This window comes from Alteromonas sp. ABH2_165, assembly GCF_056159945.1.
In genome coordinates, this window is the sequence record NZ_JBSWWF010000012.1 from 1 (window position 1) to 57,671 (window position 57,671).

Sequence of the window (57,671 nt, forward strand, 5' to 3'; positions counted from 1 at the left end):
CAAATACGAAGAAGCCCGCTCATCTGAGCGGGCTTTTTTGATAAACATCGGCACTGTAACGGCAGGCGGTGAATGAAAAATTTTAAAGGATGATGAGCAATCTCAGTAGGTCGTTTTCCTCCTTTCTAAGAACCGAGAAATCATTCGGTTTTTATATAAAAAAGTTTTATGCCTGACGGCAATAGCGACGTGGTCCCACCTGATCCCATTCCGAACTCAGAAGTGAAACGCGTTAGCGGCGATGGTAGTGTGGGGTTTCCCCATGTGAGAGTAGCACACCGTCAGGCTCCCATTTCGAAAAAAGCCCGCTCATTTGAGCGGGCTTTTTGCGTTTATAACCTGACCCTTAATAGACATTTCCCAACACTTCATTTCTAATGATTATGCTCGCGTGTTCAATCTTTCATTCTGGTGAAATTTTGCACTAATTTAGAGCGGATTTTTTTGCCCAATAAAAAATACAAAAAAGGTACTACTGATCCAGAAGAGAAACTCAAAAGTGCTGTTTATATTTTTTACACTTTATAGTTCGTTAAGTTAAATATTTATTTATTTTCAGATGTTTAGATTTTCTTCGAGAGTCACCAGACCGGCATAATCCATAAAAAATTTCTAATACATTTGCCTCATATTGCTCAGTAATCATCTGGTTCGCAAATAGCCCGGTTAGAAAAGAATCGATTTGGTGCACGAAAAGTTTTATAAATGTACTGTAGCCATAGCAAATCAAGTTTTCACTTTTATTATTGGTCATTGAATATTTTGATTAACTCAATGATTTTTATGATCTATATCCGAGATCTCATTTTCGGAATATCTGAGTGGTACTAATATTGCTCTACATTTACACAATATAACTATTATTAAGCATTCCGATTCTACAATCGAAGAGTGCTGAAAAGTCGCAAAGGGTCACCTATAGGAAGTATTTGATGATGCGACGCGCTGGTATTGCTATTACCCCGGTTATGCCAGCATTCATTCAAGGATGTAAATATGGAAATTTATCGTTCTCGAGCTCCGTTACGTATATCGTTCGCTGGCGGTGGTACAGATGTAAACCCTTATGCTTCTCGCTATGGTGGACTTGTTTTAAATGCCACTATAAATAAATTCGCTTACACCAGTTTAGTCCGTAGTGAGCAATCTGATATCTCTGTCACTTCATACGATTTTGACAAGACGACCCATTTCTGCAGCTCAACGCTTGAATCACCCTTTTCCGATGCCTGTTTTGTGCGTTCAGTTTACAAACACCTCATGGGCCAGGCATGCGGCTTGAAGGTTATTACACACAATGACGCTCCTCCTGGCTCCGGGCTGGGTTCATCATCAGCAATGATGGTCTCAATTATTGGTGCTTTCAATGAGATGGAAAGCCTCTCTATGAACGCTTATGAAATTGGCCGTCTTGCTCACGATATTGAACGACTTGAACTTAAACAGCTGGGAGGAATGCAAGATCAGTATGCAGCAGCTTTTGGTGGCTTCAATTTTATGGAGTTTGACGGCGATAGCGTACTGGTAAATCGTCTTAAGATTGATCCTTGGGTGGTTCGCGAACTCGAGTACAACATGATTTTGGTTTATACCCAAAAGTCTCGCTTGTCCTCCACCATCATCGAAGATCAGATTAAGAACGTTAAGGATAAAAAGGCTTCGAATATCGACGCTATGCATCAGATCAAGCAGCACGCCTTAGATATGAAGCGAGTTTTACTACGAGGTAAGACAAACGAGTTTGGCGAATTATTACATGAAGCCTGGCAGCAGAAAAAGCAGATGGCGAATTCCATTACCAATCCAGAACTCGATGAGATGTACGAAGCCGCAAGAAAAGCAGGTGCTATTGGCGGCAAGGTAAGTGGTGCCGGTGGTGGTGGTTTCATGATGTTTTACTGTGAACATAATAAGAAACGGGAAGTGGTTTCCGTGTTGGAGAAGTTGGGGGCGCGCGTTGAGAGCTTTAAATTTGAGCTTGATGGAGTTGAATCGTGGCGTAATCAGCGTGTTGAGCAGCATCTCAGACACCGTCTGATGATAGCGTAGATGAAGGGGTAAGGGACTAAAAGATGAACAGTGGAAGTGCCACAGCGACAGTTGACTTTATAGACACGCATGAAGCGCCGAAGAAGCGTATTGCAGTGTTGGAATCACCGGAGAAGCTTTCTAGCGTATCGATTATTTTTCCGGCGTATAACGAACAAGAAAATATTACTCGCTCAATTCAAAATGCAATAAAGGCGTTCTCGAAGTATTTTCATACCGTTACCATCATTCCTGTTAACGATGGTGGAGAAGACAGTACGGGCGAAATCATAGATACACTTGCAGCATTTGATGAGCGAATCAAACCGATTCATCATCAATATAATCAGGGATATGGCGCAGCTTTACGTAGTGGTTTCGCTGCTGCAAAGAATGACTATGTTTTCTTTTCTGATTCAGACGGTCAGTTTGATTTAGAAGAAATTACCCGTCTGCTCACTTATGTAGATAGCTATGACCTGATTCTTGGATACAGAGAGAATCGTGCCGATCCCTTTCATCGACGTGTTAATGGTTGGGCATGGTCAAGCCTGGTTAGATTTTTATTCAAGATAAAAGTCAAAGATATCGACTGTGCTTTTAAATTGTTCCGTCGCGATATTTTCGATGTGATCAAACTAGAAGCTGGCGGGGCCATGGTTAACACCGAGCTTTTGGCATTAGCTAAGAAGCGAGGTTTCAGCATGATTAATGTGGCGGTTAGTCATTACCCAAGAGAAGCCGGCGAGCAAACGGGCGCTAATCCTTTCGTTATCCTGAAAGCATTCTACGAGCTGTTTAAACTTCACGCGAAGATTTCCTGAGGTAAGTGTTCATGTTGTACAAACATTTTTATACACAGGTCCAGGAGCATCCTCATAAAGTTGCTCTTGTATGTGGGAATCAGGACCTGACCTTTTCTGAATTAAATGGCCTGGTAAACAGTATCGCTTTGCGCCTTGGTGAAGAAGGGTTGGGTAAAGGTAAGGTCATTGCAACATCACTTCCAGCTGGTATAGAGCTTATAGCGACCATGCTAGCTTCTTTCAAAATTGGCGCTTGTCTTTTACCGCTGAATTCAAAGTTCACTGACACCGAAATCACGGACTATTTGTCACGTTCTGAGGCATCCCTCGTTGTAGCACTTGCCGAAGAAATCACCCGTATCGCCAGCTTGTCCGTTGAGCTTTCTACATTAGCATTTGAATCAATAGAGTCTGCAGATGGAAATAGTTTAATTGAAGATGATGACGCTCACGCGCCGGGTCTCGTCTTGTTCTCATCTGGCTCTACAGGTAAGGCTAAACAAGTTGTACGAACATATCGGCAACTCATTGCTGAATATGAAGCATTCACGCAAACGGCATTGGTCGATGCCACCGATGTATTCCTGTGTTCGGTTCCTTTGCATCATGCCCACGGTTTTTCAAATGCGTTTATGGCTTCGCTACTCAATGGTGCCAAGCTGGTCATCACGCCAGGTGAATTTAATCCTCGAAGCGTGATTCGAGCGCTTGAAAAACATGCTGTCACGGTTTACCCCTCCGCAACATTCATGCTTAAGATGCTAGCTTCGACACGGTTAAAGCAGCAACCAGACTTATCACAACTTCGTTTGGTCTTTACTGCCGGTGCTCCCTTGGCTGATGAGATTCGTGAGGCCCTACAACAAACTTTGACTGTTACCGCCTGTCAGCTTTATGGGTCTACGGAAGCCGGCGCCATTGCACTTAATATTGGCGATGCACCCGCAAACTCGGTAGGGCGCCCTCTAGAGGGATATGTCGTTTCAATAATAAATGATGATGGTATGGAATGTCCGCCAGGAGTGGAAGGTGACATAGTGGTGCAGAGTCCCTCAGCTGCGACTGAATACAAAAATAATCCAGACGCGTCTGCTGAGACATTTATCGAAGGCAACTATGTCACAGGGGATATCGGGTTTAAGAACGTTCATGGCGACCTCTTTATCACGGGGCGTAAAAAGCTACTAATCAATGTTGCTGGGTTAAAGGTTGACCCGATTGAGGTTGAAAAGGTACTCATGGCCCTCGAACCGGTTCGCGAGGTGGTGGTACTTGGGAAACCAGACAACGACTACGGAGAAGTGGTAAAGGCGGTAGTCGTTGCTGATGATCTTACTGAAGGTGATGTTGTGGCGCACTGTAAGGCGAATCTCGCTGAGTATAAATGGCCTAAGATGATCGAGTTCAGAAGTGAGATACCCCGAAGTCCATTGGGAAAAATACTAAGAAAATACCTGTAACACGAGCAATGGACGCGACAGAAAGGAAGTCATTATGTTGAAAGAACATTTCAGAAGCAGAGGATTCATTGAGGGTGGCATTGTTCACAATATCAATGACGACGCAATGGATATGGAAGCGTTGCCCCCGTTCCTGCGAACGCTACTGGTGACGGATGGAACGGTTACCAAAAGCCTGGAGGCGTTTTTCTGGGAGAAAATTCGCGTTGAAAAACAGTGGCAAGAGCCGGTTTGGCTAACGCAGGCTCTACCACTGATCAACGCAAATGTGGGCGACCACGCACTTAAGCGCGATGTTATTTTAAAAGGCGAAACCACGTCGGATATCTATGCTTTCGCCACCTCTTATTTGCGCATGGATTTACTAGATGATGACGTCCGTAAACAAATGCTGGACGGCAAAATCGGTATCGGTGAATTGCTCCGGGAAATAGGCCTGGAGACCTATCGTGAGATCGTCGACTTTGGCCGCGAAGTGTTCCTGGCCAATGAATATACCTCTGGCGCACCGGAATACGTCGAAGCGATATATCGCACTTATATTATAAATATCAGCGGCAAACCGGCGATGCAGATCACCGAAAGATTCCCAATCCGCTTGTTCCAAAAGAAAGCTAAGTAATCAGGAAGCATACTATGAGCAGTCAACAAGAAATCATCACGTCTTTACGAGCAACACTGACAAAAGTGTGCAAAAAGGACTTCAGCACTATAGAAACAGATGCTCCGCTGAATCTGGATTCGATAAATCGTATCTCACTAATTGTGGAGCTTGAGTGGGTACACGATATTGAAATTGAATCTGATGAACTGGACCCAGAAGTATTCGAGACGCTCAACGCCTTATCAGCTTATGTTGAAGGTCAGGTAGAAGCGCGTGTTTGAGTTAATCAAAGGCGATCTTAAATTCAAGCAGGACTGGTTTTTGAGCCAGAAGAGCTGGTTTGTGAAGAACGTCAGAATTTTCCTCGACCCGGGTACCGTCGCCAGTACCGTTTATCGCTATGGTAGTTGGACCCGCACCATTAAAGTCAGCTTCATTCGCGTGCTATTTCGCATTCCCTATTTTTTTCTAAAAGCCATCGTGGTAACCGGGTTTGGTATCTATATACCATCAAAAGCAAAAATTGGAAAAGGCTTCACCATTCACAACTTTAGCGGCATTTTTATCAGCGAAGGTGAGATGGGGGAAAACGTGATTGTGTTTCAGGGCGTCACTATTGGTCACCTACGCGGCCAGCCCGAGCCGCCTAAAATTGGTAACAACGTGCTAATTGCGGCCGGAGCGAAAGTGCTCGGTAGTGTCACCATTGGCAATAACGTGGTGATCGGCGCCAATTCGGTGGTGATTAATGACGTACCGGATAACTGCACGGTGATGGGAAATCCGGCGCGTATCATTTCCAGAGAAACCAACTGGATGAGCGAAAAGCTGGCAGGCAACGACAACAATTATTAACGAGATTACAGATGTTTGAAAATCTTAAAGCCGATGCCCGTCAACGCTTAATCACTACTGACCAGAACGACGAGGGTATCAGCCGGCTATTGAGCTTCTTTAGCAGAACCTGGCTGGCCACCTGTGTTTATCGCTTTGGCAGGTTTGCTGGTGATGCGAGAGCAAAACCATTGAAGCTAGCACTAAAGGTGCTCTATTACCCGGTGTTTTTCATCACTCAGGGGCTCACTGGGATCAGCATTCAGGCACATTGTCGCATTGGCAAAGGCTTTGCCGTTAATGGCACTGGCGGCGTTTTTATTCTGGCTGAAACCATCGGCGAGAATTTTACTGTGGGTTCCGGGGTGACGGTAGGCAATGTGCGGGGAAGTAAAACCCTGCCGGTGATTGGCGACAACGTATACATAGAGCCTGGAGCAAAAATCCTGGGCAGTGTGACCATTGGCAACAACGTGATTATCCGCGGAAACAGCCTGGTACTTACCGACATTCCAGATGACACCATGGCGGTAGGCAATCCGGCGAGAATAAAAAAGAATGCGCAGGCAGTGGAGAGCTAAATGTCACAGCAAGATTTTAAAATGGATTTTATTGGCATTGGTTCGGGCAAGTGTGGCTCGACCTGGTTGTTCGAAAATCTTGTACAACATCCCGAAATATTTGATGGGAATCCGAAGGAAATTCACTACTTCGGTGACCTGTATGAACAACAAACATTTGACTGGTACAAAGGGCTATTCAATGGCGCAGGGGATAAACGTAAAGGTGAATTTTCTATTAGTTACATGTACCACCCTGACGCCGCGGAACGCATCTACCAACATTTTCCCGATGTGAAAATTATCGCTATGGTGCGCGATCCGGTTGCTCGCACTTATTCAGACTTTCAGCATTTCATTCGTAAGGGCGATCTGCCACCTGACTATCCGTTTTCTCAATATATCCAAGACGAAGGAAAGCTTCGCTTTGGGTACTACACCGATTATCTGGTGCCGTTTTTTGAACGTTTTCCGAAAGAAAATATTCTGGTTCTGGTGCTTGAGGAAATGCAGCACGATCTCGCCGAATGCTACCGCAGAATATTCGAGTTCATTGGCGTAGAGGATATCAGCTTTCTGCCCGAAGGCGTGGAGGAAAAGCGTAATCAGGCAGTGAACTATCGCTTTCTTAAACTCGAAAATATTCTGGTGCGATGCTATCGCTTTATGGCGAGAAGAGGCATGACTGGTTTTGCAGAACAACTAAAACGTTCCGGCGTGGCACAAATGGTGCGTCGCTTTAATGCGAAATCAGAACCCATACCGGATATGGACGCAGCTTCAAAAGAAGAACTAAAAGCAATATTTGAGGACGAGCAGCTTCGCTTAGCCAACTTACTTGGCAGGGAGGGGCAGATATGGACACGATAAAGCTCGACGGTCTGGTATCTCTCATCAACAAAGCGCCAGCATTACGTCGAATTATTTTTCCCGGACCTTCAGTAGCACTTTGCTCTATGGGCGGCGTGGGCTCTACGGCGCTGGCCCGACATATCGGTTCTATTGCAGACAAAACGCCCCGCGAACATGCCTACTCTCCAGAGGTGTATAACGACGAGAAGCAAGTGAAACTCGGGTACGTATTCGGTAATCCTTACAACAGCGTGCTGTCGGTATTCCGCCGTGGTTATCAGGGCATGCATGCGAATGCCATGAACGCTAATAGTCCGACTACAGCGCCTGCATTAAAAGGCGTTTCGTTGGAACAATATCTGGCAGGGGGCGAGGATGCCTTTCATCTCGACCGGCAACTGAGCAACTGGGCCGACCCGGCTAAAACCCGGCATCCGGTAATGCTGATCAAATATGAGGCGCTGGCGGAAAATATCGATGAGGTACTGGCCTTTTTCGACTGCAATAAACCCTTTACGGTGAAGCAGCGCAAATCGGCCTGGCAGTCACAGCCGCAACCAATCATTGATGGCCTCGAAGCCATGTATGGCAGCTTTGCAAAAAAAGTAGAAAGCATGCCGGATATCTTAATTATCAATCCATCGAGGATCAGAGAAACAGAAGCAGAAGTACAGCATGGATGAGTCAGTAAAACACAAAGTCGTCATGGTGGCAGCCTGTCCGTTTCCGGCGAATCACGGTTCTCCGGCATCCATTCGCGAGATGTCAGAAGCGTTGGTCGAGCAGGGGCATGAGGTGCATATTCTTACCTATCCCATTAAAGAGGATATTCCGGTAACTGGCCCGAAAATTCACCGAGTGTCATTTCCGTTTTTGAATAAAAAGCGGGTAAAAGTCGGCCCGGCATTAGAAAAGTTTGTCTACGACCCGCTGATGGTTTTCCGGCTTATCTGGTTAATCTGGAAGTATAAAATTGATGTGATTCATGCGCACAACTATGAAGGCGCGTTAATTGGCTGGTTGGCCAAATTGGTTACCCGCAAGCCCATGCTTTATAACGCCGTTAACAATATGGTCGATGAGCTTGTGACCTATGATTTTATCTGGTCTAAAGGTTTTGCGATGAAACTGGCCAATCTGCTGGACAAAACTATCCCGTTTACCGGCGATTACGTTACCGCAGTGTCTGATTCGCTGAAAGACTATCTGGTTAAACTCGGTGTGAAAAAAGAAAAGATTCAGGTGCTCCCGGCGGGCGTGAATCCGGGGATGTTTGAAACCAATGATAAGTCGACGCTGAGACAAAAATACGGCTATGGTGATGACGATAACATTGTAATTTACACCGGTAGTCTGGATGCCTTTCAGCGCATTGATTACCTGCTGGAAGCGACAGCAGTGATCAAGCCGAAGTTTGATAATCTCAGACTGATCCTGGCGGCCAATATCGTCAATCCGAAAGATCTGGAAACGATTAAAACGAAGATTGCCGAATTAGATATTGGTGACATCACGGATATCGTAGAAGGTCTGAAGCTGGAAAAACTACCTGATTATCTGGCGTTGGCGGATGTGGCCACGCTGCCCCGCACTGACTGCCCGGGTCACCCGGTAAAAATTCTGAACTACATGTGCGGCAATATTCCCATTGCCGGTTTCACCGGTGCAGCAAAAGGGCTGCATCATATGAAAAATGCGGTGCTGGCTGAAGATCATAACATTGAGCAGTTTGCTGAAAGCATTGAATGGTTACTGAATCGCCCTGCGATGGCCGAAAAAATTGCTACCGAAGCACGTAGAACTTTAGGTAGTCTGTACGAATGGGATGTATTGGCGCGGGGCATTGCCGTGATTTATCAGATGTTGCGGAGCGGTGATTATGAATCCCTGCAGCCGGAGTTGAAGCGCTATATCCGGCAGAGCTATCAGCCAAGGTTCTGGGAAAACCGGCAGATGGATGCGGATGCACTGCCTGCAGATATCCGAGAGCAGCGCAAAGGCGAACGTAGACAAAATGTTGTGCGCATTGACTTTATCGAACGCCGGAGAGTAGTCGATGCCGAATAGTGTTTCTGACAACGCGGTTGTCGATAACGGTTTTGCAGCGCTGCGTGTCGATCTCAGGCGCAAGCGTCGTCACTATACCCGTATAGATAACCTTGTGAACAAGTACATCAAAATGACGTTGCAGTGGGGCTCGCTGGCAGTGATGGCGTTTCGTCTGCGCCAGCAATGCCATGCCGTGAAACCGGATATTCTCGCGGTGCTGTTATCATTTTTTGCCTGGCTCATCGAAGGTGTGCTGCGATTATTCACTGACTGCCGTATTTCACCTACGGCGCAAATAGGTCGCGGACTGGTTCTGCATAATTTCGCAGGAATTGAAATCGATCCTGCATTGGCTGGCAACAATCTTACGGTGAATCAGAACGTGTGCATTGGTCGTGATCACACCGGAGAAGGCAAGCCTACATTAGGTGACAACGTGTTTGTCGGCGCGGGTGCGAAAATTCTGGGCGCGGTAAGTATTGGGAATAATGTGGTGATTGCAGCCAATGCGCTGGTCATTTCATCCATTCCCGATAATTGCTCTGTAGTAGGAAATCCTGCGAAGATAGTCTCGCGGGGGGTAACTAGTGATTACCTCAGTTTCGATACTGAGTAACGGAGAACCAGTATGAGCTCAAAAGCCATTATTCTGGCCGGTGGATTAGGCACCCGGCTGCGTGAAGTGTTGAGTGACGTGCCCAAGCCTCTGGCACCGGTAAATGGCATTCCCTATCTTGCTTACATGGTGAACATGTTGTATCGCAAGGGTATTCACGACATTGTGATTGCAGCAGGCTATAAAGCTGAACAGTTCGATACTTTTATCGCAGATCAGCAGGACGCGCTACCAGGCCTCAAGCTTGCCTTAGTCGTTGAACCTGAGCCACTGGGAACAGGGGGCGCGGTGCGCTACTGCTACGAGCAACACCCTGCAAAGCACTATTTTATTTTCAACGGCGACAGCTATTGCGACTTCCGTTTTTCCAAACTGCGAGATACCGCTTTTGAGCGAGGCGCTGCCATGGTGGTCGCGCAGGTGAATGATATCAGTCGTTACGGCGAAGTGGGGGTTACCGCCAGCGGCCGTATAACGTCGTTCCACGAAAAGCAGCCAGAGCAACGAAGTGGCTGGATAAACGCTGGGATTTACAGTATTCCTGCGAGTGTGATTGCTGCGATGCCGGCAAACCAGTTCTTTTCGTTGGAACAAGAAGTGCTGCCGTTATTGGTGAAATCGGGTTTGTACGCGGTGAAAGCCATTGGTCCTTTTATCGACATCGGTATTCCTGAAGACTACCGGCAATTTACGGTAAATCCGTCGCACTATTTTCCGGTGTTGCCGCAGTGGTGCGGCATTAAAGCTGCAGGATAAAGACAACATGCACGGACGCGAAACTTCATTTTCTTTCTGGATTATTCTAACGCTGATATTACTTGTCGGAGCAGGTGCGCTGGTGCCTGCTAGTGCAGAAAGTGAAACGTCAACAACCGCTCCGCCCAACGGTATTTTCGTTAGTTCCGGCCCTCGCATCAGTGATAAAGTGTTATCTGCACCTTTTGTGCACGGCAACCTTATCCGTGTTGGCTGGGATGATATTGAACCTGCAATCGGGCACTATGATTTTAGCGCCATAGATGCACTGATCAATCAGGCAAATAGGCACAATAAAAAGGTATCGCTCAGCGTGCTTAATGGCCCCAGAGCACCTGCCTGGCTTTATGACGCTGGTGCGAAGCCTTTTTCTTATGAATTTAAAACCCGTTACTCTGAAAGGGGGAACCGGCAGGAACGAATTCCGTTACCCTGGGATACTATTTACCTAAAGCATTGGCGTGCCCTCATCGCCGCATTAGGCGAGCGCTATCAAGACGAAAGCGCAATTGCTTTGGTGCACATCACGCATTCTTCTAAAAACGGCTTCGAGATGCAGTTGCCCGAGCAGCGGGTCAATGGCCGCAGAGAAAATGTATCTAGCGGTCCGTGGCATGAGGCGGGCTATACCGTCGAGAAGCATATCAACGCATTGCAATCTATTATCGATGCGTATGTAAGCGCATTTCCCGTCACGCCGCTGGATATTGAAATTCATCCAGTGCTCGATTCTTACGAACCGGCAGACGCCGTTCTTGAATATGGTTTGCAACAAGCAGGCAAGCGATTCGGTCTGTTCTCGGCATGGTGGAGCGGGAAGTCGCAGCGCTGGAATGCGCCCCTTTATCCGTTTCTTGAAAAGGCATGCGAAACATCATTCTGCACGCTGCAACTCATTGGTAACCAAACCCGACAGCCGGAACGACTGCTAAAAGGCAGTGTGAATGCAAGCATAGAAGCAGGAATGGCGTTGGGGGCGAAGTATTTTGAAGTATGGGATGTGGATGTGCGCAATCGGGAATTGGAAGCATCGCTGGCGGCCATTGCCGAACAACTCGTTAAGCCGTAAGAAGTAAGCAGGGAAAATAATGGCAAGCACACTGGGCCACGCATTATGTGGCATTGATTGTCTGATGGTTGGCAGAATCATAGCACCACACTATGTGACGCGCTTTTCTGTACCACTGGTATTTGCCGCCGTTTTTCTGGCTAATGCGCCTGATCTGGACTTACTGGTGGGGCCACTGATTGGTGAGCATCATCATTATTTCCATGGGCAAGCAACCCACTCCATCGTGTTTGCACTGCTAGCAGGTGCGATATTCTGGCTGATTGGCCGGGTATTCGGTGTTGATGAAAAGAAAAATCGATTTTTTGCGTTGTTGGTAGGCTTCGGCCTCATGAGTCATGTTGCTGTGGACTGGTTTACCGGTCCGAACCCGGGCTGGCATCCAAGCTTTGGTACTGTAGTGTTGTGGCCATTTGCGGATGCCCGTATTCATTCACCGCTGACCTTGTTTCTCGGGCCGCATCACGGCTCCATGGAAGAATTTTTATCTCTGCATAATCTCTGGGTCATGATTCGGGAAGTGATTATTTTTGGTGGCTTTGGACTTATTGTCTGGCTGATGTCAAAGGACATTCGGGAACAAACTAAGCAGCTGGTAGTAAATGTGTTCAGTGGTAATTTCAGGTAGTAAAAGTGGCTGTTATGGAAGAGACAAGTAATAAAACAAAATCGGAAAAAGTCATTTCCGTCGCTTTGTTATTGGTGCTACTCATTGCATTGGTTGGCATGGGGGCATGGGCGATGAAAATCGTATCTTCGCACCTTAAGGCCACCAGTCCATCCTTTGCCCGAGATAAAAATGCGCCAATACCGGTCAAAATTGTGCGCGCAGAATCAGCGCCGGTGTCCTCAAGCCTGGTTACTCAGGCAGTGTTAGTGGAGAATCAGAGTCTGCCTGTTTACCCGGGGTTTCAGGCTATGGTTGAAACCGTACATGTGGAAACCGGTGAATTGGTGAAGCAAGGTCAGCCGCTGGTGTCTTTCTATCCGGATCTGATTAAAGCCAAGCTCGAACTGGCTGAGTCTATGGTGGAGATTGCCGAAGAAGAAAATAGTGCTGCCCAGGATAACTTTGAAAAAGTACAGGCATTGTTTCGTAAGAAGCTGGTGGGGCAAGACGAACTGTCCAAAGCGGCACTTGCCGCGAAACAGGCCAAATCCTCGCTGCTGACCAGCCAGTACGAACTGCAAACTGCAAAATCTGATTACTCGCAGATAACCATAAATGCACCGGTTGGCGGCGTTGTTACCTCCGTTAGCGCATTTGCCAATACCACGGCAAGAACTTCCTCGCCGCTGGTCACCCTGAGCGTTACCAATCCTATTTATGTTGAAGCGAAAGTCGCGCAACGGTTTTATGCCGAGTTGGCGCTAGGTCAGGCGGTGGATGTCAGTCTTGATGCGTTTCCGGAGCAGACCTTTTCGGCCAGCATACTTAGAATTGGCAGCGAGGTAGACGAGCAGTCTGACGCACTTTCCGTGTTTGCTCGTCTGGACAATCCGGATCTGATATTGCGTCCGGGCATGGGCGGGGTCGCCTCGATAAAATTACTTGAGCAGGGTCAAGACGCTGTTCGTATTCCCGCTATCGCATTGCTTGGTAGCGACGGACGTAATGCATTTGTGTTCGCCGTGGATGAGAGTAAAACCGCAAGACTCAATGAAGTAACACTTACTGGCTATGAGCAGGGCTATGTAGGTATTCGTAGTGGCCTCAAAGCTGGACAGGACGTGGTTGTTGTTGGACAACAGGCATTAAAAGATGGAGATAAAGTGGAGGTTGGCGATGCGCTTTAATGGTTTGGTTGGATTAGTCGGGCTGACGGCGTTTTCAGTATCAGCAGACGTAGTGATCCCATCGTTTGAGCGGGTTTCTGTATTGGTTTGTGAAGGAAGTGACGTTACTGCAGCTGCGAAAGCGCAGCTCGATGTGGCGCAGGAGCGGGTAGCAACTGGAGAGGTAGCCAAATGGATGCCTGATCTCACGGTTGGCGTAGATGTTTACGCAGCCCGGGGGGAGCCCACCAGCTTCTTCGCCATCGAAAACGGACCAGTGCAGGATCCCGCCATCCCCAATGTGTATGAAAAAGGTCAGGCGTGGCTGGGCAAAGTCGATATGAAGTGGGGACTTTACCGTGATGGTCGCTGGTTGGGCGAAGATGGTTTGGCAGAATACCAGAACCAGTCTGGCTACGATGTTGCCATGGCGCAGTTATCGTCTGCCCAGCAGGATGCTTATAAGCTGGTAAGTCAGTATTACTTCAACGCTCTAACCTACAGTGCCCAGATTGATTTGCTTGAGCCTGTCACTAATCAACGCCACAAACAGTTAGATAACATGAACGCCACGCTGGAAGCGGGGGTGACGACCGCCGATGATCTGGTTGCTGCTCGTGCGGGTTACTACAACTTAAAACAAAAGCTGACCGATGCCTACCGTCAGCGAGAAATGAGTATTCGTTATCTGTCTCTGCTAACAGGCCAAGATGTCACCTTAACGGCATTTGAAGACGGTAAAGCCAATAAGGAACTTCGCAGCGTCATCGAAAAAGAAGTTGAAATCGGTGATATCAATACGCTCATTGGTGCCCAACCAGATATCAGCATGCTGCGTGCCCAGCTCGAACTCGAACATCAAAAGCTGGCCACCCAGCGCGGTAAGCTAAAGCCATCGATGAATCTATATTTAAAACTGCGAAGCGGGGATAACTTCGAGTCTGCTGTAAGAAAGGACTACGGAGAAGTGGGGTTATCATTTGAATATCCGTTGGGTGCCATACCTGCCAATTATGGTGAATCCCGTAGTCTACAAAAATCCATCACAGCGGTGAGCACTGAACTTAAATATCTTGAAAAGGTGAAGGCACTGCAAGCCGAGGCTATAAAAAATGGTATCGACAGTGCCCGTAGCAAGATAGAAGTCGCTGAAATGGAGTTGGCCAGGCGCGAGCAGGTTTGGCAGAGCGAGAAGGAAAGGGTAGGAAGTGGTTTGAATAGTCTGGAAGCACTTATTCAGGCGGAAGATGACCGTATCAATGCTTATTTGAATCTTCTGGGCGCCTTTAATGCCGCATGGATGAACTATGTGGATGCTGTGCTATTTACTAATACCGCCTGTGGTAGCCAAGGCTAAATGAGCGGTAACGGAAACGTCGCTAAAAATCTGCTTTACGTTTTCGCCAGTGAAGGCGTGGGCGGCGTACTCAGTTTTCTGATCCTACTGCTGTGCGCCAGTTTACTGGGTGTTGAAGCGTTTGGTGTGTTTTCCTTTATTCTGGCCATTACCAGTGTCTGTCAGCTGGTGGCTGATTTCGGTCTTACAAATTTAATCGTCCGCGAGGTCGCCAAAGATAAAAGCAAAACTGCTTATATTATGGGGAATGTGCTTACGCTGGCGTGGTGTCTGTCGGCAATCATGTTTGTAATCATAACTCTTGTTGGCTGGGGGCTACTCGATTCAACAACCTCGTGGTATGCCTGCATCATCATGGCGGCAGCAGTACTTGCTACTTACCATTCCGTCGTTTATTCGTCGGTATGCCGGGCGTTCGAAGAAATGGGCTACAACGCGTTTTGCTTTGTCGCGCATAAAATCATTTTGCTGGCCCTGGCATGGTGGTGGGGCGGCCCGTCATCGCCATTTAATTCCCCCTTACTGGGTATTTGCTTCGCCTATTTGGTCGCCAATTTGTTGCAGTACCTGTTCTTCTTTACGGTGGTTTCGTTACGTTTCGTAACGATCCGCTTTGGTCGCGACGGGCACTATGCGCTGTCACTGTTTCGTGCTGCCGTGCCGGTGGGTGCATCCATGGTCGTTCGTCGCCTGACGCTGCAAGTGGATGTGCTGATCCTGTCGGTGATGCTCGGCGCTACCGCCATCGGCGTGTTCAGCGCAGCCTACAAAGTAGTGCAGATGATCGACATGATTCCCTTCGCTTTATGTTTGCCATTGTTCCCGGCCTTTTCCCGGCTTGCCGCGGGCGACGCAGAGCAATTGAATGCATTTTTTCTTTTGTGCCTTAAAGGGTTTGTTCTGCTGGCGCTGCCACTAACCGGGTACCTTTTCATTTCAGCGGATAGCCTGGTTAACCTGTTCTATGCGGATGAATTCGCAGAGGCCGGTGGATTACTTCGCGTTCTGGCGTTCACCGTATTTGGCCTGTTTATTAATATGCTGTTGAGCTACTTGTTTGTGGCTCTTAATCATCAGCGCTTTTACTTACTTGCGGCACTGGGGTGTTTAGCCGTGAATGCGCTTGCTGACGTTGTCCTTATTCCGCTGGTGGGTGTGCAGGGAGCAGCATGGGGAACGCTGTGCGGGGAGCTTTGCTATTTTATACTGGCTCTGAAATTCCTGAAGTGCTGTGAGATTACCGTTAATTGGTTCTCACTTTGTTGGCGTCCGGCATTCATTTCTATTTTATGTTGTTTACCTGCTTTGTTGTGGTTACCTCAAACGTTCTGGGACCAGATAATTTTCACCGTCGTATTTTTCTTTTTGTATTTAGTAGGGCTGTTTGCATTCAGAGTTTTCAGTGTTCAGGACGTCTCAGCGCTGGTAGCCCGTTTTACCAACCGGCAGTCGTCAACGCCGTCGGCGAGTGAAGGCAGCGCGTGATGAAAGCTGTAGCGACGTTGTCATTTCGTTCTCTCATTCATCGGGCCCTACCGCCGTTACGATTTGCTGAGAATTATCCGGCACTACTGCTTGCAGGTGCCTTGCTGATGTTGGGGATGTCTGGCGTGTGGGTGAATATGCCACTTTCCGGTAGTAGTCGTTTAGCTGCGCTGACCCCCGCAACCCGAGATATCCTATTGCTTTCAGCAGGTTTGATGGGGCTGTTTCTTTTGGCCACAGCGATGAAAAGGCCATTGGTACGCCTTGTCATTGCGCTAAGCCTTTTTGGGTTTGTTTTCACCCTTGCCCAGCAAGTTAGCTTTTTCGACGGCGCTCATTTACTGCAATATATCACCGAAAGTACGCAGTTCCGGGAAATGCAGCATGTACTAGCGCTGCACGATGTACCAAACGCCGGGCGGTCAGTGGAAACGCCGCTGGTATTCGACGCTTACGCATTTTCCGACCGCCTCGCTGCCACAACAGGCATACTGGGTTGGGGACCAAAACTTGCCTTGTTAATGACGGTTCTGCTTACCGTATATGCCTGGGCCAAAGTCCATCGCTGGTTGCATAGTTCTTTAATTGTGGTTGTGTTTATTGCTGCGCTTGTACTATTAAATGGCACCGGTTCAGTACTGCTGGCTTACCTGAAACTCAATCAGGGTATTCGGGACTTAAATGACAATAAAGTGGAAAATGCCATCGTGCAGCTGGCAGAGATCACAGAGCTAGACCCGGTTATAGCATTCTCTACAGGCTTTCCTCTACTGAAATCTTACGTGGCGTATCAGGTAGAAGGGCCTGAATCTCCCTTGGCAAGTGCTTATGTGATGAGCCAGCGCCTGGCGGCCAATGATTTCAACGGCGTGCTTGCGCTTCACGATGTATTGCTGAGAACGAAGAATCACGCCGTATTGCGTGATAATGCAATGGACCGCGTGGAAGTTGCAATGACTCAGACAGCGCTGAATCGAATGGCATTGCTGGCATTGTGGGACAACGATTGGTATCGCGCGGAAGATTACTATCAACAGGGGCTGCAAATAGGGCGTAATGCTGCTTCTGAACTTGCGCTGCTGTATATCTACAAGGAGACCCGTCAATATGAAGCCTGTAACCTGTTAGCGGATAACCTGATCCCTGCGATCAGCAACCGCTCCGTTGAAGCCGATATCTGGACCACAAAGGGGGATTGCCTGGGGGCCAGCGGACGCATTCTTGAAGCCCGTGACGCTTATGAACATTCCATTCAGTTAGACAGCGATAAAAACTACCGGGCGGTTAAAGGCCTGAGTGGCTCCTGAGGCAGTATGATGAACCGAGGAGCATTAAAGCTGGCCCCTGCATTTTTATTCATCTGTCTCGTACTGCTCTTTGGCTATCTTAAATCTGTGGATGAGGCGAATACGCGGTATCCGGTGCAGTGGAACGGTTCACAGTGGTTGAGTACCAACGATCCTACTGCAAATGGTTATTTTCGCGCAGCGGTAGATCTTGCTGATGTGCCCGAACGGGCGGTACTCACCGTGTCTGGCTCCGACAATATCGTGGTGTATGTGAATGGCCGTAAAGTACAGGAACAACGTGCACGGTCCATGTTGCCTACCGCGGTTATTGATGTATCACCGTGGCTGAAAAGTGGGCGAAACCTGCTTGCTTTTGAAGTAAACAAAGCGACGTTTCCGAAGGGCGTTCAGCTAAGGTACGAGCTGGCAACGATAAACCATGCAGGATTACTACAGTATTTTTATTCAGGGCAACACGTGAAAGTGGCGAGTCGGTTGCCTCCTGTACAAAGTCAGCTTACCTGGTCAGATAGCAGCTATGATGATGTTCGTTGGAAAAACGCGACTATTGAGTCGTACCGGCAACCCCCCGCGCAACTCAATGTGTCTAACGATTTATTTCTTACACTGCCTCGTCCTGACATGCTGACAGTGTTTGGTGAGAACTTTTGGACAGTCAGTGTGTCTGGAAACCTGCAGGTATCTGATGCCACTCGTCAAGCCTGGTTTGCCATCGCCAGTTCCGTGCCTTTCGAGGTGGTGGTGAATGGAGTCAGCGCTGGCATGTATTCCGCCAGCGATAATTTGCTTGAATTAACCAGCTTTCGTTCCCGGTTGCACGCGGGTGACAACACCATCCAGTTTTTGTTTTTTACCGGCGGAATGCCACCTCAAATAGCAGGGGGGCTCATTATTGAAGAAAGTGGTGTTGTTAGCACCCGCTATATTGAACCGCAATGGTTAATAGAACGCGATGCTGCCTCTACCTATATCAATCCAGATATCACCGCTGCAAAAAAAGCCTTGCCACCTTTGTCGCTGGCGCTGTCGTCAGAGCAACCGATATTTCAGATGGCTGTCAATGAGGCATTTTTCGCACCGCCTCTTGCGCAGATCATGCCCTGGCTACCGGTACTGGCCATACTGCTTTTTACATTAGGAGCCGTGGCCGGTGGCCGCCTTGCTGGACTGAACGGTTCACAAATTATCGATAGCTTCTTTCTACCGGGGCTCATCGGCACATTGTCGCTGGTTGTTGCCTGGCTGGTGGCACAAGACGTACGTTTTTCAGCCAGAGAGATATTTGCGTGGTCGAATCTACTACTTCTCATGCTGATCTGGGCCATGCTTACTTTGGCCTCGATGATTCAAACCTGGCTTCATCGACCCGCCGTAGCCACAGTTCCAATTGATCGTCAGCAAGAGCCAAGCCTTGGGCTTATCAATCACTATTTGTTCTGGCTTGTTGCCGTAGCGATAGTCGCCATAGCTTGTTTACTGCGAATCGATGGCCTGGGGCAGCAGGCGTTAACGGTGGATGAAGCCACAATAGCCGGGTTTGCCCGTGGTGTAATCGAGCGCGGCTATCCGTATTTGATGGTAGGCGGCATGGAAGTGGAGTTGGCCACGTATGAACTGGTGCCTTATTTTCTGGCTGCGTCAGTATCAATATTGGGTTACAGCGATATTGGCTTGCGCATCCCGGCACTGTTGTTCGGCACTGCAACCTGTGGGGTAATCATCTATTGTGGGTCACAATGGTTTAATCGTATTACCGGACTGATCGCCGGTTTACTCTATGCTGTGTCGCCCTGGGCGATTTACTGGGCACAGAATTGTTTTCACCCTTCGCAAATTCAGTTTTTCAATTTGCTTACGCTGATCGCGTTTTATCGGTTACTGAGCAGCGACAACATCAGTATTCGTCTCGCAGTGTTTTCTGCCGTGGCGTTTGCCTTCAGCTATCTTAGCTGGGAAGGGTCTGGTCTTGTATTGCCGGTTATGGTGGTGGTAGCTCTTATTATGCGATGGGGTAACTGGAAATGGTTTTTCCAGCCTAATCTGTGGATTGCTGCTGTGTTAATTCTGTTCGTCGCCATAGGGCAGGGTATAAGGCGCGTGCTCTTACAGGAGCCTTACATCATGGTTGGCTATGGTAAAAGTGACACATCAGCGCCGAAACTCACGTTTACCGATCCGTCTTACGATCCGTTCTACTACATTCAGAATTTTTTCTTTACCGAATTTAACCTGGCGCTAAGCCTGTTCTTTGTCGTTGGTTTGGTCATGATGTTTTATCAACGCAGGCTGAGTTTCGTGATGCTGTTTGTGGTAACGGCTTATCTGTCGCTGACAAACTTATTAGGCTTTTATAATGCCCACTATTTCTACTTTGTGTTGCCGGTATTTTTGCTGGCAGTGGCCGCCGTATTTACCTATTCAGTGAAAGGGCTACAGCGCGTAGGGCAACGCATTTCTGGCGCGACCGGAAACCTGCAATCTGGAATCGCCATTACGTTGCTTACGCTTCTATTGTTCTTACCCGCCACGTCTGGGCTGATGCACATTTACCGTTTCATGGGTGATAGCATCGACCAAATGCGAGTGGACTACCGCCCAGGTCTTGCAGGTGTTGATGGCAGAACGGTTTCCCTCGCACTGAAGCAGTATCAGCGCGAAGGCGATGTGGTGATGTCCACTATCCCCCTTGTATCAGAGCACTACGCGGAAGAGAAAGGCAGTTACTTCATTCAAACTATTACCGACCGTAAAGTGGTGTACGACACCGTTCGGCAGTCACCTTACTACGTTGATAAGTTTGTCGGTAATCCGGTACTTCGTTCAAAGCAGGAATTGCAGGATGTATTACAGCAACATGAGCGAGTGCTATTTGTGGCTGCGCCAGTAAGAGGCCTTAATCGCATAATAGACGCTGAAACGCTCGAATATATCAATACGCATATGACCGTGGTGGCAGAAAGTTATGACAGTCGACTGTATCTGTGGGAAAAGTGACTTAGTTGGTAATTTATCACGCTCATCTTCTCACTTGCTTACCCGACGTTATTTTTGGCAATACGTAATTCGCCGGAAGTTGTTACCTTGCTATTCTGGTTTTTAATGCTCTGATTGGGCGCGAGCCGAAAAATCCACTATGATCATGGGCTTTCTTTCTGACCCTGTTTTCCCACTTTTATCCGACTAGAATGTCCCTGTTTTTTGTACCTCCCAAAGGTATGTTTTCCTCTATACCTACGTATCCGTAGGAAGATTTATAGAACTTCATCGGTCAACTTTAATTCGCAGCGTACCGTGTTTCGTATCGATAAGGTTGACCATTATGAAAGTTCGACTCCATTTACCCATCATCAGCGTATTAACCTCGCTTAGCATTACCTTGCTAAGTGCGGTCAATCTGGTTCAGGCCGCCGAGGCTACAGAGTTTGTTGTCACGGCGGAAGACGCCAGGTCGCTCTCAGCGGTAGACCGTCGTCATGAACGGAAACTCAAACGTATAATGCGAAGAGGACGTCAGCCAGCACCAGCACCCGCTCCTGAGCCAGAACCACAACCTGAACCCGAGCCGCAGCCTGCTCCTGAGCCGGATGTAAAGGCAATGCCTGAGGGAATTTATCATAGCGCTGGCGTGATCACGCGGAATCATCGCGGTGGTACACTGGTGCGGGAAGGTATTAACGACCAGGCGCACATGAGCGGCACTTTGGTAAGAGTTGAATGGGCAGCTATCAACACAGCACCAGGAGTCTTTGATTTCTCTACTATCAGCAACGAGCTGGAAAAAGCGGCTGAACTGAATTCTGCGATTAATCTGGCCATTCTGGATAGTTTTGCCATGCCGGATTTTGTACTCGCTGCCTGTGAAACTTTCGATTTTAATTTCCGCCGTCAGGCAAAGACGACTTGTTTACCTTGGGATACTGGTTACCAAGCGTATAAATCACAGCTGGTGGCCGCCCTCGGACAGCAATTCGACAGCCATCCCAATTTAGCGGGGGTCTATTTCTCTTATGCTGCGATGACGAATGGCATTGAAATGCACTGGCGTGTGAGTGAGACGGAATTTACTGCGGCCGGTTATACCGAAGCGCGTTTACTGAATAGCTACAACACCATCATGGATATGTACAACGCGGCGTTTCCGAGCACATCGATTATCATGGAGGTTCATGAAGTCTTTCGCTCGCCAACGTTGGCTGAGAACGCTTTCGACTATTGTCAGGCCACGATGGGGTCACGCTGCGGTGTCGCTATCTGGTGGTGTAGTTCGCGCATGGCAACGAACCCGCGTGAGTCTGAATACAGTGTTTATCACATTGCACAACAGGCGACAGAGCTGAGCTTTGCTGTATGTCAGTCTATTGGTAGCTTTACAGAATCTCCTGAGCGCTTCGACAGTGGACAAGGTTGGACTACCGAGGAAGCATTTATTCACGAGATGTCGTTCTTTATTAATGAAGGGTTTCGTAATTTCGAGCTATGGAGTAACGATATCAGTAACCCGGCACTTATCGATATCCTACACAGCCAGGTATTACCTGAATTAAATTAACTAACTCCTCAAAGGGCAGCGAAATCCGCTGCTCTTTCGTTTTGCACATAGCGATTAAACAATACTCGCTGGCAGTCTCACCTTAATCCTGTCGCGATTATTGCGTATAATGCCCCACTCGATTTAATCAAATACGATATCTATGAATAACCGGGCTTTTTTCCTCGACCGTGACGGTGTAATCAATATCGATCACGGCTATGTTTGCCACCCTGAACAATTTGATTTTGTACCAGGCGTTTTTGAAGCCTGTAAGAAGATTATCGAACAAGGTTATTTGATTGTGGTGGTGACGAATCAGGCAGGTATTGGTCGTGGCTACTACACCGAAGATGAGTTTCTCACATTGACCGCCTGGATGAAGCAGGAATTCGCCCGTCGCCAGATTACTATTGCTGACGTTCGCTTCTGTCCACACCATGCTACGCACGGTCGGGGCAAGTACCTGAAAGATTGTGAAAACCGTAAACCCAACCCCGGCATGTTGATAGCGGCTGCTCAGGAGCACCAAATCGATTTATCCCGCTCTGTCATGGTGGGAGACAAAACCTCTGATATGGAAGCTGGGCAACGGGCTGGTATTTCTGCTTTATATAAAGTGGCGGAAGAACATGCTGACACAATTGAGCAGGCAGAATGGGTGAACTGCCACCGATTGGTGGATGCGGTAGCGCACTATTTTACTACCGCTACAGACTGATGGTTTGCTGCAGGCCACGTATGGACTTTCAGACTAGGCTTTTTCATCCCTACTGCTACTTTTAATCTCTGGACGGTTCGCCTACCATTGCGAACAGTCATACAAAGAAAATAAAGCTGAATCTGTGCCCTCACTACGTCAACACCACACTTTTCATCTCCCGGCTTCTGGCAGGGAGATAATCTCTTTTTCTTCGCCCGAATTGTTCCGGGCACGCTGGCTGCAATCCGACACCAATTATTTGTTGGGTGGCGGAAGCAATACACTCTTTCTGGAAGACTTCGATGGCCAGGTGTTTATCAATGAAATGCGAGGAATCGAACATGCAGAATCCGATACTCACCACCTGCTACGCGTAGCCGGCGGTGAGAACTGGCATGCGCTGGTAACTCACTGTTTGGGTAAGGGCTGGTACGGAATGGAAAATCTGGCGCTTATTCCTGGCTCGGTAGGGGCGTCCCCCATTCAAAACATCGGTGCTTATGGTGTGGAAGTGGGGCAATTTATTGCTTCGGTAGAGCTTATCGATATTCAAAGTGGCAAAGCGACAACACTGAATAACAGTGAGTGTGAGTTTGGATACCGCGATAGCGTGTTTAAAAAGGCGTTAGCAGGAAAGACGCTCATTACCTACGTGAATTTCGCATTGCCAAAAGCGTACTCCCCAGTGGTGAGCTACGGTGAGTTGGCTGCGCTTGATAATCCTACTGCGCAACAGGTTTATGATACGGTGATTGCTGTGCGGAAGTCGAAGTTACCCGATCCTGATGAATTGGGGAATGCTGGTAGTTTCTTCAAAAACCCAGTGGTCAGTGTCAGTCATTTTGAGCGCCTTAAAAAAGCGGCATCAAGCATACCTGGTTTTATTGTTGATAACGGCGTAAAAATTCCGGCCGCATGGCTCATCGACCAATGCGGCTTTAAAGGAAAGACCGAAGGTGGCGTTCGCTGCCACATAACGCAACCCCTTGTGCTCACCAATACCGGTGAAGCTGTTGGCAACGATGTGGTTAAGCTTGCCCGTTCAATTATGGACACGGTGCGTGAGCGTTACGATATTGCATTGGAAGCGGAAGTGCGGCTGGTTGGCCGTAATGGAGTAATCAACCTATGAAGCAGGCATCAAAAATTATTCGTCAGCATATTCTTTCATTGCTGGCTGACGGTCAGTTTCATTCTGGCGAACTGATTGCGCAGCAGGTGAACCTGTCACGCACCGCGGTTGCCGGACATATTTCTCAGCTCGCCGATTGGGGGCTGGATGTTTTCAAAGTAAAAGGTAAGGGCTACAGATTGAACCAGGGTTTTGCGTTATTAAGTGCAGAGCATATTAAAAAGCATCTGAGACGTCCGGGCTTGTCGATGATTCAGGTGGAGCCGGTGCTACCTTCCACTAACGCTGAAATGAAACTGCGCATAGCAAAAGCGCGTCATGATTTGGCAGACGGAGACGTTATCCTGGCTGAAGTGCAAACCGACGGTAAAGGTCGCCACGGCAGAAAATGGACTGCGCCGGTTGGGGGCAGCCTTACCATGTCGATGTATTGGTCGTTTCCTGACGGCTACCAAAGCATGGCGGGCCTGTCATTATTAGTGGGCGTGGCGATTTGCGAGGCACTGCGTAAGTTCAATATTGAAGATGCCCAACTCAAGTGGCCTAACGATATTTATTTGAATGGTCGTAAGCTGGCCGGCGTATTAATAGAAGTAGAAGGGCAGATTGGTGCTACGGCCCATAGTGTTATCGGCATCGGGCTAAACGTCAATGTACCAGATACCCAATATGATGTGGGCCAGCCTCACAGCGATCTTACCGGGTATCTGGGCGAAACGCCTGACAGAAACCGACTGGCTGCTGCTGTCATAGAGTCGTTACGCGAGATGCTACCGGAATTTACTCACCAAGGATTCGGCAAGTTCGTACCTTATTGGGAAGCCCTGGATTTGTTTGCCGACAAGAAAATTGTATTGCAAATGGGTGACAAGCGATTCTCTGGTATCGATCGTGGTGTGGACCAAAGTGGGGCACTACTTGTAGAAACTGAAGATGGCATTACGCGATTCCATGGTGGTGAGGTGAGCCTTCGTGGTATCTGAACAACAGGTGTTGCTGGTGGATGCCGGCAACAGTCGAATTAAATCGGTTCTGCTTAATAATGCGAATGTGGCAGAACCGGACGTTCATCTTTCCCTCAACAGCTTTCTTGGCTGGCTAAAAAACAAAAACTTTTCCCATCTCTACCTTTCCAATGTTGGCAAAAGCGACATTTCTGAGCGAATCGCTTCTTTTTGTGTTGAACAAAATGTGGCTTTTATCGAAATTTTTACCGAGAAAGAAAACTTCGGCATTAAAAATCGCTATGAGAATGTGTCGAGAATGGGGGTTGATCGTTGGCTTGCCATGGTGGCTGCGCAAGAAATGACCGAAAAACCATTTTGTGTCATTGATGTGGGAACGGCAATTACCTGTGATTTTGTGGTCGATGGTCAACATTTAGGCGGTTGGATTACCCCAGGGTATCATCTTATGCAGGATGCACTGGTTAAAAATACTGCAAGAGTGTTTGCTGAAGAGGCAAAACCCTCCCAACTTGCACCTGGTACTTATACCGAGGAATGTGTCAGTCAGGGATGCCTGGCAGCAGTAAATGGTGTTTATTTGAGCGCTATTGCTCAATTAGCAAGCGAACGATCCGATTTTGCGATAATTATCGGTGGTGGAGACAAAAATATGCTTGCAATAATTGAATCCACTGATACTATCCGTTCCGCGAATTTGGTGGTGCAAGGTCTTGCCCGCTACGCGAGAAGTCAGCTTGTCGCGTAACATTTTTTCGTTATTTTATAAGCGTTAACCGCTTCAAAAAATAAAACGAAAAAAATTAAAAAAGACACTTGCACAGAGTAACGAGTTACTCTAGAATGCGCACCCACTTGATGAGGAGCCGACTTAGCTCAGTTGGTAGAGCAACTGACTTGTAATCAGTAGGTCGCCAGTTCGATTCCGGCAGTCGGCACCATTCATCAAACTCTGGAGGGGTACCCAAGCGGTCAACGGGAGCAGACTGTAAATCTGCCGGCTCAGCCTTCGCAGGTTCGAATCCTGCCCCCTCCACCACTTTCTTCTATGAGGTGGCCAGAGAATTAGGAACGCGGGCATCGTATAATGGCTATTACCTCAGCCTTCCAAGCTGATGATGCGGGTTCGATTCCCGCTGCCCGCTCCATATCAGTGCTGATATAGCTCAGTTGGTAGAGCGCACCCTTGGTAAGGGTGAGGTCGGCAGTTCAAATCTGCCTATCAGCACCATTTTCTCCCCAGCTCATGTTTAAGTTTGAATATTATTTAATTTTTAACGTAACTTTGCTGGGATACTAGAAAAATGGCAAAAGAAAAGTTTGAACGTACGAAACCCCACGTAAACGTGGGTACTATCGGCCACGTTGACCACGGTAAAACCACTCTGACTGCAGCAATCACTACCGTCCTTTCAAAGACTTACGGTGGTTCAGCTCAGGCTTTCGATCAAATCGATAACGCGCCTGAAGAAAAAGCACGTGGTATCACCATCTCTACTTCACACGTAGAATATGACACGCCTACTCGCCACTACGCGCACGTAGACTGCCCAGGACACGCTGATTACGTTAAAAACATGATCACTGGTGCTGCTCAGATGGACGGCGGTATCCTGGTAGTTGCGGCGACTGATGGTCCTATGCCACAGACTCGTGAGCACATCCTGCTGGGTCGTCAGGTTGGTATCCCTTACATCATCGTATTCATGAATAAATGTGACATGGTTGATGATGAAGAGCTGCTGGAACTGGTTGAGATGGAAGTTCGTGAACTTCTGACTGAATACGAATTCCCAGGCGACGATCTGCCAGTAATCAAAGGTTCTGCTCTGAAAGCTCTTGAAGGCGACGCAGAGTGGGAAAAGAAAATCATCGAACTGGGTGAAGCACTGGATTCTTATATTCCAGAGCCAGAGCGTGCTATCGATAAGCCGTTCATCCTGCCAATCGAAGACGTATTCTCAATCTCAGGCCGTGGTACTGTTGTAACTGGTCGTGTTGAGCAAGGTATCATCAAAGTTGGTGAAGAAGTAGAAATCGTTGGTATCAAAGATACTACCAAGACTACTTGTACCGGTGTTGAAATGTTCCGTAAGCTGCTTGACGAAGGTCGTGCAGGTGAGAACGTTGGTGTTCTGCTTCGTGGTACTAAGCGTGACGACGTTGAGCGTGGTCAAGTACTGGCTAAGCCTGGTTCAATCACTCCTCACACTCAGTTTGAAGCAGAAGTATACGTACTGTCTAAAGATGAAGGCGGTCGTCACACTCCATTCTTCAAAGGTTACCGTCCACAGTTCTACTTCCGTACAACTGACGTAACTGGTGCCGTTGAGCTGCCAGAAGGCGTTGAAATGGTAATGCCTGGCGACAACCTGAAATTCGTTGTAGAGCTGATTGCTCCTATCGCGATGGAAGAAGGTCTGCGCTTCGCAATCCGTGAAGGTGGTCGTACTGTAGGTGCTGGTGTTGTAGCGAAAATCATCAAGTAATTGATGACTACAAACTAGTCCGAAAAAAGGTCGCGAAAGCGGCCTTTTTTGTTTTTGTTCCGCTGTAAAATCTGGCTTTGCCCCCGCTATATCTTTTCTCTTCGCTAAATTAGCGTACTTGCGCTTATCGTCTATAGTTAATTCATCGACTTAAATCCCAATTGCGAGCGCTTTTTTAACGAAATGGCAATTCGTCTGGCTAGCCTCAAACTGCTGTTTGTCTTTGTTGTACTGAGTACTTCGCCTTTTGCCGTGTGTGCAATAAGTGCAGATCAGCAAATAGTGGTGGTGGTGCCATCAACGAGCAAGGTAACAACGCTTTCTAAATCTGAAGTTATTGATTTGTTTATGGGGCGCTTTAGTGAAACCAATAAAGGGCAAGCCCTGGTACCACTTGACTATAAAGCTGAAAGCGAGCTAAAAGGCGATTTTTACCAAACATTAGTTAATCGTTCGTTACGTCAGGTTAATTCCTACTGGTCTCGATTGCTGTTCTCCGGGCGTGCCAGAGCGCCCATTCAAGTTTCTTCTATCGATAATTTGGATGATCTTTTCAAAGATAATCAAAATTATGTCGCGTATGTTCCCATGAATGCTGTTTCGAAGGAGATGAAAATTGTTCTCATACTCGAATAAATGGCTCCTGCTTTTCGCCTTACCGGTACTGTGTTGTGTCGAAACGCGCGCAGATGAAAACGATAACTGGCGCTTCAGCGGGTTTGCAACGGTGGGAGCAAGCTATAGCAGTAACAATGAACTTGCGTTTCGTTCTTCGTATCTGAATAAGCCGAAAAAGCACTTTAATTTACTTACCGACACTTTGGTTGGCTTTCAATTCAATTATCACTTTTCCAGTGACTTTGACATGGTCGTTCAGGCTATTGCTCAGGATCGGGGCGATCATGACATTACCAATTACTTTGAAATGGCATTTTTACGTTATCAGTTCGATCGCAACTGGTCTATGAGAGCGGGGCGAATGAACTACAATGCTTACCTGCTTTCTGAGTATCGAAACGTTAGCTATGCGTATCCCTGGGTGCGTCCGCCGGTAGATTTTTATCTTCCCACTTCATCGGTGTCGTTTGTGGACGGAGCGGAAATTCAATACCGTCACAACAGTGAAAACGGTGTCTGGCAGCATACTTTCGCTGCCGGAGAATCTCAGTCGAACCTGGTAACACTCGACAGCTTCACTACCATCCTCTACGACTATGTGCTTAATGCTACAACGTCTTTTGAGTCTTACGACTGGTCATTCAAAGTAACAGCGTCTTATTTTATGGGTAATAAAACGGAGATCCGCGGTGCAGACTTTGATGCCATTTACAATGCGTTACTGAATACACCAGACTTTCTCTGGCCAGGGGTTGCTGGTGTTTATGACCATCTGCATATGGACGATGAGCCAATCTATTATCTGTCTATGGGTTACCAGTACAACGATGATGAATGGATGTTCATGACAGAATTGGTTGGAATGAATTCGGAGTGGACGTTGCTGTCTCCTTATCTTGCAGGTTATTTAAGCGTCGGCTATCGGTTTGGAGAGCTGCTGCCCTATGTAACGGTTGCTGCAATCAAGCCACTGGAATCTCCCAGGCAGCTACCGACGCCTGCTTATGAGCGCGCGCCAAATTTAGCAACTGCAGAAAGCCTGGCACAGCTGTCTTTTATATCTCAAAGCATTTCCGATGCTATTACGCAGAAACAGCAATCGCTGGGTGTGGGCGTGCGATGGGACTTCACTGAAGAGTCAGCCCTGAAATTTCAGTATGATCACTACTGGATACATGTGCCTGGATACGCCTTGTGGGGCTCATCGGTGGGGCAGCAGATAACCGGCGATCAGAACAGCAACGTTATCAGTGTAACTTACAGTACCACTTTCTAAATGTAGCCGGACTGAACGGGTTTTATGTTTCTCAAACGACTCCATTTACGTGTTGCATCAATTATTGCTCTTATCGGCACCGTTATCGCTGTAGCAGGTGGCGCAATAGTCTATCAACAAAGTGAAGAGACACTGTTGACGTCGACTGACAGATTGATACAGCAGTTGGCCGATAGTACCCGCAAACCTGCTGCTATTTCGGTTTACGTTGAAGATGACATACTGGCTAAAGAGATTACCGAAGGGCTGATTAAAAATGACCTAATCCGTTCGGCTGTGGTAACCGGAAATACAGAAGATCTCGCCGTCAGTGGCACCATCCCTTCCGATGAAACCGGCATTGAAATTCAACTGGCCCATCCGTTTATTGAAGAGCAAATCATAGGCAAGTTAACTATATATCCTGCCCGCTCTTTTATTCTGGAGAATGTAAGCAATCTATCTATGCAGAGCAGTTTATCGATGCTGCTCGTCGCACTTGCCATTACCGTGGCGGTAGCCGTAGTCACCAACGAAATGTTGTCCAGACCGCTTCTTAAAATGAGTCGGGAATTCGAATCTGTAGATCCGTCTGATCCAGAAAATCTGCAAAATATTAAGCAGGGCTCTCGCCGCGAGGACGAGTTAGGGAATCTCATTAAACGAATGAACGACATGATATCAGCCACGCGCCATTTCTATCAGGAAGAAAAGTTACTACGCAAAGAAACGGAAAAACTGGAGCGTCAATTTCGTTTGCTATTTGAAAGGGCAACCATTGGCATCGCCTTAATATCATTAAAGCGCGGCGTGTTGCAGGTCAATACCGCGTTTATCGGCATGCTGGGAAAAATTGATAGCATGCAGGATTTTTGTAAAACCTTTAATGAAGAACACACGGTAAATGAAATTGTAACAGCTATTCGTTCGCAAAATGGCACCAGCCATGACTCCGCCGACCTGTCTTATTATGTAGACGGGAAAATTCGCTGGGTACATTGCCTTTTTGCTGTCGTCAGTGAGCAGCGATTAAATCGAGCCAGTGAGGGGGATGTACTTATAGAAGTGGTGGTCAATGACATTACTGAGAGAATGAAACGTGAAGAGCAGGTCCGCTTTGCAGCAGAGCATGATCCACTCACTGGCTTGCACAATCGCAGAGGGGGCGAAGCCTTCCTGCGCAACCTGATCACAGCTTCCAGTATTGATAAGCCCTTTGTACTCATGATGATTGATCTCGATAGGTTCAAGCCTATTAACGACGAGTTTGGTCATGAGGCTGGAGATAAAGTACTTGAAGCAGTGGGCAGAAGAATACCCAAATTCTTCTCTGATTACACCTGCGTGTGTAGCCGTTGGGGCGGCGATGAATTTGTTGTTGGCCTGATTGCCCCGCGAAGTTTTATCAGCGACATCGATATTCAATGCAAATTACTCATCGATATGATCAGTGTGCCAGTGCCCGTTGAAGGTGTAGGAAAGTGCGCGGTGTCAGCCACTGTGGGTGCAATTTTGCTAAGGAAAGAATCGGCCGACCTGAACACATTACTGGTTAAAGCCGATGAGTTGATGTACGCGGTCAAACGGCGAAACCGTGGCGAACATCAAGTCGATACTTACTGAATTTTCCCTTCTGAATTCTGCTTTTAGAGCAACGTTATATTTATCAGGTTGAATGAACTGTTTTGTTAGATTAACGTAGTTAAAATTTAACGGCTTATAAACAATTCAGTATCTTTTATACGTGTCTGCAGCGGGAACAAAAATAATCGATGGCAGCGTGTATTTGTTAACTCGTTAAAGAAGTTTAGCGAAGCCGTAGTTAGCACAGAAAGGATGCGACTTTACCTTCAGGATATCGCTATGCAGTCAATTATGATCGTCGTGCTGGGTATCATTGGCATGTTGCTGGGATGGTTCGTTTATTCCAAATTCATTGCCAGTAAAATATTCCGTCTGGACGAAAACTTCGTAACCCCCGCTCACGAATTGCGTGACGGTGTGGACTTTGTACCTACCAATAAAGTTGTTCTGTGGGGGCACCATTTTACCTCTGTAGCTGGTGCAGCGCCTATTGTTGGCCCGGCCATTGCTGTTTATTGGGGTTGGGTGCCCGCTGTACTTTGGGTGGTATTCGGCACCATGTTTTTTGCTGGTATTCACGATATGGGCGCATTGTGGGCGAGTAGCCGCCACAAAGGTAAATCCATGGGCGCGCTGGCAGAAGACGTCATCGGTAAACGTTCCCGTTCATTGTTCATGGTGGTCGTTTTCCTGGTACTGTTAATGGTAAATGCGGTATTTGGTGTGGTCATCGCCAAGTCTTTCATTTCGCAACCTAACGCGGTATTTCCTGCCTGGATGGCAATAGTAGTTGCCCTGATTATCGGCCAACTTCTGAAACGTAATTTCAGCCTAATTCCTATGTGTGTTGTCGGTATCATTGTGCTGTACGCCTCGGTGTTTGCGGGTAGTTACATTCCTATTGAGTTACCAGAAACACTGTTCGGATTGTCTGCGAATGCGAACTGGATCATCATCCTGTTTATCTACGCCGCTATTGCCTCACTGCTACCGGTGTGGATGCTGCTGCAACCCCGTGACTTCATTAACGGTATGCAACTGCTGGTAGGTTTGTTCCTGCTTTACGGCGCGGTATTCTTCTCGCTGCCAGACATTACAGCTCCGGCATTTAATACCCAGACTGCGGTAGATACCCCCAGTATTATTCCGCTGCTGTTCGTAACCATTGCCTGCGGTGCGGTATCTGGCTTCCACGGTATTGTTTCTTCAGGTACCAGCTCTAAGCAGCTGAACAAAGAAACCGATGCGCGATTTGTAGGTTATTTAGGTGCGGTAGGCGAAGGCTGTCTGGCACTCATCACCATCGTTGCGGTAAGTGGTGTGGCACTGGCTGCATCGCCTGAAGAATGGCACGAAGTGTATAGCCATTTAGGTGATGGTTCGGTGTCTGCATTCATTACCGGTGGCGCAAACCTTATTCAACAAGGCTGGGGATTACCGGTAGATTTCTCGTCGACTATTCTGGCTACCATGGTAGTGCTGTTTGCCGGTACGACCATGGACTCGGGTGTGCGTTTACAGCGCTACATCATTCAGGAATGGGGCGAAATCTATAATATTAGCCTGCTTAAAGGTGGTTTCGTTGCTACCATGATTGCAGTAGGTACCTGTTTGCTCTTAGCCTTTGGTGCCGGTGGTTCATCAGGTAGCGGCGGCATGATCATCTGGCCTCTGTTTGGTTCAACTAACCAAATCCTGGCTTCAATGACGCTGCTGGTGATCTCAGTGATGCTAATCAAAATGGGCCGTCCGGCGAAGTACACGTTAATCCCAATGACTTTTGTTATCGTGATGGCGTTCCTGGCTGGCGTGATCAAACTGAAAGAATACTGGCTGGCAGAGAATTATCTGCTGGTAACACTCGATGCTGTTGTTCTGGTGGTGAGTGTTCTGGTTATGCTGGAATCCTGGTCGGTAATTTCTAAATTTAAGCGTGAAAGTAAGGCGTCTCAATAACGTTTATTCATTTTACAACGCTTCAAACGCCACCTTCGGGTGGCGTTTTTGTTGGCGTTTATTTCACTGCAGAGTGAACAAACTGATCTCGGAATACGTTGTAGTAATCTGTACACTGGTTGCTATTAAACTCAATGTTGGCTGAACGGCTGGCACAAAATACGAAAATCATGTTTCTACTCATTATCTATGTTGTTATCGCCCTCGGGTTTTCTTTTCTCTGCTCTATTGCAGAAGCCGTTATTCTGAGTATCTCATCGGCTTACATCTCTGTACTGGAAAAAGAAGGCTCTCCAACCGGTCAGCAACTGCGTAGCCTGACTGACGATATCAACAAGCCCTTATCGGCCATTCTTACGTTAAATACCATCGCGCATACCATGGGGGCTGCGGGCGCAGGCGCGCAGGCTGCGGTGGTATTCGGCGATGCCTACTTGGGAATCATCAGTGCCATACTTACCCTGCTTATTCTGGTGTTCTCTGAAATTATTCCCAAGACACTCGGCGCAACTTACTGGCGTGCGTTAGCTACACCAACAGCATGGTTTTTAAAATACCTTACCTGGCTACTAACACCGTTTGTGTGGTTCTCTGAGCTAATCACCAAGGGATTTAAAGAAGAGAGTCCGTTACGGGGATTAAGTCGCAATGAATTGCAGGCAATGGCGGACGTTTCCCGGCAGGAAGGCCAGCTTGCTGAGAAAGAGAACGTGTTTTTACAGAACATGCTGAACATGTACGATGTGAAGGTGAAAGATGCCATGACGCACCGCACATCCATGTTTTCACTCTCTGAAGATCTCACTGTGGAAGGGTTCTTCCATCAACACGCTCATATGGAATTTTCCCGCATACCGATTTACGGCGAGAACGACAGTGAGCACATTACTGGGTTTGTCATGCGCTCCGATTTGCTGCTTGCTTACGCCAGAGGAAATACCTCGAAGCAACTGAAAGACTATCGTCGCGACATGATAACCGTACTGAGCAGCATGCCCATCGCAAATGTGGTGGACTTGTTTACGGCTAAAAGAGTGCATATTTTTCTGGTGGTTGATGAATACGGTGGTCTGGAAGGAATTGTTACCCTGGAAGATACCATTGAACATCTGCTGGGCATTGAGATTGTCGATGAGAAAGACTCGACCGTCAGTATCCGACGCTATGCGCAGAATGTGGCGCGCAAGCGAACGGCGATGTTTATGAAGAATGTACCCGACAACAAAATGTCTGACGAAGAATAGTCAGACATCTACGCTTAGCCGGTATCAAAAGCAAACGCTCAGATTAGCCTTGCAGCGGTAACTGCACAACTACGCATACACCGGTATTATCTGGCAGGTTTGCCAGTTGAATGCGCCCTTTGTGGTAGCTGGCAATCATATTGGCGATAAACAGTCCCAGGCCCAGATGAGGGTGTGCGCTGGTTTTATGCCTTTCTTCATCGGGACGAACTGAGACCATCGATTGCAGTAATTGGTCGTTCATGTCTTTTGGCAGTGGCGGACCGGGGTTAGTAACCGAAAGCTTCATTTGTTTGTTATCCCGCCACAGATGCACGGTAATTGTGTCACTTACGTGGCTAAATTCCACCGCATTAGCGATGATCTTATCAAACATCTGCGCGAACAAATCCGCCGAACCACGCAATTTAGCTTCCTCCAGCGATATTTTTAGCTGGAATTGACGCTCGGTAAATATATGGGCGTAACCATCCACACAGCCAGAAACCACCGCGGCAGCATCGAAATATTCCGGTTCTTCCTGAGCGATGGCATGTTCAAGACGTGTAGCTTCACTCATGCTATTTAAAATGGTGCTCAATCGGGTAATACCGCTTTGTGCACGCTCTATGAGTACAGACTGCTGCGACGGGTCCTGAACTTGCCCAATGGTATCCAAAGAGGAACGCACCACGGCAATTGGCGTGCGTAATTCATGAGAAAGTCGTGATGCCATGTTCTCAAGGTAGGAATTATATTGTTGCAGCCGGGACAAAACATCGGAGAATGAGCGGTGCAGATCGTCAATTTCATCTACCCGGCGAACATCGGGCAGGCTACCAATGATTTTACCGTTGTCATCGATGACCGCTTCAGTATCGTCACGGAGTTTGCGGATGCGACTGGAAATGCGGTTAGCAAACAGGAATAAACTCAGCGTGCCTAAAAGCATGACCGCCAGAATAACGTGAAAAAGCTGTTCCAGAGCTCGGTTTCTCAAAGTACGAATGCCGTTAGTCGTCTGTTCAACCACTACCGCGCCCATGACATTTTCACCGATATAAATCGGATAAGCGGCTGATAAAATCACCGCTTTGCTGTCTGGCGATAATCGCCAGAGGGAATCGGGGGCACCGCTAAGCGCAGAGGAAATATCCTGGCCAGCCAGAGCGTAAGCGCCTTGAAGTTCGTCGACGAAGTCTGCCGGTGGACGAGTGAGAATATGGTAATAAAGCGGAAACAGGATGGTATTTTCCAGCCAGCGAACCCAGTCGTAACCGCCTTCTTGCTGGTTACGTACTTTAAAGCCCGACGCTGAATGTATCGAACCCGCCCGGGCTAGCACGCGCTTGTGGTTGTCTACCACCCACACACGGGAATCAGCATATTTCAAGCCAGACAAAATACGTTCAATTTCCGGCGACGGCGTTACCACCGTGCCCATGCCGTCGGCGTTGTTGGGGTTGGCGGTGCCCACAGCGTACTGTTTAATCCGCGTTTCTGGGTTGTCTACATCTACCAGTGCAAAGGCCAGTGCACCGGTGGTCATAGCAAGAGGAAAACGTAGCTCAATGCCATAGCCTTTATCAGTGAGTTGCCAACGGCCCTGAATACGCAGTTCGTTGTCGGTGGCGCGGTAGCCATTTGCGGTGTCGTTGAGTTTAAAGGCGTTTACCCAGCCTTCACCGTAGGGAGCAATAACAAAACGCTCCAGTTCTTCTTTATCATCGATAACGCTAATAAGCAGATGATCACTTTGATCGACGGCCAACGCGTTAGTCGAACGCCAGATAACTGCATCATCTTCCACATCGAACATGGCATAAAGATACTTATCGTAGCGCCCCACCATGTGCCTGAAAGAAAGGGTTACAGGGGGAAAGTTCGTTACCTGACCAAACCATGACACCACTTGCTGCTCGCCATATACCTGACTCAATCCCTGCACCGATTGCCAATCGCTGAACTTGCCATCTAACTGAATGGGAGACGTGATCGGCGGCGCATAAAGGTCGGTACCGGGGCGCACATCTTTGAGGTACGCAGACTGACTGTCAAACAATGCAGGGCGCTCATGCAGCGCCGTCGCCACTGCCCGGGCCGTGCCTATCATGGTCTGTTCCTGCCCAATACGCAGATACTGCTCCAACTCCCAGACATAACGGTAACCCAGCCAGGGAATGGTGAATAGAAACAGTGACAGTACCAGTAACTGCAAACGGATGGTAAAACGAAAATTCACGTGTTATCAGCCTTGCCAGCGATAGCCCATACCGTAAACGGTATCGATATGATCAAAGGTGTCATCCAATTGTACAAACTTCTTACGCATGCGTTTGATGTGAGAGGTAATAGTGGTGTCATCCACCACCATGCGGGATTCATCCATGAGTTGCTGGCGACTTTTCACATGGCCAGGGTGCTTAATGAGCGCGTGTAACATCCAGAATTCGGTCACCGTGAGGGCAACGGGCTGGGATTTCCAGCTCACGGTCATCCGGCTGACATCTACTAGCAGGTGTCCCAATTGAATTTGTTCACTCTGTTGCTTGGGCGACGACAATAAATCGGTGCGGCGAAACAACGCGGCAATCCGCGCTAACAGGTGCGCCATGCTGATATCTTTGGTGAGGTAATCGTCTGCACCCATACGCAGGCCGCTAATGGTATCTACATCGTTATCACGGGCAGTAAAGAATATGATTGGCATGGTCTGGGATATCTGACGCAATTGCTGGCACAGCATGAAGCCGCCTTCCATTTCATCTTTAAGGCCAATATCAATGATCGCCAGGTCGGGCAGAGTATGCTCAAACGCCGCTGAAGCTGAAGGGCGGTCAGCGTAGGCATTTACCTGATAACCCTGCGCCTGCAGTGCCGCGATATAGTTTTCGCGAATGGCTACATCATCTTCGATTAGGGCAATTGTTCTTGGCATGATAATACGTGTTCCTGAATACTGAGGCGCAGCAGTGAATTGCGCAATGGCAAGACTATACACCAAGCAAACTGAACAAATCCTGATTGAGACAAAAATTCCCCGTCTCGCCACTTTTTAGCCATATTTGCCCGAATTTACCAAGCTGCAGCGGCCTCAATGGGCTAATTGACCTTTTTCATCACAATGTTCCGCCACCTTTCCCCATTTCTCCTCTGGCAAGGTCACATTGTGATTGTGTAATGCATTCCATCAGCACAGACAACCTCAAAACTGTTAAGGAAATCATGATGAACATGGCTAAGAAAACACTTATCGCTGCTGCAACTGCACTGTGTCTCAATCCTGTGGCAATGGCAAAAGACTATGAGCAAGAGAAAAGTAAAAATGCGGCTATTGGGCTGGGCACCGGTATGGTGGTTGGCGCGGTGATAGCTGGCCCCATCGGCGCCGGTGTAGCAGGCATTGTAGGCGCAATAATTGGCGAGAATAAAGCGGCCACGGAAGCACTCACCGACAGCAGGGAAGAGCTAGCGGCCAGTCAGGCAGCGCTTACTGCATCACAGAAAGAGTTGTTTGCGGTGCGGGATTCACTCAATGAACTTCAGCAGCAAGCGACAATAACCCACGTGGGCCTGACGTCTTTTCCTGACGAGCAGGTGATGGCTATGGAAAGCGCCATTCAGTTCAAAACCGGCTCTGAAAATATAGAAGCGCTTTACACCGAGCAGTTGGATCTGATTGCCAAAGCCCTGCGCAGCCATAAAGGGCTGGCGGTGCGACTCACCGGTTACGCTGATTACCGCGGTGATAGCGACTTTAACCAACTGTTGTCAGAGCAGCGCGCAAACGCAGTAAAAACAGCACTCATCGAGCGTGGTGTAAGCAGCGAGCAGATTTCTCTGCTGGCGGTGGGCGAGGCGGGCAGTACCAGTAACTCGCCGGAAAGTACCTTCTTTGATCGCAAAGTGGTAATGCAAATTATGCCTGACGAAAACGGCATGACCGCGCAGCGATAAATCCCTTTCGTTGTTCCTACCAACCGCAACGTTTAGCGCCCGCAACGGGCGCTTTTTTCATGGTAAACTAACCGGCTGAAATATGAATTAAAAGACGGGCAGAGCATGAAAGCGCTGGATATAAACGATCTTAAAAAAGTCTACAAAGGTGGCGTGCAGGCATTGCGCGGTGTCAACCTGGAAGTAGACGAGGGTGACTTCTTCGCCCTGCTGGGGCCAAACGGCGCCGGTAAATCCACTACCATCGGTATTATCAGTTCACTGGTGAATGCTTCAGAAGGCGAAGTGAAAGTGTTTGGCTTCGATTTGAACACGCAGAAAGAGCAGGCAAAATCCTGTATCGGACTGGTACCGCAGGAATTCAACTTCAACCAGTTTGAAACGGTACTGCAAATTGTACTGAATCAGGCAGGGTATTACGGCGTGCCACGTGGTGTTGCCAAAGAGCGAGCCGAGAAATATCTCAAGCAACTCGATTTGTGGGAAAAGCGCGACATGGCTGCGCGCACCTTGTCTGGCGGTATGAAACGTCGCCTGATGATAGCTCGTGCGCTGATGCATGAACCTAAGCTACTTATTCTTGATGAACCTACCGCCGGCGTGGATATTGAAATTCGTCGCTCCATGTGGGATTTCCTCAAAACCATCAACGAGCAGGGTATTACCATTATCCTCACTACCCACTATCTGGAAGAGGCGGAAATGCTGTGCCGTAATATTGCCATCATCGACAAAGGCACCATTGTTGAGAACACCAGCATGAAAGCGCTGTTGTCTAAGCTCACGCTGGAAACCTTTGTACTGGACTTAGGTGAGTACACTGCCAAGCCGGTAGTTGCTGGCTATCAGACCCGCTTTATCGACGACACTACGCTGGAAGTAGATGTAGAGAAAAGTGAAGGGTTAAACCCGGTGTTCTCTCAGCTTACTGAGCAGGGCGTACCGGTACTGAGTATGCGGAACAAGTCGAACCGTCTGGAAGAATTATTTGTGACCTTAGTTGAATCGGGTCGTCAGGCACAGAAGGAGGCGTAAGCATGCACGGGCAAAATAACTGGATTGCACTGAACACGATCTGGATAAAAGAATGTACCCGTTTTCTGCGCATCTGGGTGCAAACGCTGGTGCCACCGGCCATCACCATGTCACTGTATTTCGTGATTTTCGGTAACCTGATAGGTAACCGTATTGGTGAAATGGGTGGCTTTACCTACATGGAATTTATCGTTCCTGGTCTTATCATGATGTCGGTGATCACCAACTCCTACGCTAACGTTTCGTCATCGTTCTTCAGCGCAAAATTTCAACGCAATATTGAAGAGCTGCTGGTGGCACCGGTGCCAACCTGGGTAATCATTTTTGGTTATGTAGGCGGCGGTGTTGCGCGGGCCATCCTCATTGGCATCATTGTTACCGCGGTGTCTATGTTCTTTGTGGACGTGAATATTCACAGTTTTACCGCCATTATCGTTACCCTGCTTTTAACCTCAACGTTGTTTGCTACGGCGGGTCTGGTGAATGCGCTATACGCAAAAACCTTTGATGACATCAGTATGGTGCCTACCTTTGTGCTGACGCCGCTAACCTATCTCGGCGGTGTATTTTATTCATTGTCCTTATTGCCTGAATTCTGGCAAACAGTCAGTAAAGCCAATCCGATTGTGTATATGGTTAACGGTTTCCGTTACGGCTTTCTGGGTGTGTCTGATGTAAACGTGTCTGTGTCCATCGGCATTCTGATTGGTTTCAATATTCTGCTGTACGGTATTGCGCACTATCTGCTGACTAAAGGTCGCGGTATCCGGAGTTAATGTGAGTTCAGGTAATTCCCGGGAAGTCCTGACTAATCAGCAGGGCATTCATGATAAACTGGATGAGCTGGTGGCCCGTTATCGCACCAGCGAGAACAGGCGTCCGATCAGCGACCACACACGCGAGACCTTTAACGATGTGTGCGCTTGGCTCGATGGCTGGCAGGGTGATGTGATCCTCGACTCGTGCTGCGGCGTGGGCGAAAGCACAGCCAATCTGGCTGCGCGGTTCCCCGATGCGCGGATTATTGGCATAGATAAATCTGCACTGCGGGTGGGCAAACACGAGTATTATCAGTCTGAAAATCAGAACTACGCGGTATTTCGTGCTGATGTGAATGATTTCTGGCGTCTGGCCAGGGATACAGACTGGAATATCGTGCGCCATTTTCTGCTGTACCCCAACCCGTACCCGAAGTCAGCGCAAATTCAGAAACGCTGGTATGCATCGGCGGCCATGGTGGATTTAATGGCGCTAACGCCGAATATCGAGGTGCGCAGTAACTGGCTGCTGTATCTGCTGGAGTTTGGCCGGGCGGCAACGCACTACGGCCTTTCCAGTGATGTAGCCGAAATCACTGGTGATGATCACATGACGCCGTTTGAGCGCAAATACCGCGATAGCGGCCAGACTTGCTGGCAGCTCAATGTGTATCACGACGAAGCTGAATAGATGTACTCACTGAGAAAAAAACGGACTGAAATATTCAGTCCGTTTTTTTTGTGTCTATCAATTGGGATAGCAAGCCTTCGATGCGTTGTACGCTTGCGGTCAGGGCGGCTAAATCCGATGTGTCGGCTGGTTGCTCTGTGTCGCTCACAGGTGGGCTTGAGGGCTTGCCAGCGAGGTTCTCTTTTTGCTCCAGTATCAATTCACGAAAATGTTCCGCGTCGACCACACCCAGCAAAGATACTAGCGCCCCCATACCGGATTGCCCTGCCGTTTCGAAACTCAGTTTATGAATGTTGAATGCACGCATGATAGGGCCTTGGACCAGAGACACATCGGTGATCTTATCCAGTGGAATGGTTTTTTCTTCTTTATTGAACACGCCGCGTTTGACGATGAGTTTGCGTTCGGTGAGGGTGGCAGAAATCGACGCGAGCACGCGTCCGGCGCACAAAAAGAAAATAGGTATTGAGAGTACAAGTAAAGGAATACCAACCACTGTTACGGTGGAAATTAGCAGCAAATTGATTAGCCAGTAGGTTTTTACTGCCGGGTTCATCTGTGCATTGAATAAGACGTTTTCTGCCATGGCTGTCATCCTTTATGCCTCAAAGCCTCTATCATAGCTGTGTTTCCTATTTGCGGTGAGGAAAAACTGTAAGCAGGTTTGTAGTGGCATAAAAAAGGCCACAATACGTGGCCTCAACGGTTTTTGTGAACAACTAGTGCTGAGCAGAAGGTGCCACCCGAGGTTCTTTATCTTCAGAAGACGGATATTTCTCAAACCAGGCCAGCACATGCTTAATCTTACTGATCATCTGACTGGGGCGGTTAGAGATGAAGTGGTAAGAGCCAGGCATCTCAACCAGTGCAGTATCGATATTACGAATTTTCAGAGCACTATAGAGTTGCTTGGCTTCAGACAGCGGTGTCCGCATGTCCGCATCGCCCACCATCACCAATGTAGGCGTTTGAATGTTGCCAACCAGTGATACAGGCGAGAACTTCCAGTAAGTTTCAGGGTTTTCCCATACTTGCCCAGGATAACGGTAATCTGAATACATGTAGTAGTTGTCTGCTGACAGCAATTTACTTATCCAGTTCATTACCGGCTTTACCACGGCAGCCGCTTCGAAACGGTTATTTTTGCCAATCATCCAGGCGCTCATGATACCGCCAGCACTGCCGCCGGTGACATAGAGTTTGTCTTCGCTGGTATAGCCAAGACGAATCATCTCATTAACGCCGTCCATTACATCCTGATAGTCCTCACCGGGATAGTTATTAAACAGCAGGTTGGCGAACTCTTCACCGTAGCTGGTGCTACCCCGGGGATTCGGATAAAACACCACATAACCAGCGCTGGCGTACAGCTGAATTTCCGGCGAGAAGCGATCGCCATAGTTGGAAATTGGGCCGCCGTGGTTTTCTACGATAAGCGGGTAGGTTTTACCTTTTTCGTAGTCCGGTGGGAATACTACCCAGCCCTGAATATCACGACCATCTGCTGTGGATTTGTACCAAACCTCTTCCACTTTTCCGAGGTTTCGGTATGCCAGCACATCTTCGTTCAACCCTGTGAGTAATTTGGGTTTCTTACGACCTTCAATCAGCGCGACGTCGGCCGGGCGATATGCTGTGGTGTAGGTGTAAGCAATATCACCTTCGTCATTCACACTGAAACTGCCGCCGCCATAAGGGCGGGCTACGGTAGTGCCGCCCACATTATCAGACAATTTGGTTACTTTACCCTTCAGAGTGGTAGACGCGATTTTGGTATTGCCGTGATTGTCGTATTGGAAATAGAGGCCGCTGTCGGTCCAGCTAAGGCTCCGGAGAGAGCGGTCAAGGCCAGTGTCGATTTCTCGTTTATCTGAACCGTCTACGTTCATTACATAAAGACGGGTAACCTGATAAGCTTGTACTTTATCAGGGTGTCCCAACCAGGCAATTTGCTTACCATTGGGTGAAACGACCGGAGAATGGTCAGGACCGGGGTTTTCGGTCAGCTTACTGATTTCACCGCTGGTGATATCCACGCTGAAAATATCGGTATTGCGGAACTGACGCTCAAAATCTGCCTCACGGTTAGCAGAGAAAACCAGTGCTTTGCCATCGGGCGTCCACTGTGGCTGGCCGCGATAATGAAAATTGCCGCTGGTTACCTGACGGGGCGTACCACCCTCTGCCGGTACCACAAAATAGTGACTGAAACCTGGCTCAATATAGCCCCGACCATCCTGCTCGTACTTGAGGCGGTCGGTAATGCGTGGATTGTCTGCCCATTTGGCACCTTTCGGCTTGGCTGGCATGGTCACCAGTACCGGAGGCTTTTCCGGCACCAGGGCTGAGAATGCCAGTTGTTTGCCGTCTGGCGACCAACTGAGGCCAGAGGGCGAGCGCTCAAGTTCAGTAATGCGCGCGACTTTGCCGCTTTTTATCCAATAGACAAATATTTCGCTGCCATTTTTGCCACTGCTCACATAGGCCAGGCGAGTGCCGTCGGGCGACCAAACGGCACTGCCTTCGCTGATATCTTTATCGGTTAGTTTCATATGATGATTGCCGTCAGCATCAATCAGCCACAGACGACCCTGCCGGGAATCTGTCATCACATCCATAAAGTTACGGCGATAAACGATGGTTTCTCCATCGGGAGAGATTTGTGGATCAGATGCCCATTCCAGGTCGAATACGTCCATGTCATGAAATGCGGGTTTGGTCTGAGCTGCGCTCTGGCTGCTAAACAGTAGTCCGGCAGAAAGCACCAGTAATGCTTTAGCGGTTTCTTTGGTAGTCAAAATATTGCCCCTGGTAAGTACTTATTGTTGTATTTGTTCGTCATGCTGGTCGCCCCGGAGTAATAAGGCTGACGTCAGTGACTTAAAAGTGTTTTAACCTATCCGCACCAGAGCGTCAGTCAATTTGAGGTATGTGTAGCAGAGAAGCCGATAAATGGATGAGAGCAGCGGCCGTATTGGCCGCCGCGAGGGATTAATGTGCCGTAGCGGTATTGGGTTGCGGCGAAGGTTCACAGAATACAAAGCCTTGAGCGTACTGAATAGGCATGCTCATGACTTTCTCTAAGGTGTCGGCATCTTCAATGTGCTCGGCAACAATGCTCATATGGCGCTCTTTTGCTAAATCGCATACGCTCAATACAAAGTCTTCAATGGCTGAATGCTGGTCGAGGCGGCGCAGCAGGCTCCCATCTAGTTTCACACCGCGTAAGGGCAGGTTCATCAGGTTGCGGATATTGGCGCTTTGTTTGCCCAGGTTGTCGATGAATACGCCCATTCCACTGTGCAAAGACTTATCAATAAAGCGCTTTAGCTTATCGTAATGCTTAAAGGCCACATCGGCACTCACCTCAACACTTACCCGGGACGGATTGGGATAGTTTGCCAATTGCGCAATCAAAGAATGAAGCAGATCATCGTTTTCCAAATCGCTGGCATCAAGATTAATATTCCAAGGGGTATTGGAATCTTCGAAATAGACGGCGCTTTTGCAAAACATCATTTCAGCAAGCTGCTGAACATGATTATGACGCTCAATTAAATAAAGAAAATCGCTGGGTAAAAATACTCGCTGCTCTGGAGTAACTAGACGTGCCAGACACTCATAGCGCCATACTCTTTCAGACCGGATATCGACGATAGGTTGAAAGTAAGGCACAATAGCATCCAGAGTGTAGTTATCTGTTATTTCTCGAAATGGCATGTCACTCGCCTCTGGCTATTCCTCATCTTTTCACTATAGCAGAGGTTGTCAGATTGCCCATTCTCTATTTTTTACCGTTCGTAGCGGAAACGGTGATGATGGTCGATAGTTACCATCATGTTGGCGGTATATCACGACAGCTTAATTCGACTGCCTCTTGGCGTTCGAGGGTTTCTGGGGTAAAGTTCCGCACTTTGTAAGATGCGTGCTAAGTTTTCATGGTTACTGACGAAGTGAGTCAGGGAGTGGTAAACGCCGTCCATTACAGTGGCGTAGCGCGGTTTGCTCCGAATTAAATAAGAGGTGTGTGGAGTGGGTGAAGCTCAAGTTAGTCTGAAACATCTGTTTCGGGTCTTTACCAAGCCTGAACACAAAGACTCAAAGCTTGCACAAATCGAACAGCATTTGTCAGATAACATTCTGGATTTCTTATCCCAGCATGTGGTGACAAAGAAGACGTCTCTTGAAGAGATTGAACAGGATTTCTCCGATGCTTTTGTACCGGAGTCACCTGAGTTCGTGTCGTCTCATGCCGAAAACTTGCTCGATAAACTGGTCGCGCATTCTGTTAATACCTATTCCCCGACCTTTATTGGTCACATGACTTCTGCGCTTCCTTATTTTCATTTGCCGCTAGCCAAGCTGCTGGTGGGGCTGAATCAGAACCTGGTGAAAATTGAAACCTCCAAAGCGTTTACCCCGCTGGAGCGTCAGGTGTTGGGTATGATGCACAACTTAGTGTATGGGCAAGAAGACAGCTGGTATCAGCAATATCTGCACAGCGCCCGTCATGCGCTGGGGGCGTTTGGTTCCGGTGGCACGGTTGCGAACATTACTGCATTGTGGGTTGCACGCAATAAAATGCTGGGCGCAGATAAGGGCTTTGCCGGTGTGGCTAAATCAGGTTTAGCCGCGGCGTACCGTCACTACGATATCAATCAGATGGGCGTCATGTGCTCCCGTCGGGGTCATTATTCACTGTCTAAAGCGGTGGATGTGCTTGGCATCGGCCGTGACAACCTGATCACATTGCCGTGCCCGCAGCAAACACTATCGCCTGAGCAAGCGCTGGCCGAAGGTAAGCGCTATCAGGAAGAGGGAAATAAACTATTGGCGCTGGTGGGGATCGGTGGTACCACTGAGACCGGCCACGTAGACCCTCTGGATGAATTAGCTGATGTGGCCAGAGAACTGGGGTGCTGGTTCCATGTTGATGCTGCCTGGGGCGGTGCGACGTTGTTTTCAGAAACCTATCGCACGCGCTTAAAAGGCATTGAACGAGCAGATTCAGTCACCATCGACGCGCATAAGCAAATGTATGTGCCGATGGGCGCGGGTATGGTGCTGTTTAAAAACCCGGAAGATGCGAATAACGTGCGTCATCATGCTCAATACATTTTGCGCCAGGGCTCAAAGGATTTAGGTGCGACTACCCTGGAAGGCTCCCGGAACGGTATGGCTATGATGGTGTATTCGTCACTGCATATCTTCGGTCGCCGTGGTTATGAGCTGCTGATAGACGAAAGCATCAAGAAGGCCCGTAAATTTGCGGACATGATTGAAGCTCATCCAGATTTCGAGCTGGTGACTGCGCCAACCTTATCCATTTTAACTTATCGTGTGTGTCCGCCGGTTATTCAGGAGAAACTGAAAACGGCTGATGAAGGTGAGAAGAACCAAATCAATCACAAGATTGATGCGCTGGTGGTGAATGTGCAGAAGCTACAGCGTGAAGCCGGTAAGTCATTTGTTTCTCGAACCCGATTGGAAAACCCTGACTTTAATTCTCGCCCGATCACCGTATTTCGTGTGGTCATGGCGAATCCATTGACTACAGAGCAAGATCTTAAAAACATTCTTGCAGAGCAATCTAAAATTGCCCATGCACGCCACCTCTGGAAAGAGCTGGAGAAAAGTGAGTCATCACTAACAAGTTAGTGGTTAGTATTGGCTTGCATAAAAAAACCGCAAAAATTGCGGTTTTTTTGTAGGCAAATTTAGGTGAGCCAAAGGGCCGTACTTACACGCTGAAATAGAGGTTATCAATCAGTCGTGTAGTCCCTAAATACGCAGCGACCAGAATCACCAGGCTTTCTGTTTCAGCGTCGGCATCGCTTAAGTCGGTAGCATTCTTAACCGCGAGATAATCCGTTTTGAATCCGGCTTGATTAATTTTGCCAACAAACCCTTCAGTCAGGGCGGCGTAATCATTATTGCCGGCGAGGACAGACGCCTTCATTTCGCTAATCAGCTTATATAGTTGAGGCGCCAGTTCGCGTTCTGCGTCGGTCAGGTAGCCATTGCGGGAACTCATGGCGAGGCCACTGGCTTCACGCTCTGTGGGAACGCCAATGATTTCCAGGTTCATCGACAAATCCTTTGCCATTAAGCGAATGACCTGCAGTTGTTGAAAGTCTTTTTCACCGAAGAAAGCGATGTCCGGAGCTACCATATTAAAGAGTTTACACACGATGGTGGCTACCCCTCGGAAGTGTCCGGGACGGCTGGCACCACAGAGGATGTCGGAAATGCCTGGCACCTGAACAAATGTTTGCTGCTCCAATCCACGAGGATACATCTCAGCAACTGAAGGCAAAAATACTGCAGCAACGCCAGCGGCTTCGAGCTTGGCTTTATCGGCATCCAGGGTGCGCGGATAATTGTCCAAATCTTCGTTTTTGCCAAACTGCATGGGGTTCACAAAAATCGACACAACCACTTCGTCGCATTTCGCTTTAGCAGCGTGAACCAGTTGCAAATGGCCATCGTGAAGGTTCCCCATAGTAGGAACGAACCCCACAACTTTCCCTTGTTTGCTCCATTCACGGCGCTGGGCGCGTAGAGCATTTACAGTAGTCAGTGATTTCATGGATTACTCGAAGCTATGTTCTGGGCCAGGGAATGCACCGCTTTGTACATCTTCAATGTACTTTTGTACGGCCTTGCGCATATCACCGGTTTCAACGAGGAAGTTCTTAGAAAATTTCGGCATGTAGTTGGCTGAAATGCCGAACATGTCGTGCATTACCAGTACCTGACCGTCGGTTTGTGCTCCCGCACCTATACCAATAACAGGAATAGACAGGGCTTCGGAAACAGTTTTTGCCAGCGAGGTGGGCACGCATTCCAGAACCAGCATTTGTGCACCGGCCGCTTCCAATGCTTTGGCATCAGCAAGTAACTTAGCCGCTTTATCTTCTTCGCGCCCTTGTACTTTAAATCCACCAATAACGTGTACAGACTGAGGCGTTAAGCCGAGATGGCCGCAAACCGGAACGCTACGTTCTACTAAGCCGCTAATGGTTTCCGCCAACCAGGTGCCACCTTCAATTTTTACCATACTGGCACCCGCGGCCATGATCTTCGCCGCATTTTCGTAAGCAGCGACTGGCGTGGGATACGACATGAATGGCATATCAGCAACCACGAAGGCACGCTGCGTACCTTTACGTACGGCGCGGGTATGATAGGCAATATCGTCGACGGTTACTGGCAAGGTGTCATCTTCGCCTTGTAAAACCATGCCCAGAGAGTCGCCAATAAGCAGAATGTCAACATTTTGCTCATCGAACATTTTGGCAAAGCTGGCGTCGTAGGCCGTTAACATCGTTATTTTTTCACCGGCGGCTTTTTTCTTTTGCAGGCCAGAAATGGTGATTTTTTTCATAGAACAACCTCAGTTGGCACAACCGACACAGGCAATTGGCGATGTGCGAACCATTCGGATTTATGCCTGAGTAGAAGGCGTCAGGCGTCGAAGTCCATCAAGATTGCAGCGAGATACCCATAAGGCGATAGGATTGCCGTCAGGCATGATCATTGATGGGGCAATTTCAAATAATGGAACCATCACGAATTCCCGCTCGGGCATGCCGTAGTGGGGAAGGGTGAGTTCCTCGGTATTCATTTCCACATTGCCGTAAAGCAATATGTCGAGATCCAGTGTCCGTGGACCCCAGCGTTCGGCTTTACGTTCCCGGCCGTGTTCTTTTTCAATGCGCTGTAGTTGGTGCAATAACGTCACTGGTTCCAGCGATGTTTCTAGCAGACAAACCGCATTCAGGTAGTCGGGCTGGTCTTGTGGTCCCATAGGCGATGAGCCATACACAGACGAGCGGGCAAGTACCCGGGTTTGGTCCAGCGCCGCCATTTCACTGCAAGCCGCTTCCAACAGTGCACCAGAGTCGCCAAGGTTACTGCCCAGGCCAATATACACGTGTTCTTTATGCATTGTCGGCGTCCCGCTTAGCCGGTGAGCGACGGCGACGTTTACGTGGTCTTGGGGCACTGCCTCCTTCCGCTTGGCGCAGGGTGTTTAGCAGCTTTTTCTGCTTACCCGGATCGGCATGTTGGAATTCTGTCCACCAGTCGGCCAGCTCCATGGTATCACCGCCTTCAATTTCACCACGAACATGCAGGAAATCGTAGCCAGCGCGGAATTTGGGGTGCGAAAGCAACTGGAATGCACGGCGGCCAAAACGACGAGGCAAGCGTTGCTGCAAAATCCAGATATCGCGTATCACCGTAGAGAAGCGTTTCGGAATCATAATGCGCTGAGTTTGACGGTGAATGACTTCACCGGCAGCAATGTTGAACGCATCGTGCTGGTTCAGGCCACTTTCTGCCTGTAGCTTCTGTGCATGTTCTTCCAGCGGATACCACAATAGTGCCGCATACAGGAAAGCCGGTGTTACGCGCTGATTGCTATTAATGCGCTCGTCGGTGTTTTCCAGTACTTTGAGAATAAATTGAAACTCGCGGCTTTCCGGGTTCTTCACAATGGTTTCTAACTGTGGGAAGAGCGGTGCCAGCAAGCCAAACTGCTGAAGCATTTTGAACGTTTTTACCCCAGCCCCCGCGAGAAACAGTTTTAGGGTTTCTTCAAATAAACGTGCGGGTGGAATATTGGCCAGCAAATGTGCCAGCTCGGGAATAGGTTTGGCAGTGCGAGGGGTAATGGTCATGTCGAGCTTTGCGGCAAAGCGCACCGCACGAATCATTCGAACCGGATCTTCACGGTAGCGGGTTTCCGGGTCGCCAATTAACTCAACTTCACGCTTCGCAATGGCTTTGCGGCCATTGGCAAAATCCGTCACGCTGAAATCAGCCACACTGTAATACATGGCATTGAAGGTAAAGTCACGGCGTTCGGCATCTTCTTCGATGCTACCGAAAACATTGTCTCTGACTAACTGGCCCTGTGCATCTTGCTGACCCAGTTTATCGTTGTCTTCACCATCGCTGTGATGCCCTCGAAACGTGGCAACTTCAATGATTTCACGCCCAAACACGATGTGTGCTAAGCGGAAGCGACGGCCAATCAGACGGCAGTTTTTGAACAGCCCTTTAATTTGCTCTGGTGTGGCATTCGTAACCACATCAAAATCTTTTGGCTTCTGGCCCAGCATGAGGTCGCGGACACAGCCGCCTACCAGGTAAGATTCAAAGCCAGATTTATTGAGGCGATACATCACTTTCAGCGCGTTATCACTGATATCTTCCCGTGAAATCCCGTGTTCTGCACGGGGAAGGGTAAAGGCCTGTATTGCCGCTTCTGAGGCCGAGTCCTTGTTAAGAACCCGTTTTACCGTTTTTAACACGCGCGTAATGATGATGCTGTCTCCAAAAAAATGGGGCTGAAACTAAAAAGTCGTATGATAAGTGGATTCTGTTGCAGCGACAATAATTTCCCGCTGCCGAGGAAGTTTATCACAATTCCAGTGCTCAATTGCCCATTGTAGCACGCCGTTTACCGATTCGTTTAGCAGGCTATTCGGTACAGGCAAACCGAGAAAGGCCAGTGCCAGGTGAAGGTTCTCTGCTGCATGGGCATTGTCTAATGCCGTGGCATGGTTCTGCTTGCTTAGCTTTCTACCTTCGGCAATAGAAGCTACCGGAATATGAGCATAGCGGGGAGGAACTTCATTTAGCAAGGCATACAGGCTGAGATGCGTCGCAGTGGTGGTAAGTAAGTCGCTGCCGCGCACAATATCGGTAATACCTTGGAAAATATCATCCAGCACTACAACCAGGTTATAAGAAAACAGGCCGTCCCGTCGCTTAAGTACCGTATCTTCCAGAGCGTGTTCATCTTTTACCGTAATATCGCCGAGTATACGGTCGCGAAACTGGTTTACCGGCATATCTAGTTTCAGCCGTATCGCCGCCCCTTCACTGCTATGCTGACTGTGGCGACACGTCCCCTGATAAATACCACCGGTTTCCTTAATCTTTTTGCGCGTACAGGTGCAATAATACGCCATACCTTGGGCGACAAGTTTATCTACTACGGCTTGATAACGCGCGTGTTGCTGTGACTGGTAAATCACCTCACCGTCCCACGTTAAACCGTGAGCTTCAAGGGTTTGTAGTATGAGCTGGTCTGCGCCGATAATGCATCTGGGTTCATCGATATCTTCCATGCGAAGCAACCATTTACCATGATTAGCACGGGCATCGAGAAAACTGGCTAGCGCGGCAACAAGAGAGCCAAAATGGAGCGGGCCGGAAGGCGAAGGAGCAAATCTGCCGATGTAAAGGGAGGAACCGGTCATGATTTTAAGCGTAAAAAAGTTAGAAGTGCAGATCCAAGACCTGCACCTTCTTAAATAACAAAGCAGAGATTAGCCTTGCAGCTGTTTCTCTTTGATCTCAGCCATGGTTTTGCAGTCGATGCATAAGTCAGCAGTCGGACGTGCTTCCAAACGACGGATACCAATTTCGATACCGCACTGATCACAGAAACCGAAATCATCGTCTTCGATGCGACGCATGGTTTTCTCAATTTTCTTAATCAGTTTACGTTCACGGTCACGTGTACGCAGTTCAAGGCTGAATTCTTCTTCTTGAGCGGCACGGTCTACCGGATCAGGGAAGTTAGCAGCTTCGTCTTTCATGTGCGTTACTGTGCGATCAACTTCTTCACGCAATTGGTCACGCCAGGCTTTCAGCAACAAACGGAAATGTTCCATTTGTGCATCGTTCATGTACTCTTCGTCAGGCTTTGGCTGGTAAGGCGCAAGGCCGGCTAAGGCTAAAAGGCCCAGGGATTTCGTTTCTTTTCCTGTTGGCATGTGCCACATCTCCTACACTACGACACCCATAGTTATTGTCCTGAACAACCCAGTATCTATAGCAGAATCACTATGTTCAGGCAACGTTGGTGTCAAAGTTACCCTTCCGTTAATCACTGCATCCAATGCTTATCGATGCAAAGCGCCGGTGGCGTTTATACACCACTACGGTAAAAAGCAATGCGCAAATATGGCGTCCATCTGCGAAATTGCAACTACTTTTTCACAAAATAACAGGGAGTGTTTGATTTACTTTGATATTTTGTTCGTTGATCTCGCAGCCAACCGCGATTATCCGCATGCCTTTTCCATGAGCATCGTTTACGGCGGCAGCATATTTAGGATCAATATGTTCTGCTGGGCGCACGCTGGTAATACCGGTGTGTTGTACACAGAACACCAATGTGGTTGCCACCCCGCTGGCCGCTAAGTTACCTAATGTCTCACAATGTTTTGCTCCCCGGTCGGTTTTCGCGTCCGGAAAGTAGCCCTTATTATCGGACAGAAGTGTGACAGACTTTACTTCTATGTAAGCATCGCCTGCATCTGTATAAACGCAAAAGTCGAAACGACTGTCTGCGCCTGGCGGTGTCACCTCAGCTTTCCACCCATTGATCGCAGAAAAAGCAGGGATGACCTTGTTATCCAGTGCCTCCGCTACCAGTTTATTAGCATTGTGGGTGTTTATGCCGATAAAATCGCTATTAAAGGTTTTAGCCAGTTCCCAGGTGTAGCCGAGTTTTCGCTTCGGATTATTTGAAGGGGACAGATAAACGTCGAACCCTGGCTCGGCGCAGCCTGTCATGGCACCAGTGTTAGGGCAATGGGCAACCACTATTTCGCCGTTGTCGAGTTCGACATCAGCTAAAAATCGTTTGTACCGGCGAATAAGCTTTCCGTGTAGTAACGGCGTAGTAAACTGCATACAGACCACAAATTATTTTGATTTAAATAAAGGCATGCTGAATTTCATACCCGCGAACCTGTTACGTTCGCAATCAATGAATCCAGTGTGCCCAGTGTAACAAGCAAATAAGGAATTGTTATGTCGATTTTTTCCGTATCGCTTTCTTCTGATAAAGCGCCTGCCCATTGGGGCGAAAATGCAAAACTGAGCATGACGGCTGAGGGGGCCGTAGTGCATGTAGGTGGCGCTAGCGATACCGCGCGGGTGATTCGTCAGGCTGGTCGTCGTATCGATGGCTTGGGTATTGCTGAAGTGAAACTGAGTGGCGAATGGAGCAAAGATCAGCAGTGGGCGTTCGCAATGAGCTACACCCGTGCTCGCAAGCCGGGTTCAATTATCTGGGCAGAAACAGCCGATAAAGACGAGCTTGAGCGTTGCTATGCCGCCTTGCTGTTTACCCGCAGCCTGGTAAACGATACTCCGGAAGATCTGTCACCTGAAACGCTGGCTTTGCGTGCGGCGCAGTGGATTGAATCCTTGGGCGGTGACAAAGTTACCGTGTCGACGATTGTTGGTGAAGCGCTGAAAGAAGCGGGCTGGACCGGTATTTATAATGTAGGTCGCGGCAGTGAGCGGCCCCCTGTGTTCTTAGAGCTAGACTACAATCCTTCTGGCAAAGAAGACGCGCCGGTAGATGCCGTGTTGGTCGGAAAAGGCATTACTTTCGATAGCGGTGGTTACAGCATTAAATCCAGTGAAGGTATGCTGGACATGAAATGTGATATGGGTGGCGCAGCCACCGTCACTGGCGCGCTGGGTTTGGCAATCAGCCAGGGCTTAAACAAGCGCGTGAAGCTACTGCTTTGTTGTGCTGAAAACCTGATCAGTGGCCATGCCTACAAGTTGGGTGATGTGCTGACCTACAAAAACGGCCTGACGGTAGAAATCGTGAACACCGACGCCGAAGGCCGCTTGGTACTGGCTGACGGTTTGATCCGCGCAACGGAAACCGGTGCTCCACTTATCATTAACGCCGCCACCTTAACGGGTGCGGCTACCGTTGCACTGGGCAACGAATATCATGCAGTATTCAGTATGGATGAAAAAGCCCGAGCCGCCATGCTTGATGCGGGTAAAGCTGAGAACGAAGGGTTCTGGCCGCTGCCAATTGAGAAATTCCACCAAGACAAGTGTCCGTCAGCGTTTGCTGATACCGCAAACAGTCGTCCGATGAAGGGCGGTGGTGGCGGTGGTGCTTCTAATGCCGCTGGCTTCCTGTCTCGTTTTGTTAACGAAGAAGGTATTGGCTGGGTGCACCTCGACTTAGCCGCGGCGTATCACGGTAGCGCAACCGCAGAAATGCCTGCGGGAGCAACGGGAATTGGCATTCGCAGTATTGCCAGAATGTTGCAGGATTATCAGGGCTGATAGAGCCTTTGAACGACCAGGCCGGTAATGGAAACGTTACCGGCTTTTTATTTCTTTTCAGATAATGTGAGAGGCTATATACCGCCGAGGCGCTCGGCCAGCTGTTTATAACGGGCAACGTCATCTTCTTCAAAAAGCGGTTTGCCATCTTCAGATTTACTTTTCGCAATTAAAAGGTGCTCACGTTCCAGACGCTCTACCCGGATAGGTTGTACGCCAAGATAATTTGCCACTTCTTCTATAGACATCATACTCATGGTTTTCATTCCTGATTGATTAGATAGTAAAATCAACGCGTAAATGCGACAATCCCGCGCTCATTCAGCCTTGCCTGCCGAAGCTTTCTGGATCTGATTTGCATTTGCCGGAAATTTAAAAATAGCAGTGCATGCTGTTAAGTCCAATTTCATATCACTTTAGGAGTCAATCGTTAATGGATACCTGGTCTGCGGCCATCATGTTATTTCTGATTATGGATCCGCTAGGTAATCTGCCGGTGTTTATGTCGGTACTCAAAAGTATTGAGCCGAAACGCCGAAGAGTGATTTTAATCCGCGAGTTAATTTTCGCCTTGGTGATTCTGCTCATCTTTTTATTCAGCGGCCAAGCGGTGTTGGATTTTCTGAATGTACGGCAGGAAACTGTAAGTATTGCTGGTGGTATCATTCTGTTTTTGATTGCGCTTAAAATGATTTTTCCTCCGCAGTCTGGTAATGCACTTGGATTAGCGGTGGGTGAAGAACCTTTTCTGGTGCCACTGGCAATCCCGATGATTGCAGGCCCGTCGACGCTGGCAGCATTGATTCTGCTGGCAAATCAAGGGCCAAATCGTATGCTCGACTGGACGTTGGCATTAGGTGGTGCTTGGCTCATCAGTGCGATAATTCTGCTATTTTCAGAAGTGTTCCATCGGTTATTAGGTGAAAGAGGTCTCACGGCCATGGAGCGACTGATGGGAATGATTCTGGTTATGATCTCAATTCAAATGTTTTTAGATGGCATTAGCCACTACCTGGTTCACGCGTCAGGAGCGTTGCAACAATGAAAAAACTGTCAACTTTTGCCCGTGTAAGACAGCTGGAAGGCTGGCAAGCGGTAGCCTTCAGCGCAGCGCTGCTAGAGCGTATGTTACCGAACTACGCATTATTCAAAGAAGTGACCGGTTACGATGACGAAGGCGTGTGTGCGAATTGCCTGTCGTTGTTGTGGGAATCGGTGCGTAGCCCGAAAAGTAAAATTAACTTCTCTCTGCAGCTGGAAAAAGTGGAACTGGTCACGCCGGATACGGCAGACTACGACACTTTTGGTGTATATCCAGCTATCGACGCCACCATTGGTCTGGCGGCGGCAATTGGTTTAGTACTGAAGCAAGATTTACAAGGTGCTGTAGTAGTAAGCAAACTGTCTCAGGGCAGTGTGGAAGCCTATTTGCTGGCCTCTGGCGTCGACGAAGAAGAAATTAAAGGCCATCCACTGATGGTTTTCGAAGTGGAACTGCAAAACACCATGCTCGACCTGCTGGAAAAAGACGGCAGCCCTCTGGCCACCTGCGATAAACTCAAAGCCCTCGCCCTCGAAGAAGGCATCTCCAACATCGGCCTCGAAATCAATCCTGAGTGAGCGAGCGGATCGCGGCCGGTGACAGCTGAAGCAGAGCGCTGACGCCGGGAAGGCATTGTTGCCGGAAACACGCAAACCCCATCCCTGGGGCTCGACTGCCGCATCCCAGCGGCAGACGGTTTCCGGCAACAATACCTTCCTTCGGCTATGCGTTCTGATTGGCATCATCAGGGATGCCGCGCTTCACTGCTCGCCTTTAGTCTTCCAGTGATAACAGGCAGTACATCACCTGAGCGAGTTTCTTTTCTTTGATAACTTGCAGGCGCTCGCTGATGAGCGGGGAAGGAGCGCTGATTTCCTGTTCAACGTAAATTACACCGTCAGGCTTTAGCAGGTTCCGTTCTACAATCGCTTTTAATACCGGTTCAACCAGGCCTTTGTTGAAGGGCGGGTCGATAAAAATAATATCGAACTGCTTGTCTGTTGATGTCAGTACTTGTACTGCATCGCCGTTTATCACCTCACCACTGGCTGACAACGTCGAAAGGTTGGTTTTCAGCTGGGTGGCCACATTTCGGTCTTTCTCAATAAATGTGCAGTAACCTGCGTAGCGGGAAAGGGCTTCAAAGCCCAGACCGCCAGAGCCGGCAAAGGCATCCAGGCAGTGCGCTTCAGGCAGATCATGCATCAACCAGTTGAACAAGGTTTCTTTGTTGCGATCGGTTGTTGGGCGCAGTCCGTCTACGTCTGCCACGGGCAGTTTTCGGCCGCGATACTGGCCTGAAATGATCCTGACGTTGCCTGATTTCGTCTTTTGTATCTGAGGCTTTCTGGAGACTCGCTTCATAGGGGCTGACAATGTATGATAACGGCTATTGAAAGCCGGCCAGTGTAGCCGAATTTTGCCGATTTACTAAGGATTTGACCAAACAATGTCGAAACTTTTTGGCTGGTTCAGAAAGAACAAGCAACCTGAAAAAGAACAAAGTGAAGTAAAACCGCAAGAAAGCACCGCGGTTGAGACGCCAGCAACAGAAGTGCCTGAGCCCGCGCAAAGTAACGTTGAAGCAGAGGTTCCTGCCGAAGAAACGAAACCTGAAGAAGCTGCACAGAATGAATCTGTGGTTGAAGCGAAAGTCGATGAGCCGGTTGAACCTCAGGTCATCCTTCAAGCCCAACCAGAGAGTACGGCTGCCGAAAAACATGAACCCGACGTGCCTGCATTTGATGAGCCTGTAGAGCCGTCAATACGGAAAACTGTGCCTGAGGATGCATCGGGGCCGGGATGGGTTGAGTCTGAGAAAGTTACCCAGCAGGTAAAACAAGACGACGTTCAGCCGGAAGTGGTTGCTGACGAAGACATTACGCCAGTTGTCGCCGCCGTGCCGGAGCCAGTATCCGAAACGGAGCAGGAGCCGGAAGTAGAAGTAGAACCTGAGCCGATTATTGAAGCAAAGCCAGAACCGAAAGAAGAAAAGAAATCTCTTTTCAGTCGTCTGAAAGCGAGCTTATCTCGCACTAAAGCGAATTTGGGTAGCGGTTTTGTTAGTTTGTTTCGTGGTAAAGCCATCGACGATGATCTCTACGAAGAGTTGGAAACCCAGTTATTGGTTGCTGATGTGGGCATGGACACCACACAGAAAATCATCAATAAGCTCACCGATAGCGCCAAGCGCTCGCAGTTGAAAGACGCAGAGGCTCTGGTCGACATCCTGAAAGGTCAGATGCGCGATATGCTCAAATCCGTTGAGCGTCCGCTGGTTGAAGACATGAAGAGTCATGATGCTAGTACCGGGCCTTACGTCATTTTAATGGTAGGTGTGAACGGTGTGGGTAAAACCACTACCATCGGTAAGCTGGCTAAGCAGTTCCAACAGCAGGGCAAGAAGGTCATGCTGGCCGCCGGTGATACCTTCCGTGCCGCAGCGGTAGAGCAGCTGCAAGTGTGGGGCGAGCGTAACAAGATTCCTGTAATCGCGCAGCCTACGGGCTCTGACAGCGCGTCGGTACTTTTCGATGCCTTGGAAGCCGCGAAATCACGTGGAACCGATATTCTTATTGCGGATACCGCAGGACGTTTGCAAAACAAAAACAACCTGATGGAAGAGCTGAAAAAAGTCGTACGGGTAATGAAAAAGCTGAACCCGAATGCCCCACATGAAGTGATGCTGACTTTGGATGCCGGTACTGGCCAAAATGCGGTGAGCCAAGCGAAACTGTTTAATGAAGCCGTGGGTCTGACGGGTTTAACATTAACCAAGCTAGATGGCACTGCCAAAGGTGGCGTGATTTTCTCAATCGCCGATCAGTTTGGTATTCCTATCCGCTACATCGGTGTGGGTGAAGGCATTGACGATTTGCGCACTTTTAATGGCGACGAATTTATCGATGCTCTTTTCAGCGAGACCGAAAACGATTAACGTAACTGTTTTATCAGCCTTTTTCATCGTTGTAGGACGAGTAGATGATCAAATTTGACCAGGTGAGTAAAACCTATCCCGGCGGACAGCTCGCGTTGTCGAAAGTG

54 protein-coding genes, 4 tRNA genes and 1 rRNA gene (1 of these 59 running past the window's edge) are annotated in these 57,671 nt (G+C 48.5%); 45 read left to right on the forward strand and 14 right to left on the reverse strand.

All coding sequences use genetic code 11. The features are described from left to right. Positions 1-171 precede the first annotated feature (171 nt). From rrf to ACXAFQ_RS19790, 35 genes are all read left to right on the forward strand, one after another. Positions 172-287 (forward strand): 5S ribosomal RNA (gene rrf / locus ACXAFQ_RS19620). A 709-nt stretch (positions 288-996) separates the two neighbouring features. Next, on the forward strand, positions 997-2,049 hold the full coding sequence (locus ACXAFQ_RS19625; RefSeq protein ID WP_474825074.1) for a GHMP family kinase ATP-binding protein: 1,053 nt from the start codon (positions 997-999) through the stop codon (positions 2,047-2,049). A gap of 23 nt (positions 2,050-2,072) precedes the next feature. Beyond that, a complete protein-coding gene (locus tag ACXAFQ_RS19630; protein ID WP_474825075.1) occupies positions 2,073-2,852 on the forward strand; it encodes a glycosyltransferase family 2 protein in 780 nt (259 codons plus the stop codon). Between the two features lie 11 nt (positions 2,853-2,863). Continuing rightward, positions 2,864-4,294, forward strand: a complete 1,431-nt coding sequence (locus ACXAFQ_RS19635) for a class I adenylate-forming enzyme family protein (RefSeq protein WP_474825076.1) — start codon at positions 2,864-2,866, stop codon at positions 4,292-4,294. A gap of 34 nt (positions 4,295-4,328) precedes the next feature. Next, the gene (locus ACXAFQ_RS19640; protein ID WP_474825077.1) at positions 4,329-4,916 is read left to right on the forward strand and encodes a chorismate--pyruvate lyase family protein; all 588 of its coding nucleotides are present in this window, start codon (positions 4,329-4,331) and stop codon (positions 4,914-4,916) included. 14 nt (positions 4,917-4,930) lie between these two features. Continuing rightward, positions 4,931-5,179, forward strand: coding sequence for an acyl carrier protein (locus tag ACXAFQ_RS19645; RefSeq protein ID WP_474825078.1), 249 nt, complete (start codon positions 4,931-4,933; stop codon positions 5,177-5,179). Then, a complete protein-coding gene (locus ACXAFQ_RS19650) occupies positions 5,172-5,753 on the forward strand; it encodes a serine O-acetyltransferase (protein ID WP_474825079.1) in 582 nt (193 codons plus the stop codon). The genes ACXAFQ_RS19645 and ACXAFQ_RS19650 overlap by 8 nt, the downstream gene beginning before the upstream one ends. Before the next feature lie 11 nt (positions 5,754-5,764). Beyond that, positions 5,765-6,313, forward strand: coding sequence for a serine O-acetyltransferase (locus ACXAFQ_RS19655; RefSeq protein ID WP_474825080.1), 549 nt, complete (start codon positions 5,765-5,767; stop codon positions 6,311-6,313). Next, positions 6,314-7,162, forward strand: coding sequence for a sulfotransferase domain-containing protein (locus ACXAFQ_RS19660; protein ID WP_474825081.1), 849 nt, complete (start codon positions 6,314-6,316; stop codon positions 7,160-7,162). It abuts the gene before it with no gap. Beyond that, on the forward strand, positions 7,150-7,827 hold the full coding sequence (locus ACXAFQ_RS19665) for a hypothetical protein (protein WP_474825082.1): 678 nt from the start codon (positions 7,150-7,152) through the stop codon (positions 7,825-7,827). Before ACXAFQ_RS19660 ends, ACXAFQ_RS19665 begins: the two co-directional genes overlap by 13 nt. Next, entirely contained in the window at positions 7,820-9,211 is a 1,392-nt protein-coding gene (locus ACXAFQ_RS19670; RefSeq protein ID WP_474825083.1) for a glycosyltransferase family 4 protein, read from the forward strand. Before ACXAFQ_RS19665 ends, ACXAFQ_RS19670 begins: the two co-directional genes overlap by 8 nt. Further along, the gene (locus ACXAFQ_RS19675) at positions 9,201-9,809 is read left to right on the forward strand and encodes a serine O-acetyltransferase (RefSeq protein WP_474825084.1); all 609 of its coding nucleotides are present in this window, start codon (positions 9,201-9,203) and stop codon (positions 9,807-9,809) included. Before ACXAFQ_RS19670 ends, ACXAFQ_RS19675 begins: the two co-directional genes overlap by 11 nt. A gap of 12 nt (positions 9,810-9,821) precedes the next feature. Beyond that, on the forward strand, positions 9,822-10,565 hold the full coding sequence (locus tag ACXAFQ_RS19680; protein WP_474825085.1) for a nucleotidyltransferase family protein: 744 nt from the start codon (positions 9,822-9,824) through the stop codon (positions 10,563-10,565). 7 nt (positions 10,566-10,572) lie between these two features. Beyond that, positions 10,573-11,634, forward strand: a complete 1,062-nt coding sequence (locus ACXAFQ_RS19685) for a beta-galactosidase (protein ID WP_474825086.1) — start codon at positions 10,573-10,575, stop codon at positions 11,632-11,634. 19 nt (positions 11,635-11,653) lie between these two features. Next, a complete protein-coding gene (locus tag ACXAFQ_RS19690; protein WP_474825087.1) occupies positions 11,654-12,262 on the forward strand; it encodes a metal-dependent hydrolase in 609 nt (202 codons plus the stop codon). A gap of 14 nt (positions 12,263-12,276) precedes the next feature. Continuing rightward, entirely contained in the window at positions 12,277-13,431 is a 1,155-nt protein-coding gene (locus ACXAFQ_RS19695) for an efflux RND transporter periplasmic adaptor subunit (protein ID WP_474825088.1), read from the forward strand. Continuing rightward, complete coding sequence (locus ACXAFQ_RS19700; RefSeq protein ID WP_474825089.1) at positions 13,421-14,767, forward strand: TolC family protein; 1,347 nt, start codon at positions 13,421-13,423, stop codon at positions 14,765-14,767. Before ACXAFQ_RS19695 ends, ACXAFQ_RS19700 begins: the two co-directional genes overlap by 11 nt. Beyond that, positions 14,768-16,252 (forward strand): flippase, encoded by a 1,485-nt coding sequence (locus ACXAFQ_RS19705; protein ID WP_474825090.1) that lies wholly within the window; start codon positions 14,768-14,770, stop codon positions 16,250-16,252. Then, entirely contained in the window at positions 16,252-17,559 is a 1,308-nt protein-coding gene (locus tag ACXAFQ_RS19710) for a tetratricopeptide repeat protein (RefSeq protein WP_474825091.1), read from the forward strand. The genes ACXAFQ_RS19705 and ACXAFQ_RS19710 overlap by 1 nt, the downstream gene beginning before the upstream one ends. Before the next feature lie 6 nt (positions 17,560-17,565). Then, positions 17,566-20,556 (forward strand): ArnT family glycosyltransferase, encoded by a 2,991-nt coding sequence (locus tag ACXAFQ_RS19715; RefSeq protein ID WP_474825092.1) that lies wholly within the window; start codon positions 17,566-17,568, stop codon positions 20,554-20,556. 325 nt (positions 20,557-20,881) lie between these two features. Then, complete coding sequence (locus ACXAFQ_RS19720; RefSeq protein ID WP_474825093.1) at positions 20,882-22,111, forward strand: hypothetical protein; 1,230 nt, start codon at positions 20,882-20,884, stop codon at positions 22,109-22,111. 142 nt (positions 22,112-22,253) lie between these two features. After that, the gene (gene gmhB / locus ACXAFQ_RS19725) at positions 22,254-22,811 is read left to right on the forward strand and encodes a D-glycero-beta-D-manno-heptose 1,7-bisphosphate 7-phosphatase (RefSeq protein ID WP_474825094.1); all 558 of its coding nucleotides are present in this window, start codon (positions 22,254-22,256) and stop codon (positions 22,809-22,811) included. 124 nt (positions 22,812-22,935) lie between these two features. Next, on the forward strand, positions 22,936-23,925 hold the full coding sequence (gene murB / locus ACXAFQ_RS19730; protein WP_474825095.1) for a UDP-N-acetylmuramate dehydrogenase: 990 nt from the start codon (positions 22,936-22,938) through the stop codon (positions 23,923-23,925). Then, positions 23,922-24,908, forward strand: a complete 987-nt coding sequence (gene birA / locus ACXAFQ_RS19735; protein ID WP_474825096.1) for a bifunctional biotin--[acetyl-CoA-carboxylase] ligase/biotin operon repressor BirA — start codon at positions 23,922-23,924, stop codon at positions 24,906-24,908. The genes murB and birA overlap by 4 nt, the downstream gene beginning before the upstream one ends. Continuing rightward, entirely contained in the window at positions 24,898-25,638 is a 741-nt protein-coding gene (locus tag ACXAFQ_RS19740; RefSeq protein ID WP_474825097.1) for a type III pantothenate kinase, read from the forward strand. The genes birA and ACXAFQ_RS19740 overlap by 11 nt, the downstream gene beginning before the upstream one ends. A 117-nt stretch (positions 25,639-25,755) precedes the next feature. Continuing rightward, positions 25,756-25,831, forward strand: a tRNA-Thr gene (locus ACXAFQ_RS19745). A gap of 13 nt (positions 25,832-25,844) precedes the next feature. Beyond that, positions 25,845-25,929 (forward strand) — tRNA-Tyr (locus ACXAFQ_RS19750). Between the two features lie 34 nt (positions 25,930-25,963). After that, positions 25,964-26,038: transfer RNA gene (locus tag ACXAFQ_RS19755), tRNA-Gly, on the forward strand. Positions 26,039-26,045: 7 nt separating this feature from the next. Next, positions 26,046-26,121, forward strand: a tRNA-Thr gene (locus ACXAFQ_RS19760). A gap of 73 nt (positions 26,122-26,194) precedes the next feature. Beyond that, positions 26,195-27,379, forward strand: coding sequence for an elongation factor Tu (tuf, locus tag ACXAFQ_RS19765; protein WP_474825098.1), 1,185 nt, complete (start codon positions 26,195-26,197; stop codon positions 27,377-27,379). Positions 27,380-27,562: 183 nt separating this feature from the next. Then, positions 27,563-28,015 (forward strand): hypothetical protein, encoded by a 453-nt coding sequence (locus tag ACXAFQ_RS19770; RefSeq protein ID WP_474825099.1) that lies wholly within the window; start codon positions 27,563-27,565, stop codon positions 28,013-28,015. Beyond that, positions 27,996-29,273 (forward strand): hypothetical protein, encoded by a 1,278-nt coding sequence (locus ACXAFQ_RS19775; protein WP_474825100.1) that lies wholly within the window; start codon positions 27,996-27,998, stop codon positions 29,271-29,273. Before ACXAFQ_RS19770 ends, ACXAFQ_RS19775 begins: the two co-directional genes overlap by 20 nt. Positions 29,274-29,297: 24 nt before the next feature. Continuing rightward, complete coding sequence (locus ACXAFQ_RS19780) at positions 29,298-30,875, forward strand: GGDEF domain-containing protein (RefSeq protein ID WP_070126191.1); 1,578 nt, start codon at positions 29,298-29,300, stop codon at positions 30,873-30,875. Between the two features lie 240 nt (positions 30,876-31,115). Then, on the forward strand, positions 31,116-32,792 hold the full coding sequence (locus ACXAFQ_RS19785; RefSeq protein ID WP_070126192.1) for a carbon starvation CstA family protein: 1,677 nt from the start codon (positions 31,116-31,118) through the stop codon (positions 32,790-32,792). 170 nt (positions 32,793-32,962) lie between these two features. Beyond that, a complete protein-coding gene (locus ACXAFQ_RS19790; protein WP_474825101.1) occupies positions 32,963-34,036 on the forward strand; it encodes a CNNM domain-containing protein in 1,074 nt (357 codons plus the stop codon). A 43-nt stretch (positions 34,037-34,079) separates the two neighbouring features. Here ACXAFQ_RS19790 and pdsS read toward each other — a convergent pair whose 3' ends face one another. Continuing rightward, the gene (pdsS, locus tag ACXAFQ_RS19795; protein WP_474825102.1) at positions 34,080-36,257 is read right to left on the reverse strand and encodes a proteobacterial dedicated sortase system histidine kinase; all 2,178 of its coding nucleotides are present in this window, start codon (positions 36,255-36,257) and stop codon (positions 34,080-34,082) included. 6 nt (positions 36,258-36,263) lie between these two features. Next, the gene (gene pdsR / locus ACXAFQ_RS19800) at positions 36,264-36,953 is read right to left on the reverse strand and encodes a proteobacterial dedicated sortase system response regulator (RefSeq protein ID WP_070126288.1); all 690 of its coding nucleotides are present in this window, start codon (positions 36,951-36,953) and stop codon (positions 36,264-36,266) included. A gap of 296 nt (positions 36,954-37,249) precedes the next feature. Here pdsR and pdsO point away from each other — a divergent pair, with 296 nt between their 5' ends. The 4 genes from pdsO (at position 37,250) to trmB (ending at position 40,456) form a co-directional block, all read left to right on the forward strand. Beyond that, positions 37,250-37,972 (forward strand): sortase-associated OmpA-like protein PdsO, encoded by a 723-nt coding sequence (gene pdsO / locus ACXAFQ_RS19805; protein ID WP_474825103.1) that lies wholly within the window; start codon positions 37,250-37,252, stop codon positions 37,970-37,972. A gap of 105 nt (positions 37,973-38,077) precedes the next feature. Beyond that, positions 38,078-39,007: an ABC transporter ATP-binding protein gene (locus ACXAFQ_RS19810; RefSeq protein ID WP_474825104.1), complete on the forward strand. Its 930-nt coding sequence runs from the start codon at positions 38,078-38,080 to the stop codon at positions 39,005-39,007. 2 nt (positions 39,008-39,009) lie between these two features. Further along, positions 39,010-39,783 carry an ABC transporter permease gene (locus ACXAFQ_RS19815; RefSeq protein WP_474825105.1) on the forward strand — a complete coding sequence of 258 codons (774 nt, stop codon included), beginning with the start codon at positions 39,010-39,012 and terminating at the stop codon, positions 39,781-39,783. A 1-nt stretch (position 39,784) separates the two neighbouring features. Then, on the forward strand, positions 39,785-40,456 hold the full coding sequence (gene trmB, locus ACXAFQ_RS19820; RefSeq protein WP_474825106.1) for a tRNA (guanine(46)-N(7))-methyltransferase TrmB: 672 nt from the start codon (positions 39,785-39,787) through the stop codon (positions 40,454-40,456). Between the two features lie 34 nt (positions 40,457-40,490). On the opposite strand, the gene ACXAFQ_RS19825 is transcribed toward trmB, so the two are convergent. The 3 genes from ACXAFQ_RS19825 to ACXAFQ_RS19835 all read right to left on the reverse strand — a co-directional run bounded on the left by ACXAFQ_RS19825 (position 40,491) and on the right by ACXAFQ_RS19835 (position 44,176). Continuing rightward, positions 40,491-41,042, reverse strand: coding sequence for a PH domain-containing protein (locus ACXAFQ_RS19825; protein WP_474825107.1), 552 nt, complete (start codon positions 41,040-41,042; stop codon positions 40,491-40,493). A gap of 133 nt (positions 41,043-41,175) precedes the next feature. Continuing rightward, a complete protein-coding gene (locus ACXAFQ_RS19830) occupies positions 41,176-43,254 on the reverse strand; it encodes a prolyl oligopeptidase family serine peptidase (RefSeq protein ID WP_474825108.1) in 2,079 nt (692 codons plus the stop codon). Positions 43,255-43,447: 193 nt separating this feature from the next. Continuing rightward, on the reverse strand, positions 43,448-44,176 hold the full coding sequence (locus ACXAFQ_RS19835; RefSeq protein WP_070126200.1) for an EAL domain-containing protein: 729 nt from the start codon (positions 44,174-44,176) through the stop codon (positions 43,448-43,450). A gap of 312 nt (positions 44,177-44,488) precedes the next feature. Here ACXAFQ_RS19835 and panP point away from each other — a divergent pair, with 312 nt between their 5' ends. After that, on the forward strand, positions 44,489-46,114 hold the full coding sequence (gene panP / locus ACXAFQ_RS19840; protein WP_474825109.1) for a pyridoxal-dependent aspartate 1-decarboxylase PanP: 1,626 nt from the start codon (positions 44,489-44,491) through the stop codon (positions 46,112-46,114). An 82-nt stretch (positions 46,115-46,196) separates the two neighbouring features. Here panP and panC read toward each other — a convergent pair whose 3' ends face one another. From panC to sfsA, 7 genes are all read right to left on the reverse strand, one after another. Continuing rightward, a complete protein-coding gene (panC, locus tag ACXAFQ_RS19845; RefSeq protein ID WP_474825110.1) occupies positions 46,197-47,045 on the reverse strand; it encodes a pantoate--beta-alanine ligase in 849 nt (282 codons plus the stop codon). A 3-nt stretch (positions 47,046-47,048) separates the two neighbouring features. Next, positions 47,049-47,843 (reverse strand): 3-methyl-2-oxobutanoate hydroxymethyltransferase, encoded by a 795-nt coding sequence (panB, locus tag ACXAFQ_RS19850; RefSeq protein ID WP_070126203.1) that lies wholly within the window; start codon positions 47,841-47,843, stop codon positions 47,049-47,051. 60 nt (positions 47,844-47,903) lie between these two features. After that, on the reverse strand, positions 47,904-48,407 hold the full coding sequence (gene folK, locus ACXAFQ_RS19855; RefSeq protein ID WP_474825111.1) for a 2-amino-4-hydroxy-6-hydroxymethyldihydropteridine diphosphokinase: 504 nt from the start codon (positions 48,405-48,407) through the stop codon (positions 47,904-47,906). After that, entirely contained in the window at positions 48,400-49,722 is a 1,323-nt protein-coding gene (gene pcnB / locus ACXAFQ_RS19860; protein WP_474825179.1) for a polynucleotide adenylyltransferase PcnB, read from the reverse strand. Before pcnB ends, folK begins: the two co-directional genes overlap by 8 nt. Positions 49,723-49,818: 96 nt before the next feature. After that, positions 49,819-50,730, reverse strand: coding sequence for a tRNA glutamyl-Q(34) synthetase GluQRS (gluQRS, locus tag ACXAFQ_RS19865; protein ID WP_474825112.1), 912 nt, complete (start codon positions 50,728-50,730; stop codon positions 49,819-49,821). 69 nt (positions 50,731-50,799) lie between these two features. Next, positions 50,800-51,249 (reverse strand): RNA polymerase-binding protein DksA, encoded by a 450-nt coding sequence (dksA, locus tag ACXAFQ_RS19870; protein WP_070126290.1) that lies wholly within the window; start codon positions 51,247-51,249, stop codon positions 50,800-50,802. Between the two features lie 223 nt (positions 51,250-51,472). Next, positions 51,473-52,174 carry a DNA/RNA nuclease SfsA gene (gene sfsA / locus ACXAFQ_RS19875; protein ID WP_474825113.1) on the reverse strand — a complete coding sequence of 234 codons (702 nt, stop codon included), beginning with the start codon at positions 52,172-52,174 and terminating at the stop codon, positions 51,473-51,475. Between the two features lie 120 nt (positions 52,175-52,294). On the opposite strand from sfsA, the gene pepB reads away from it, so the two are divergent. Further along, positions 52,295-53,584, forward strand: a complete 1,290-nt coding sequence (pepB, locus tag ACXAFQ_RS19880) for an aminopeptidase PepB (RefSeq protein WP_474825114.1) — start codon at positions 52,295-52,297, stop codon at positions 53,582-53,584. Positions 53,585-53,658: 74 nt separating this feature from the next. Here the strand turns inward: pepB and ACXAFQ_RS19885 are convergent, their stop codons facing one another. Next, on the reverse strand, positions 53,659-53,841 hold the full coding sequence (locus ACXAFQ_RS19885) for a MerR family transcriptional regulator (RefSeq protein WP_070126208.1): 183 nt from the start codon (positions 53,839-53,841) through the stop codon (positions 53,659-53,661). 176 nt (positions 53,842-54,017) lie between these two features. Here ACXAFQ_RS19885 and ACXAFQ_RS19890 point away from each other — a divergent pair, with 176 nt between their 5' ends. Together ACXAFQ_RS19890 and ACXAFQ_RS19895 are read left to right on the forward strand one after the other, a co-directional pair. Further along, positions 54,018-54,629 carry a YhgN family NAAT transporter gene (locus tag ACXAFQ_RS19890; RefSeq protein ID WP_070126209.1) on the forward strand — a complete coding sequence of 204 codons (612 nt, stop codon included), beginning with the start codon at positions 54,018-54,020 and terminating at the stop codon, positions 54,627-54,629. Further along, on the forward strand, positions 54,626-55,204 hold the full coding sequence (locus ACXAFQ_RS19895; protein WP_474825115.1) for a YjaG family protein: 579 nt from the start codon (positions 54,626-54,628) through the stop codon (positions 55,202-55,204). Before ACXAFQ_RS19890 ends, ACXAFQ_RS19895 begins: the two co-directional genes overlap by 4 nt. 196 nt (positions 55,205-55,400) lie before the next feature. Here the strand turns inward: ACXAFQ_RS19895 and rsmD are convergent, their stop codons facing one another. After that, the gene (gene rsmD / locus ACXAFQ_RS19900) at positions 55,401-55,991 is read right to left on the reverse strand and encodes a 16S rRNA (guanine(966)-N(2))-methyltransferase RsmD (RefSeq protein WP_474825116.1); all 591 of its coding nucleotides are present in this window, start codon (positions 55,989-55,991) and stop codon (positions 55,401-55,403) included. A gap of 85 nt (positions 55,992-56,076) precedes the next feature. Here rsmD and ftsY point away from each other — a divergent pair, with 85 nt between their 5' ends. Further along, positions 56,077-57,564 (forward strand): signal recognition particle-docking protein FtsY, encoded by a 1,488-nt coding sequence (gene ftsY, locus ACXAFQ_RS19905; RefSeq protein ID WP_474825117.1) that lies wholly within the window; start codon positions 56,077-56,079, stop codon positions 57,562-57,564. Positions 57,565-57,608: 44 nt separating this feature from the next. After that, a protein-coding gene (gene ftsE, locus ACXAFQ_RS19910) for a cell division ATP-binding protein FtsE (protein ID WP_474825118.1) crosses the window boundary here: on the forward strand, positions 57,609-57,671 show its 5' end (the start). The gene runs 624 nt beyond the window's last position; only the first 63 of its 687 coding nucleotides appear in the window; the start codon lies at positions 57,609-57,611; its stop codon lies off the right edge, out of view.

Excerpts from the sequence above, each read along its gene's own strand:
- ACXAFQ_RS19625 (WP_474825074.1), top strand. The coding sequence starts at position 997 with ATGGAAATTTATCGTTCTCGAGCTCCGTTACGTATATCGTTCGCTGGC.
- ACXAFQ_RS19630 (WP_474825075.1), top strand. The coding sequence starts at position 2,073 with ATGAACAGTGGAAGTGCCACAGCGACAGTTGACTTTATAGACACGCAT.
- ACXAFQ_RS19635 (WP_474825076.1), top strand. The coding sequence starts at position 2,864 with ATGTTGTACAAACATTTTTATACACAGGTCCAGGAGCATCCTCATAAA.
- ACXAFQ_RS19640 (WP_474825077.1), top strand. The coding sequence starts at position 4,329 with ATGTTGAAAGAACATTTCAGAAGCAGAGGATTCATTGAGGGTGGCATT.
- ACXAFQ_RS19645 (WP_474825078.1), top strand. The coding sequence starts at position 4,931 with ATGAGCAGTCAACAAGAAATCATCACGTCTTTACGAGCAACACTGACA.
- ACXAFQ_RS19655 (WP_474825080.1), top strand. The coding sequence starts at position 5,765 with ATGTTTGAAAATCTTAAAGCCGATGCCCGTCAACGCTTAATCACTACT.
- ACXAFQ_RS19660 (WP_474825081.1), top strand. The coding sequence starts at position 6,314 with ATGTCACAGCAAGATTTTAAAATGGATTTTATTGGCATTGGTTCGGGC.
- ACXAFQ_RS19665 (WP_474825082.1), top strand. The coding sequence starts at position 7,150 with ATGGACACGATAAAGCTCGACGGTCTGGTATCTCTCATCAACAAAGCG.
- ACXAFQ_RS19670 (WP_474825083.1), top strand. The coding sequence starts at position 7,820 with ATGGATGAGTCAGTAAAACACAAAGTCGTCATGGTGGCAGCCTGTCCG.
- ACXAFQ_RS19675 (WP_474825084.1), top strand. The coding sequence starts at position 9,201 with ATGCCGAATAGTGTTTCTGACAACGCGGTTGTCGATAACGGTTTTGCA.
- ACXAFQ_RS19680 (WP_474825085.1), top strand. The coding sequence starts at position 9,822 with ATGAGCTCAAAAGCCATTATTCTGGCCGGTGGATTAGGCACCCGGCTG.
- ACXAFQ_RS19685 (WP_474825086.1), top strand. The coding sequence starts at position 10,573 with ATGCACGGACGCGAAACTTCATTTTCTTTCTGGATTATTCTAACGCTG.
- ACXAFQ_RS19690 (WP_474825087.1), top strand. The coding sequence starts at position 11,654 with ATGGCAAGCACACTGGGCCACGCATTATGTGGCATTGATTGTCTGATG.
- ACXAFQ_RS19695 (WP_474825088.1), top strand. The coding sequence starts at position 12,277 with ATGGAAGAGACAAGTAATAAAACAAAATCGGAAAAAGTCATTTCCGTC.
- ACXAFQ_RS19700 (WP_474825089.1), top strand. The coding sequence starts at position 13,421 with ATGCGCTTTAATGGTTTGGTTGGATTAGTCGGGCTGACGGCGTTTTCA.
- ACXAFQ_RS19705 (WP_474825090.1), top strand. The coding sequence starts at position 14,768 with ATGAGCGGTAACGGAAACGTCGCTAAAAATCTGCTTTACGTTTTCGCC.
- ACXAFQ_RS19710 (WP_474825091.1), top strand. The coding sequence starts at position 16,252 with ATGAAAGCTGTAGCGACGTTGTCATTTCGTTCTCTCATTCATCGGGCC.
- ACXAFQ_RS19715 (WP_474825092.1), top strand. The coding sequence starts at position 17,566 with ATGATGAACCGAGGAGCATTAAAGCTGGCCCCTGCATTTTTATTCATC.
- ACXAFQ_RS19720 (WP_474825093.1), top strand. The coding sequence starts at position 20,882 with ATGAAAGTTCGACTCCATTTACCCATCATCAGCGTATTAACCTCGCTT.
- gmhB (WP_474825094.1), top strand. The coding sequence starts at position 22,254 with ATGAATAACCGGGCTTTTTTCCTCGACCGTGACGGTGTAATCAATATC.
- birA (WP_474825096.1), top strand. The coding sequence starts at position 23,922 with ATGAAGCAGGCATCAAAAATTATTCGTCAGCATATTCTTTCATTGCTG.
- tuf (WP_474825098.1), top strand. The coding sequence starts at position 26,195 with ATGGCAAAAGAAAAGTTTGAACGTACGAAACCCCACGTAAACGTGGGT.
- ACXAFQ_RS19770 (WP_474825099.1), top strand. The coding sequence starts at position 27,563 with ATGGCAATTCGTCTGGCTAGCCTCAAACTGCTGTTTGTCTTTGTTGTA.
- ACXAFQ_RS19780 (WP_070126191.1), top strand. The coding sequence starts at position 29,298 with ATGTTTCTCAAACGACTCCATTTACGTGTTGCATCAATTATTGCTCTT.
- ACXAFQ_RS19785 (WP_070126192.1), top strand. The coding sequence starts at position 31,116 with ATGCAGTCAATTATGATCGTCGTGCTGGGTATCATTGGCATGTTGCTG.
- ACXAFQ_RS19790 (WP_474825101.1), top strand. The coding sequence starts at position 32,963 with ATGTTTCTACTCATTATCTATGTTGTTATCGCCCTCGGGTTTTCTTTT.
- pdsR (WP_070126288.1), bottom strand. The coding sequence starts at position 36,953 with ATGCCAAGAACAATTGCCCTAATCGAAGATGATGTAGCCATTCGCGAA.
- pdsO (WP_474825103.1), top strand. The coding sequence starts at position 37,250 with ATGGCTAAGAAAACACTTATCGCTGCTGCAACTGCACTGTGTCTCAAT.
- ACXAFQ_RS19810 (WP_474825104.1), top strand. The coding sequence starts at position 38,078 with ATGAAAGCGCTGGATATAAACGATCTTAAAAAAGTCTACAAAGGTGGC.
- ACXAFQ_RS19815 (WP_474825105.1), top strand. The coding sequence starts at position 39,010 with ATGCACGGGCAAAATAACTGGATTGCACTGAACACGATCTGGATAAAA.
- ACXAFQ_RS19825 (WP_474825107.1), bottom strand. The coding sequence starts at position 41,042 with ATGGCAGAAAACGTCTTATTCAATGCACAGATGAACCCGGCAGTAAAA.
- ACXAFQ_RS19835 (WP_070126200.1), bottom strand. The coding sequence starts at position 44,176 with ATGCCATTTCGAGAAATAACAGATAACTACACTCTGGATGCTATTGTG.
- panC (WP_474825110.1), bottom strand. The coding sequence starts at position 47,045 with ATGAAATCACTGACTACTGTAAATGCTCTACGCGCCCAGCGCCGTGAA.
- panB (WP_070126203.1), bottom strand. The coding sequence starts at position 47,843 with ATGAAAAAAATCACCATTTCTGGCCTGCAAAAGAAAAAAGCCGCCGGT.
- folK (WP_474825111.1), bottom strand. The coding sequence starts at position 48,407 with ATGCATAAAGAACACGTGTATATTGGCCTGGGCAGTAACCTTGGCGAC.
- gluQRS (WP_474825112.1), bottom strand. The coding sequence starts at position 50,730 with ATGACCGGTTCCTCCCTTTACATCGGCAGATTTGCTCCTTCGCCTTCC.
- dksA (WP_070126290.1), bottom strand. The coding sequence starts at position 51,249 with ATGCCAACAGGAAAAGAAACGAAATCCCTGGGCCTTTTAGCCTTAGCC.
- sfsA (WP_474825113.1), bottom strand. The coding sequence starts at position 52,174 with ATGCAGTTTACTACGCCGTTACTACACGGAAAGCTTATTCGCCGGTAC.
- pepB (WP_474825114.1), top strand. The coding sequence starts at position 52,295 with ATGTCGATTTTTTCCGTATCGCTTTCTTCTGATAAAGCGCCTGCCCAT.
- ACXAFQ_RS19885 (WP_070126208.1), bottom strand. The coding sequence starts at position 53,841 with ATGAGTATGATGTCTATAGAAGAAGTGGCAAATTATCTTGGCGTACAA.
- ACXAFQ_RS19890 (WP_070126209.1), top strand. The coding sequence starts at position 54,018 with ATGGATACCTGGTCTGCGGCCATCATGTTATTTCTGATTATGGATCCG.
- ACXAFQ_RS19895 (WP_474825115.1), top strand. The coding sequence starts at position 54,626 with ATGAAAAAACTGTCAACTTTTGCCCGTGTAAGACAGCTGGAAGGCTGG.
- rsmD (WP_474825116.1), bottom strand. The coding sequence starts at position 55,991 with ATGAAGCGAGTCTCCAGAAAGCCTCAGATACAAAAGACGAAATCAGGC.
- ftsY (WP_474825117.1), top strand. The coding sequence starts at position 56,077 with ATGTCGAAACTTTTTGGCTGGTTCAGAAAGAACAAGCAACCTGAAAAA.